Origin of the sequence: Seohaeicola sp. 4SK31, assembly GCF_028802875.1 — a bacterium.
Taxonomy (GTDB): Bacteria; Pseudomonadota; Alphaproteobacteria; order Rhodobacterales; family Rhodobacteraceae; genus Seohaeicola.
The window spans coordinates 1-55,894 of record NZ_JARAMP010000020.1; the positions used below are offsets into that span (position 1 = coordinate 1).

The following is a 55,894-nucleotide window of genomic DNA, read 5'->3' on the forward strand; positions in this document are numbered from 1 at the left end:
AGGTCCGCATCGCCATCCTGAACGGCTACACCGCACTCGGCATACCCGTCACAGAGACCGTGGGATAAGTCTGTCCAGGGAAAGGGGAACTTCGGCGATCAGCCGATTTGTGCAACAGAGCCTATTGTTGTCATAAACCAGCAAAGGTCGCAGCCCGAACGAGAAGCTTGGTTGGCCGTATTTCACATTCCGACCAAGGGCGAGAGATGAGGCGGTACGCATAACCGCCTGTCCAGCGCCACGTGGGCGATCGGTTAGCAAAGATTTGAGGTATAGACGGGGAGTACCGAAAGCGCCTGCCAAGGCCCAGCGTGGCATTGGGTCAACAAAGCCTGGCTGTGCGACAACGGGTGCCAAATTGGTGAACAGGGCTAAAGGTAGAAGTGCAACGAAAATTGCTATACTGGCAAAGCGTTTGATACTAGACACAAATACTCACCTACCAGAACGCATGCTAAACTAAGCGACTAGGCTAAAAAAGTTGTTTGGGCTGGAAAAGCCTTGGTCGGCTTTTCCAGCTAAGACCGAGGTCAATTTTTCTCTGCTATTATTCCGCCGTAGAAGTTGTAATTATCTTCAGTATCAAGCATTTCAAGACCGGCTTTAATGGCGCCCCCAGCGGAACCGACGAACTGCCCGGTCATATTGCCGGTAAAAGTTACCGAGCCTTCCGGATCCGTTAGGGTGCCTGAAACAGTTGTTGAAAACGTGCTTCCAGTGAAGTTCGCATTTGCAATCGCAAGCGATCCACCAATGGACTCAACCGCGCCGTTATCTTCTGGGAAAGCCAGAAAATTTGTCATGCTTCCACTGATGGACCCTCCGGTCGCGGTGAAATTCGCAGTCATCGATACGTCAGCGATTGCGAAAACGTCTTCTTCTTCGAAATCTTCGGTTTCAGCGAATGCTGCGAAGCCAGTGTATGAAGCTGTTCCGCTTGTCGGCATATCGATCGTCGCACTTGCATCTTCGTATTTGTCGACCAAAGCTTGGGCATTGGCCAAACGCTCGTCAAACGCTTGCTCGGACGTTTCGAAAGATGCGGAGCCTGTGGAACTGCCGCCGCAGGCAGACAAGGTCGCGATTGCCAGAAATGACAGAAAAGTTTTGTGGTACAACTGATTACCCTCCAGTTACTATTTACTACAACTAAAGGTTAAAAATGATTCCGAGACACGGGTCAACCCGGTTGCGCCATGAACGACTAATTTGATGTCGCAATACTGAGCAAGCCTCTGTTTTTGTTTGATATTTTAAAAATATTGCGCGCCTTGTCTCTTTTGAGGCAAGAACGCCTCAGAAAATCGCCTCGATCAGATAGGGGCCGGAGCTGGCCAGACCGGCTTCCAGGGCGGCTTCGAGACCCGCGCAATCGGTGACGGCTTCGGCCTCGACCCCCATGCCGCGTGACATCTGCACCCAGTCCAGATTGGGCCGGTCCAGCGACAGCATGTCGATGGCGCGCGGGCCGGGATTGCCGACGCCCACATTGGTCAGCTCGCCCCGCAGGATGCGGTAGCTGCGGTTGGCGAAGATCACCACCGTGATGTCGAGGTTCTCGCGCGCCATGGTCCAGAGGGCTTGCAGCGTATACATGGCCGACCCGTCCCCGGTCAGAGCCATGATCTTTCGGTCCGGCGCGGCAATCGCCGCCCCGATAGCGACGGGCAAGCCATAACCGATGGACCCGCCGCAATTGTTCAGCCAGACATGCCGCGGCGCCCCCTGCGTGGCTTTGAAGAAGCCGCGCCCCGTTGTCACGGATTCATCCACGATCACCGCATCCTGCGGGATCGCACGGCCAAGGATCAGCGCTATATTGTCGGGATCAAGCGGTCCGTTGGGGCGGTCGGGCACACTTGCTTGGGCCACATGGGCGGGTGCGGTCTCCGCAGCGCCAGCCCCGTCGCAAAGCGCGGTCAGGGCGGCTGCAAGATCGGCCCCGGTGTCGGCCAATGTGATGATCTGCGCGCCCTCGGCGGTCAGGATGGCGGGCTTGCCCGGATAGGCGAAGAATCCGATGGGCGCGCGCGCCCCGACCAGCACGATCCGCTTGTAAGGGGCCAGCACCTTGAGCGCGATATCAATGGGATAGGGCACGCGCGCGACACTGACCCGCCCTGCCCCGCGATCCATCCGCGCATTGGCCCATTCCGACAAAAGCGCGCAGCCCGTAGCGGCGCTGATGCGTCCGGCAAGGTCAAGATTGGCCTCGGTCAAAGCGGCCCCTCCCAGCAGCAGCAGGCTGTCCGGACCAGACAGTGCTGCAATCGCTGCCTCAAGCTGATCCCGGTCGAAATCTGGGCGCGGTGTCGCGGGCAAGGGATCGGCCACAACTCCACCTTCGGTCCATGCCGTGTCGGAGGGCAGGATCAAGGCCGCCACCTGCCCCGGCGCGGTATTGGCGGCCTGCACCGCCTGTGCCGCATCATGGCCAAGGCTGGCGGCATCTTTGGACGTGTGCACCCAATGCGAGACAGGCCGGGCGATCCCCTGAATATCGGAGGTCAGTGGCGCATCCAGCGCGATATGGCTTTCAGCATGTTCGCCGATGATGTTCAGCACGCCTGACCCTGCCTTCTTTGCGTTGTGAAGGTTCGACAGACCATTGGCCAGCCCCGGCCCCAGATGCAGCAGCGTGCAGGCGGTCTTGCCCGCCATCCGGTAGTAGCCATCCGCCGCCCCGGTAGCCACCCCTTCTTGCAAGGTCAGAACAGAGCGCATGCCGGGGATATGGTCGAGCGCGGCAACGAAATGCATCTCGGATGTGCCGGGGTTGGAAAAGCAGGTATCCACCCCAGAGGCCAGCAGCGTATGAACAAGGCTCTCGGCACCGTTCATGGCGGGATTGGTCTTGTCGGTCATGTCTTGCCTTTCCGTTCAGGTCCGCACGTTCGCCCAGAAGGGCGCGCGCAATTCGCGTTTCAGGATCTTGCCGATGGTTGAACGCGGCAGCGACTCCCGCGCCTCAAGCCCCGACAGGCGCTGGCTTTTGCCCAAGCGGTCATTGGCGGCGGCGCGGATATCTTCAAGGGTCCGTGTCGCACCCTTGCGCAGCACGATCAACCCATAGGGAGTCTCGCCCCATGAATCCGAAGGCACGCCGATCACGGCGGCATCGGTCACATCAGGGTCGGCCAGCAGCACCAGCTCCAGATCATTGGCATAGATGTTCATTCCGCCCGAGATGATCATGTCCTTCTTCCGGTCGGACAGGATCAGGAACCCATCGGCATCGAAATGGCCCATATCGCCCGAGCGGAAATAGACTTCGCCCGCCTCATTGCGCCAAATGAAGTCGCTTGTCAGGTCGTCGCGTCCGAAATAGCCCGCCATCATCGTAGGGCCGCGCCCGCAGATCTCGCCCACCTGCCCCTGCGGCACCTCGTGCCCGTCCGCGTCGATCAGGCGGATGTCATTGCCGGCGGCCAGCTTACCCACGGTGTGCAACTTGTCGGGGTGTTCATCCGCGACCAGCACGGTCACCCCGCCGCCTTCGGTCGAGCCGTAATACTCGATCAGCTTGCCGGGAAAGCGCGCCAGAACATCGGCCTTCACATCCGCGCGCAGCGGCGCTGAGGTCGAGAATTTCACACGCATGGAAGACAGATCGAAGCGGTCGAAATCCGGCACTTCCATGATGCGCTTGTATTGCACGGGCACCAGCATCGTATGGGTGATCCGTTCCGCCTGAACGATGCCCAGATAGTCGCGCGCATCGAACTTTGGCATCAAGTGCACGGTCGATCCGCCGAAGAGCGTCGGGATGAACGACACGATGGTGGTATTGGAATAGAGCGGCGTCGAAATCAGCGTGCGGGCGTTGTCGTCATAGCCATTCGGCGTGACGCGGTCCATCTGCGCCGCGCGCATCCAGTGATCATGCAATATCCCCTTGGGCGTGCCCGTTGTGCCCGAGGAATAGATCAGGTTGAACGCATCCATCAGGTCAATCGGCACCATCGGGTCATCGGTGGATGCCTGGAACAGCGCATCATCCATGGGCAGATAGGCCGGATCGGTGAAGTCCATCGCGTACCGGGTGATCGGCATGTCGGGCAGGAACCCGGCCACCAGATCATCATAGGGCCTTGCTACGAAGATCGCACGGGCCGCGCAATCCACCAGCATCTTATGCAACGCCTCGGACGAGGCCATGGAGGACAGCGGCGTCACGCAGCCGCCCGCCCGCAGGATACCCATGAAAAGCACCGCGTAATCGGCCGAGTTGGGCGACAGGATCGCGATGCGGTCCCCTTTCTGCATCCCCTGCCCCAGCAGAAGGTTTGCGACACGATTGACCCTTGCGTCAAACGCCGCCCATGTCAGGCGCGTCGTCCCGCAGACCAAAGCCAGCTTGTCGGGATGTGCGCGGGCATTGTCGCGGATCTGCTCCACAATGCTGCGCACCGGGGGCGTGCCGGATGAGGGCGGGTTGATCGGGATCATCGGGGTCTTCCGGTTCTGCGGTCGGTGTTCTGCCGGGATCGTGTCAGGCTACGCGCGGCTCTGCAAGCCGTGCCCGCCACGCCACCCACAAGGGCAGCGCACAAATCGCCAGCCCCAGCAGGAAGGATGCGCCATAGGACAGGGCCAGCAGTTCCGTTTTGGGCTTGGCGATCAGCACACCGCCGAAGAACAGCATCACGCGCAGCGGCAGCGCCATAGCCCCCCGGATCGGCCCGACAAGGCTGACATAGCCTTGCAGTGAGGCTGAGATCATCAGAACGCCCACCATCGCGCAAGACAGCGCCACCGCCACCTCCCAAGCCGGGGCTTGGCCCACGAGTGCGGGGTTCAGCACGAAGAAGAAGGGCATGATATAGATGACACCGCCCAGCCGCATCGCCTCGAATCCCGTGGCGATCGGGTTCGATCCCGCCATGGTCGAGGCGGCGAAGGCCCCCAGCGCCACGGGCGGCGTGATGAAGCTGACCATCCCCCAGTAAAGGATGAAAAGATGCACGGCGAGCTGGTTCAAGCCGCCCGCCTCAAGCGCCGGGGCCAGAACGACGGCAAGGAAGATATAGCAGGCCGTCACTGTCATCCCCATCCCGAAGATGAAGGCCGTCACCGCGCCCATCAGCACCAGCACCAGCGTGTTGTCGCCTGCGATGAAGACCAGTTCGTTCACCAGTGTGCCCGCCAGCCCCGTGGCCGAGAAGGACCCCACGATCAGGCCGACACCCAGCAGGATTGCGGTCAGTTCCGCCAGCCCCATGCCGACGCCGACGATCATGTTGGACAGGCGTTGCAAATCAAGCCGGTGGCTGGCGCGGAACTGATTGACCACCAGAAGCAGCGCCGTGGCGTAGAACGGGGCCGATGTTTCCCGCCGCAGGCCAATCATCATGAAAAGCAGAAGCGCGAAGACGAAGATATAGGGCCAGCCCTCCTTCATCACATCGCGCAGAACGGGCAACTCAACCTTGGGCAATCCCCGCAGGCCGCGCCGGGCTGAATAGGCGTCGATCTGGGTGAACAAGCCCCAGTAGAACAGCAGGCTGGGAATGGCCGCCGCCAGCGCGATATCGACATAAGGGCGCGACAGGAAAGACGCCATCACAAAGGCCGTGGCCCCCATGATCGGCGGCATCAGCACCCCGCCGGTCGAGGCGCAAGCCTCGGTCGCGGCGGCGGTCTTGGCGGAAAATCCGGTCTTGCGCATGGCCGGGATGGACACCGCGCCCGTGGTGAGTACGTTCGAGATGACCGAGCCCGACATGGACCCCATGAAACCGCTGGCGAAGATCGAGACTTTCGCCGCCCCGCCGCGATAACCGCCCACCAGTCCCAATGCCAGATCGTTGAAAAACTGCCCGCCGCCCGTGCGTTGCAGCACCGCGCCGAACAGGATGAAGCCGATCACCACCCCACCGAAGGCCTTCATCGGGATGCCGAAACTGCTTTCGGATGAATAGATGTGATAGGGCACGGTTTGCAGAAAGCTGCTCTGGAAGCCGGTGAACGGGTCCGGCATATGGCCTGCAAACGTCGGATAGAAGGCGAAAAGGGTCACGATCACGAACAGGACCAACCCGCCTGCTCGCCGCGTCGCCTCGAGCGTCAGAAAGAAGAACGCGACCGCCACATATTGCGCCGTGGTGGGTGCCGCATATTCCCAGCCCTGTGACAGGTTCTGTTGTGCTGTCTGCCCCAGATAGGCGGTGCAGCCAAGCGTCACCGCAAAAAGTGTCCAGTCCAGCAGCGACGGCACCCCGCCCTTGCCACCGCGCATCTGGAAAATCAGGAAACTCAGCGCCAGAAACAGCCCGCCCAGCAGATAGAGATAGCGCCCGTCGATCAGCACGATCCCAAGCGCCTGCAGGTTAAAAAGTTGATTCACCACCAGAACCAAACCCGCCAATGTGCCGCCGATCACCACCCAGCGCGCCAGCCCGCCAATCCGTTCAGCCGGGGTGGACCCGTCGATCTCGACCTGCTCGAAGGTGGTTTTTTCACCATCGGTGACGGAAGGTTTCTCGGCGCTCATGGGATGTCCTTGGTCTGGTGCAGGCGACAGGTCCGGCACGGCTCAGGCACTGGCCTGATGGCGCGGATGGTCTGACGGAAATGGAAACGGCGTCGCAGCAACGACCCGGCCATGCGAGATGCCAGCCGGGTCGCCCTTGTGCGAGGATCTTAGAACACGACTTCGAAGCCGTTATCCGCCAACGCCTTGCGGCGCGCCTCACCCCATGCGGCCTCCCAATCAGCGGGGGCCTCGGCCTTGAGCGCATCCCAGGCGGCCTTGAGCACGGCCTGACGTTCGATCAGCCGGTCGTTATTGGCCTGCGCCTCATCCGTCCAGACGCCCACTTCCTTGAAATACTGGATCGTTCCCTCATGGTAGGGCACCACCCATTCCATTTCCTGCTTGTCCAGCGCCCAGCCACCGATGCCGGGAGCCTTGCCGTCATAGGCGGGGAACAGTTCCACCATCGCCTTGGTCATGTTGTAGACCAGATCGGTGTCGGTTTCGTCCGTGGCGACAAGCACAGGGTAAGGATAGCCGGCGCCCTGATACCCATCGGTGCCGTCGATATTGGCACCCACACGGGCCTTATTGGGCAGGAAGAACGGCGCGATCTCTTGCATCGCGGCCAGACCTTCCTTGTTGTCGGGATCGATCGGTGGCCAGAACAGACCGCGCGGGCCAGCGGCGGCTTCATAGGCATTGCCCGAGTTGGTTGCCGCGAAGGCGGCATCAACCTGCCCTTCGATCAGCCCGGTCCAACTGGCACCGAAGCCGCCGAAATCGACGCGCGTCACATCATCCCACGTCAGGCCACCATAGGCCAGATAGGCCTCGGTATTCACGTTCAGCGCAGGCGCACCCACGATATAGGCCACGCGCTTGCCCTTCAGATCGGCATAGGTCTCGATCCCCAGATCACCGGCGACGCCAACGGCCAGATTGATCGCGCCTCCGTTATTGGCCAAAAGGACACGGACCGGCTGCGGCCCCCAGTTCTCGGCCCCGAAGTCAAAGGCGCCCTCTTGGGCCATGAAGCTGCCGCCGACACCGGTTGCCGAAAACTGCACGCGCCCTTGACGCAGCGGTTCGGTGCGCGAGACATCGTTCTTGCCCGGCAGGACGCGCAGGTTTATGCCCGCAGCGTCCTGAAGCGCGGCCCCGACGGCCACCGCCTGGTTATAGCCAGCAGAGCCCGTATCGTAGGCCGTCCACGACAATTGACTTGGCAATTCAAAGCTCTGAGCCCCGGCCAGACCGGCAGACAGAGAAAAAGCCGCGACGGCGGCGAGAATCGGTTTCATGAAGTCCTCCCTTTTTTTACGGCGAAATCCCTTCCCTCCCTGCGACTTCGGCGCTGGGCATCCCCAGTCTTGGTCCAAAGTTGCGGAATTTCATTTCGCTATGCGGTTACGTTAGGGAGGCTGCACCGACCCTGTCAACCCAAGGAAGCCCCCCACACACAGCAATTCATCCCGCGCGTGCAAGAGTCCGCCGGGATCGTGCCCGACCTGAACTCCGATAGGGTCGGACAGGCCCTTCAAATGGCCTTGAGGAGAAGTGTGGGCTTGGGGGAAACTGGTGCGCTGTCACGGCAGAAGACGAGAACTGGCAACTTGTCTTGAAACGGTAGGTTACTGTGGCAGGAATTTGGTTGAGTACCTGGGGCTGCGAAATCATCGCCGGGAACGGCCCTGCCGCTTCTGTAGTCGGCTAAGTTATTGTTTCAGCTGGAGGGAGATCAACACATCTCCGTCCAGAAGCAGCTTTCGTCCTTCCATAGCCGCCCGCAGCGGGCGCAAACGTTGCGGGTGGGTCTGGTATTCTTCGAAGATGGTCGTCAGACGAGCATCCCAACGCCGCAGCACCTCCTCCTTCGCATCCGAAACGTCGCGCAAGTCGGCTTCGGTCACCCGTGGCACAGCGTCCAGTTGCGTCAGCGCATTCAGAAGCATCGGGGAGTTGCCGGTGATCGCGCGGTCCAGTTGGTCAGTGAAATCTGCCCGCAGGCCGGCACAACCGGGGAAAAGCGACTTGATGGAAAAGCCCGCGCGATAGCCGTAAAACAGCCCGGTTCTGTCGTGCGACGACGTACTGCCCGTTACCGCCGTGGCGAAGATATTCCCGTAAATCGTGCTGCATGGAACCTCCCGCCGACCCGCGGGATGGTTCGTATTGCCAATGAGTTAATAGGCGATCAACCGACCGTCTTTAGCCTCGATCAGGAGTAGTGCTCGCTGCTGGCAGCATCAGAGTGAGAGGAGTGCTGGTCTCCCAGTGACGGGTTGAGGGCTGGGAGAGTGGCTCCCGCCGCCTGTCACGGGAGATAGCCGATGGGCGTTGTGGAAGTTCTGGATCCGGTCGCACAGGCGCGGGCTGGTGGCGGATCGGTGGATGTGAGCCGGGTTGAGCAGAACGGGCGGTGTCGTCCGAATGGTGGGGCCGCGAGGATGACGGCCGTTATCTGGCGCTCGACGATCTCTGGCCCGATGTGAAGGCTCGGTCCGAGCGCCGCGCCATAGAGCATCGCGGAATTACCACTGCAAACGCGCACCACAAACGCACAGGTCACGCGCAGCAGACATATGGAAAAATATGCGAAATAAAGTATGGTGCACCCGACAGGATTCGAACCTGTGGCCTCTGCCTTCGGAGGGCAGCGCTCTATCCAGCTGAGCTACGGGTGCATCTGCGGGTGGAATAGGACAAAGCACGCGTCCCCGCAACCGCTATTTGGCGTGGGCCCTGGCCCGTGTCAGGCGAAAAGCTCATGCGCCAGTTCCAGCGCGTCGATCAGCACATCGACCTCGGCTTCGGTGTTGTACAGCCCGAAAGATGCGCGGCAGGTGGCGTTGACGCCCAGATGCTCCATCAAAGGCCCCGCGCAATGCTGGCCTGCACGCACCGCGACCCCCTTCTTGTCAAGGATGGTCGAAATATCATGGGCATGCGCTGCCCCATCCATCGTGAACGAAAAGATCGCTGCCTTGTCCGCCGTGGTGCCCTGCACCGAAATCCAGTTCAGACCGTCAAGGCGCGTGCGCGCATAGTCGCGCAAGGCGCGTTCATGGGCGGCGATATTTCCCATCCCCAGGCCCATCATGTATTCCAGAGCGACCCCCAGTCCGATGGTCTGCACGATGCCGGGCGTCCCCGCCTCGAACTTCATGGGCGGGTCGTTATAGGTGACTTTCTCGCGCGTGACCTCGCGGATCATGTCACCGCCACCGATGAAAGGGCGCATCTCGGCCATGCGGTCGTGGCGGACATAGATCGCACCCGATCCGGACGGACCATAGAGTTTGTGACCTGTGATGGCGTAGAAATCACAGCCGATATCCTGCACGTTGACGGGCATGTGCACAGCCGCCTGTGACCCATCCACCAGCACGGGCACACCCTGCGCGCGCGCGCCATCGCAGATCGCCTTCACATCCACCACCGTACCCAGCACGTTGGACACATGCGTCACCGCAATCAGCTTGGTGCGCGGGGTGATGGCGTCCAGCACGGCCTGCGGGTCCAGCGCACCAGTCGCATCCACATCGACCCATTTGATGACCACGCCTTGCCTTTCGCGCAGGAAATGCCATGGCACGATATTGGCGTGATGTTCCATGATGGACAGGATGATCTCATCCCCTGCCTGCATCCGGGGCATGGCCCAACCATAAGCGACCATGTTGATCCCCTCGGTCGTGCCCGAGTTGAAAATGATCTCGTCCTCGGAACCGGCCCCCAGAAAGCGGGCGATGATTCCGCGCACGCGTTCGTAATTGTCGGTGGCCAGATTGGACAGATAGTGCAAGCCCCTGTGAACATTCGCATATTCATGGGAATAGGCATGGGTGATCGCGTCGATCACAACCTGCGGCTTCTGCGCCGAGGCCCCATTGTCCAGATAGACCAGCGGCTTGCCGTTCACCTGCCGGGACAGGATCGGGAAATCGGCGCGGATCTTTTCGACATCATACATGGGTTCAACTCGCTTCGGTTGCGGGGACGCCGATCAGCATCATCAGGAAAGACAGGCCGATGGTGACGCCCACGACCGAGAAGACAAGCACCAGAACGCTTTTTCCCAGCGATCCGAGACGATGCGCCACATCCAGAAAATTCACCAGCAGCCAAAGGCTGTACGCGGCCACGACCAAAGTCGCCATCAGGGCCAACGCCGGCATCAGCATGGTCAGCACCAGAAGCACGGCCTGCGCTGCCAGCCGCAGATATTGCAGCCAGACCATCACGACCGTCACATCCGCCAGCCGACCCTGCCCGCCCATCATGCCCCCCACCCAAGTCAGCAGATGCATGGTGATCACCATGCCCCCTGCCATGGCCACGGCATAGAGCACCGGGTTGGAAAACAGACCGGGCAGCGGGAAAGTCGTGGGAAAGAGCATCAAATTCACGCTGAACATCAGCGCATTCAGCACCGCCCCCAGTGCAAGCGCCGTCCAGAGTGTCGGCAGGCCGAGATCCATCGCAATCAGCCGCTCGGCCGTCGCGCGCGGGTCACGCAGCGTGTCCATGGCAAGAGTTGGAAGGTCATTCACTTGCATCGGGTCTCTCTCCCCAGCCGGCCTGTCGCAGACCCGCCATCCAGAACCACAGGAACGTGGCAAACCACAGCACCCCGGTCAAATTCAACTCAAGCCCTTCACCGATGAAACCTGCCACCAACCCCCAGAGCAACATCACGGGACTTGCTGCCAACAAGGCCCAGAACAAGGCCAGTCGTGCACCAAATCCAGTGCTCCGGCCCCCAAACAGCCGGATCAGACCATGGCTGAGCAGAGCCACCGTATAAAGAACAAGCGGAAGAATGAAGACCACGCCGAACAGTGACCCCGCCATCAGCAATTGAAGATCCTCACCCGCCAGATAGGACTGTCGCGCCAGTCGCGGCCACTGGGCCACGAACATGACAAGACAGCCACCGAGCAGCATGACCAGCGCGCGATCCTCGCGCTGGCCAGCCGACAGAAGCCGGGCCACGACGCGGCCGGGTCCCCGGTATGTCGCGGCAATATCGGTCGTGACCGGCATCAGCCGCCCCTGCGGGCGAGCCAGCCGGTCAAGCGGCTGACGATCTCGTCACGCAGACCTTCGTCCTCGATCTCTTCGACCGCTTCGGCCAGGAAGGACAACACAAGAAGATCGGTCGCCTCCTTCTTGGGCACCCCGCGCGAGCGCAGGTAATACAGCGCGTCCATATCGATCGCCCCCGAGGTCGAGCCATGCGAGCAGGCCACGTCATCGGCATAGATCTCAAGTTCGGGCTTGGCGAGGAACTGGCTGTCACCGTCCAGAAGAAGCGACTGGCTGATCTGATAGCCATCGGTCTTCTGCGCGCCCTCCTTGACCAGAATCTTGCCCTGGAACACGCCGACAGCCCCGTTGCGCAGCACTTTCTTGAAAACCTGACGGCTTTCGCAGCGCAGCGCATCATGGGTCACAAAGACGGTATCGTCATGATGGAAGGCCCCGTCTCCCATCGCGGCACCCGCGATATGGGCCACCGCGTCGTCGCCTGTCATCTCGATCACCGCCTCGTTGCGGGTCAACACGCCATTCACCGTGAGCGTGAAGGACTTGAACTGGCTTTCAGCCCCCAGACGCGCGAAAATATGCGTCGCGGCCCGCCGTTCGTGATCCCGCCCCTGCGCGCGGATATGGTGGAAGCGGGCACCGTCTGCCACCTCGACCTCCAATACCTTGTTGAAGCGTGCCGCCGCCGGTCCATTCTCCAGAAGGGTCAACTCGGCCCCCTTCTCAAGTTTCACGACATGATGCAGAATCGCATCCGATGTTTCGGATTTATGGGTATAAATCAGGCTGATCGGCTTGGACGCCGCACCAGTGACGCGGATCAGGACACCATCGGTCGCATAGGCGCTGTTGAAGGCCGCCAACGGACGGTCCACCGGCTTTTGCCCGCGCGCCTCAAGCACACCGTAAAGGTCCTTGGCCCAATGGATATCGGCCTTGGCCGCGGTTTCAAGCCGCTCGATCTCGACCCCTGCGAGGGTGAGGTCATCGCTTGCGGCCGGATCGAAAACGCCATCGACAAAGACGACGCGCAGACGATCGACGCTTTCGAAAACCTGCGGTTCCTTGCTGTCGAACAGGGCTGCGGCCGGGGCCTCGGCCTGCGTCAGCGTTTCGGGTCGGGTATAGCGCCAGTATTCGTCACGCCGCGCGGGCAAGCCCATCGCGCGCAACCGGGCGAGCGCGTCCGTGCGCACCGAAGTCGCCCACTTTCCACCAGCCGGCAGATCGAGTGTCGCGATCCGTGCCTCTGTCGCCTCCTGCTTCAGTTCCGCCCGTGCCATCACACCGCCTCCGCTTCGGCCAGCAGATCGGCATAACCGTTCTGCTCTACTTCAAGCGCCAGTTCGGGACCGCCCGACTTGATGATGCGGCCATCGGCCATGATATGCACCACATCGGGTTTGATATGGTCCAGAAGCCGTTGATAATGCGTGATGACAAGGAATGACCGCCCAGCATCGCGCAGCGCGTTCACACCATCGGACACCAGTTTCATCGCATCCACGTCCAGACCTGAATCGGTCTCGTCCAGAATGCACATCTTGGGTTCCAGCATGGCCATCTGCAGGATCTCGTTGCGCTTCTTCTCACCGCCCGAGAAACCCACGTTAACGGGGCGCTTCAACATATCCGCGTCAATCTGCAGGGTCTTGGCCTTCTCGCGGATCACCTTGAGGAACTCGGCAGCGCTCATCTCCTCTTGCCCGCGGGCCTTGCGTTGCGCGTTCACGGCGGTGCGCAGGAAGGTCATGTTGCCCACACCTGGAATTTCGACCGGATACTGAAAGGCCAGGAACAGACCCGCTGCCGCGCGCTCTTCGGGCTCCATGTCAAGAATATCCTCGCCTTCCAGCGTGGCGCTGCCATCCGTCACCGCATAGCCGTCACGCCCGGACAGGACATAGGACAGGGTGGATTTGCCCGATCCGTTAGGACCCATGATCGCATGCACGGTGCCCGGTTCGATCACAAGGTCCACGCCCTTGAGGATCGCCTTGTCCTCGGCTTCAAGTTTGACGTGCAGATTCTTGATTTCCAGCATCTTTATTCCTTTCCGTATTGTCCTGATCCAGACGGCCCTCAGGGCCGTGTCATCAGATTGAACACCTGCAGCAGCCGGTTGGCCGGCACAGGCATCGGGTTGATCTCAAAGCGGGCCATGCGGCCCATGATCGCGGCCGGCGCGCCCAGAAACGTCTCGATCTGGTGATGGCGCGGGCGATTGGCATAGTCGTCGTAATACAGCGTGACAGGCCGGACGATCCGGAACGCCGTGGCCAGAGCGCAGCCCATCCGGAACCGGCCATCCACCAGAACCACATCGGGATGGGTAAAACCCGGCAGGTCCCAGACTGCAAGCGGATAGCGGGCAAACCCCTTCCAGCCGCTGTCATCAATCGGGTGTCCCCATTCCTTGGTTGGCCCGATATCGGACCAGACGATGTCCACCTGACCCGCAGGCGGATGGGCCGCGAACCAGTCGCGCATCATCTGTGCCCAGGCCTTGTCGCTCTCGACCGATGTCACACGCTTCCCCAGTTCCGCCGCCATCACCGTGGACCCGCCCGACCCATATTCAAGGATCGTGCTTGCCGCGGCGTAGGCCGCGCCAAGTGCCGCGGCCTCGGCCTCGGGCAGGGTCAGTTCCGGACGGATCAGAGCGGCGGTCGAGTTCATAGGCGCTGCACCACCACCGCCGTTCCCGAGGCGCTGACCATCAGCATCGACTGTCCAACCACTTCATAGTCCAGATCGACACCGACCACGGCATTGGCGCCGGCCAACGCGGCCTTCTGCTGCAACTCCCGCAGGGCCGTATCGCGGGCGTCCTGAAGCTTCGACTCGTAAGCCCCTGAACGGCCGCCAATAATATCGGTGATCCCGGCAAAGATGTCGCGCACCACATTGGCGCCCATGATCGCCTCGCCCACCACGATGCCGCGATAGTCGGTGATGCGATGACCTTCGATGCTATTGGTTGTCGTGACGATCATTTCCTATCCTCTGAACACAAGCGCCGCACCCAGCGCGATGAAGCCGAAACCTGCCGCCGTGGTCCAGCTGATCGTTTCCTTCAACCAGAACACCGAGAATCCGACGAAGACGATCAGGGTGATCACCTCCTGTATGGTTTTCAGCTGGGCCGCTGAATACACCTGATGCCCCATCCGGTTGGCGGGCACTGCCAAGGTGTATTCGAACAACGCGATCCCCCAGCTGATCAGGATCACCGCGAAAAGCGGCGCGGTCGGGAATTTCAGATGACCATACCAGGCGAAGGTCATGAAAACATTCGAGACCGCCAGCATCAGAATCGGTGCGACATGGGCCACGGTCATGCGCGCAACTCCTGCGGCAGGTGATCGACATAGGCCCCCGGCAGCGTCTTGCGCGTCAGGCCGCGCGCGACCAGCGTGTCAATCGCCAGCAAGGCCAGGTCATGACTGCCGATGGTCGCCGCCAAAAGTGCCAGGGCGCGCAATTGTGCATCCGACCAAGCTTCGCGATCCTCGAGGCTGCGGATATAGACCGCATCCCCGTCGATCAGCTGGCTGGACAGGGCCTTTGCATTGACACGCGCCTTCTGGCTGTGATGCAGCATGCGGGACTTCTGATGCAGAAACCGGTGCAGCACGAACCCCTGCGCGCGCAAGATGCGGTCCAGATCATGCAGCATCGGCTCGCCATCATAGAGGCGATGGAACCGCATTTCGGCAATCACCATGACCGCCTGCGCCAGCTTGGTCCGACCGCCGTCGATCACATCACATTCCGCGCCTTGCGCATCAACCTTCAGCAAGTCGATCCGTGCGATATCCGCAATGTCATCAAGACGATGCGTCACGATGCTGACCTTTTGATCCTGTCCCAGATGGCGGCGGAAATGCCCAAGATAGCCAATCGCCGCCTCACTCAGCGGATAGAGAGAGGACATCTCGGACGAAGGATAGACATGCAGCGTGGCAGGCCCGCCCGCGCCCAGGGCCAATGGCAGCCAGGTCGCATGTTCCGAGCCTGCCAGTTGTGCAAAAGCATCGGGATTGGGCTCGAACCCCCAAACATGACACAGACCCTTGCTCAACAAAGGCTTGTAGATCGGCCTTCCCAGTGGGTTGGCCCCGACATCGACAATGGCCAGAGGGGCGGCCAGATCAAGCCGCGCCCCCAGCATCGCGATCAGGGATTTTCCCGCCACAGCCATAGCCTTGTCCCACGCGCAGGGCCGCAGCCCCCGGCCTCAGCCGACGCTGCCTTCCAGAGAGATGGCAACCAGTTGCTGCGCTTCCATGGCGAACTCCATCGGCAGCGCCTGCAACACTTCGCGGCAGAAACCGTTGACGACCAGCGCCACCGCCTCTTCCTCGTCCATCCCGCGCGACCGGCAATAGAACAGCTGATCGTCATCCACCTTGGACGTGGTCGCCTCATGCTCGACCCGCGCGGTATTATTGCGCACCTCGATATAAGGCACGGTATGCGCGCCGCATTTGTCGCCGATCAGCAGGCTGTCACACTGGGTGTAGTTCCGCCCGTTCTGTGCCTTGGGGTGCATGGACACAAGGCCACGATACGTATTCTGCGCCCGCCCCGCGCTGATCCCTTTCGAGACGATGCGCGACTTCGTGTTCTTGCCCAGATGCACCATCTTGGTGCCGGTATCGGCCTGCTGCATGTTGTTGGCGATGGCGATGGAATAGAACTCGCCTTGGCTGTCATCGCCGCGCAGAATGCAGGAGGGATATTTCCACGTCACAGCCGATCCGGTTTCCACCTGCGTCCACATCACCTTGGCCCGGTCGCCCCGGCAATCGGCGCGCTTGGTGACAAAGTTGTAGATGCCACCACGGCCTTCCTCATCGCCCGGATACCAGTTCTGGACGGTGGAATACTTCACCTCGGCATCTTCCTCGATGATGATCTCGACCACCGCCGCATGAAGCTGCGCCGTGTCGCGCTTGGGCGCGGTGCAACCTTCCAGGTAGGACACGTAGCTACCCTTGTCGGCAATGATCAGGGTCCGCTCGAACTGGCCGGTATTCTCCGCATTGATGCGGAAATAGGTGCTCAACTCCATCGGGCAGCGCACGCCCGGCGGCACATAGACGAAGGAGCCATCGGAAAACACGGCCGAATTCAGCGTGGCATAGAAATTGTCCGAGGGCGGGACGACCGACCCCAGATATTTCTTCACCAGTTCCGGATGATTGCGGATCGCCTCGGAGATCGAGCAGAAGATGACCCCTGCCTTTTCCAGATCCTTCTGGAAAGTGGTCCCCAGCGACACGGAATCAAACACCGCATCCACGGCAACCTTGCGTCCCTCGGGCTTGTAATCCTCGGCCCCTTCGACGCCCGCAAGGATCATCTGCTCTTGCAGCGGAATCCCCAACTTCTTGTAGGTTTCCAGCAGCTTGGGATCGACATCATCCAGCGACTTGGGCTTGTCGATCATGCTGGTCGGGCGGGCATAGTAATAGATGTCCTGAAAGTCGATCTTGGGATAGCTGACCATGGCCCATGTCGGCTCCTCCATCTGTTCCCAGCGCTGGAAGGCCGACAGACGCCATTCGGTCATCCATTCGGGTTCCTCGTTCTTGGTGCTGATCAGGCGCACGATATCGGGGTTCACGCCCTTGGGGGCGAATTCCATCTCGATCTCGGTATTCCAGCCATGCTTGTAGGTGCTGCCCACCTCGCGCACGGCCTCGACCGTCTCGCGGTCGACGCCTTCGCGGATCTCTTCTTTCAACGTGGTCATGGCCTTACTCCTGTTCGCGTCTCGTCATTCGGTCGGTCACGCCGCACGGGCGCTGAATTTGTGGCGCTTCGCCAGCCAGGTCTCGGCAAAGCGCAGCACCTCGTCTTCGGTCGTCTGTGGCGACAGCGAGACGCGGATCGCGCCCCCGGCCACATCGTCGTCATATCCCATCGCGCGCAACACGCGGCTGGCGCGGACCTTGCCGCTGGAACAGGCCGATCCCGCCGAGACGGCAAACCCTGCCAGATCCATCTGCATCACCTGCGTCTCGCCCTTCCAGCCGGATGTCGCGATGCAAGAGGTGTTCGGCAATCGATCCACATCCCTACCTGGGAAAATAGTATCGGGCGCTCCGGCCTCAATGGCCTTTTCTAGAATATTTCTAAGTTCCGCAACCCGCGCCCAGACTCCATCGGCCAGATCACGCGCGGCCGCCTCGGCCGCGGCCCCGAACCCGGCGATGCCGATGATGTTCTCGGTCCCGGCGCGCCGTCCCTGTTCCTGACCGCCACCGCGCAACTGTGCGGCAAGGTCCGTGCCCCGCCGGATCACCAGCGCACCAATGCCCTTGGGACCACCCAGCTTATGCGCCGAGACCAGCGCCATGGTGACACCCGTCCAGTTGAAGGCCAGCGGCAGCTTGCCGAACCCTTGGGTCATGTCCGACACGGCCAATCCTTCAGGCAAGCTCTGGATCACACCGGTTTCCGAATTGGCCAGTTGCAGCGTCGATCGCGCGGGATCGCTCACCGTCACCAGACCCGAACGATCCACCGCCAGATCGGTCGCGACCCAGGCCGCCACCGCCTCATGCTCGATCTCGGCCCCTTGCAAGCCGCGCCCCGCCAAGGCGAGTGCCGCCGCCTCGGTCGCGCCCGAGGTGAAGATCACATCCGCCCCATCCGCCCCCAAGGCCGCCGCCACCTGCGCGCGCGCCGCCTCGACCAGCGACTTGGCCGCGCGCCCTTCGGCATGCACGGATGACGGATTGCCCACCACATCCATCGCACGCAACATCGCCACCCGCGCCTCGGGGCGCAGCGGGGTCGTCGCGTTATGATCCAGATAGGCGCGCAAACTTCAGTCCTTCATCGTTCCAAAAATACTCAAATCCGCCTTACGCCTCATCCACCACAGGCATGGAGAACAACGACGGCACCGCCGGACAGGGTGCCAGATCGTTGCGCACCACATCCGACAGGCGAGTCTGATGCAGATAGACATAGACATGGGCGCTCAGGCCCTCCCACAGGCGGTTCGTCACCGACTGGGCCCGCGAGCCGGACACGGCCCCGCTGGCCCCCTCGCCCCGATGCATGGCGTCGACGGTCTCATCCACAGCGCCCAGAACCTCGACCACCCGGATCTCGCTGGCAGGACGCGAAAGACGATAGCCACCGCCCGGTCCTCGCACGGACTCGACCAAACCTTCGCGGCGCAGCTTCACGAAAAGCTGCTCGAGATAGGGCAAAGAGATGTCCTGCCGCTTCGAAATCTCGCCCAGCGTGACCAACGCGCCCTGCGGCTGCAACGCGATATCGGCCAGCGCGACCATGGCATAACGGCCTTTGGTGCTAAGTTTCATTGGCTTGCCTTCGTGAACACATTGACGTGACGGGGTGCAGGGCTTATCTCGCTTGCACCCGGTCCGGCCGCGCAGTCGAATTGAGGCAGTCGGATTTAGAAACGTTCTAAGGTGCTTGAGCAAATTCGTCAAGATTAATTGCCGCACCCATGCAGGAGACATGAACCCACCATGCCCGAGGTTATATTTCCCGGCCCCGAAGGCCGGCTCGAAGGCCGGTATCACCCGCAGAAGGAACGTGACGCCCCCATCGCCATCGTGCTTCATCCCCACCCGCAGTTCGGCGGGACGATGAACAACAAGGTCGTCTACAATCTGCATTACGCCTTCTACAACATGGGCTTCACCGTGCTGCGGTTCAATTTCCGCGGTGTCGGACGCAGCCAGGGTGAGTATGATCAGGGTATCGGCGAACTGTCGGACGCCGCCTCGGCGCTGGATTACCTGCAGTCCATGAACAACAATTCCAAGCATTGCTGGGTTGCGGGCTTTTCCTTCGGGGCCTGGATCGGGATGCAGCTTCTGATGCGCCGCCCCGAGATCACGGGGTTCATCTCGGTGGCACCGCCCGCGAATATGTATGACTTTTCGTTCCTTGCGCCCTGCCCGGCCTCGGGTCTGGTGATCAACGGCACCGCCGACCGCGTCGCACCACCCGCCGATACGACCAGCCTTGTCAGCAAGTTGCATGAACAGCGCGGCATCACCATCACCCACGAGCAGATCGAAGGGGCCGGCCATTTCTTTGACGGTCCCGGACAGATGGAACAGATGATCGGTTCGGTTTCGGACTATGTGAAGCGCCGCCTCACGGAAAGTTCGCGGTGATCCCATGGGCGTGACCGAGGATCTGGCTGACGCCCTGGCCCGCGACGTGCTGGAAGCCGTCGAAAAGACCGGCGACGACACGCTGATCGACGCAATCGCCAAGACGCTGGGCACCTCGTCCAGCGTGACTCAGGATGCGTTCATGACCTCGATCCGCGTCCGCACCGCTGAGGCGCGGGCGCGCAAACTGCTGACCGAGCGGCTCAGGAAAGCCATGGCCGACCGCAAGGCCGACACCCCGCAATGACCGCGCGGCTGGATGCGCAGATGGCCTTTCTGAACGAGGCCTGCCGCCTCAAGTCGGTGAACCGCGCCACGCCGCTCTGTGACGGATCAAGACCCGAGAATTCCGGAGAGCACAGCTGGCACATCGCCCTCTATGCCCTTGTTCTGGCGGAACAAGCACCCGCGGGCGTCAAAATCGACCGCGTGATCCGGATGCTGCTGATCCATGATCTGGTCGAGATCGACGCTGGCGATGCTCCGGTTTACGGCAACCATGACAAAGCTGCCCTGGAGCTGGCCGAATCCGCTGCCGCCGATCGTATCTTCGGCCTGCTGCCCGCCGATCAGGCCGCAGATCTGCGCGCGCTCTGGGATGAATTCGAGGCGAACCAAACCCCCGACGCCCGCTTTGCGAAATCGCTGGACCGGTTCCAGCCCCCGAACCAGAACCTTGTCGCAGGCGGCGGAAGCTGGACGGACTATGACGTCAGCTACGATATGCTGGTTGATCGCGTGGGCCACAAGATCGCCCATGGCGCCCCCGGATTGTGGGACTGGATCAATCCGCGCATACGGGCTTTTTTTGGCATTTAAACAAAGGCTTGATACGTGATATTGATGCAAAACATCAAGATTACGATGCCCCTGCCTTGCGCTTCTTCTCTGCCACAACTTTCTCGGCCAGTTCTTTGGCGATGGCGAAGGCCCCGCGGATTTTCTCTTTCTCCTGAGTCCAGTCGCGCTGCACGATGATCTTGTTGTCGCGCACCTTGGCCAGCCCCTTTTGGTCGGTAATAAACTCGACCAAGCCCTGCGGGCTGGCGAATTTGTCATTGTGAAACTGGATCGTCGCGCCTTTCGGCCCGCCATCCAGACGCGCGATCCCGGCCTTCTTGCACATCTCCTTGATCCGAACGATCAGCAGCAGCGTGTTCACCTCACGCGGCAAGGGCCCGAAGCGGTCGATCAACTCGGCGGCGAAGCCTTCAAGTTCAACTTTGGTATGCAAGTTGCTGAGACGACGGTACAATCCCAGACGCACGTCCAGATCGGGCACATAATCCTCGGGGATCAGAACCGGCACACCAAGATTGATGGACGGCGCCCATTGTCCATCCTGATCGGACAGCCCCTCCAATTCGCCTGACTTGATCTTGGCAATCGCATCCTCCAGCATCTGCTGGTAAAGCTCATATCCCACATCGCGCATCTGGCCCGACTGCTCCTCGCCCAGCAGGTTACCCGCGCCGCGAATGTCCAGATCCTGACTGGCCAGCGTGAAGCCCGCGCCCAGCGTATCAAGGCTACCCAGCACCCGCAGGCGCTTCTCGGCGGCAGGGGTCAGCTTGCCACGCGGTTTCGTTGTCAGATAGGCATAGGCGCGGGTCTTGGACCGCCCCACGCGTCCCCGGATCTGATAGAGCTGGCTGAGGCCGAACATATCCGCGCGGTGGATGACCATCGTATTGGCCGTAGGGATGTCCAGACCCGACTCGACAATGGTCGTGGCCAGCAACACATCATACTTGCCGTCATAGAAGGCGTTCATGCGGTCATCGAGTTCGCCCGCCGCCATCTGCCCATGCGCCACCACATAGGACACCTCGGGCACCTGCGTTTTCAGGAAATCCTCGATTTCGGGCAGGTCGCTGATCCGGGGCACGACAAAGAAACTCTGCCCGCCGCGATAATGTTCGCGCAGCAATGCCTCGCGAATCGTGACCGTGTCGAATTCCGACACATAGGTGCGGATCGACAACCGGTCTACCGGCGGCGTGCCGATGATCGAGAGGTCCCGCACACCGGACAGCGACAGCTGCAACGTGCGCGGAATGGGTGTCGCCGTCAGCGTCAACACATGGATATCACTGCGCAACTGCTTGAGCCGCTCTTTATGGCCCACACCGAAATGCTGTTCCTCGTCAATGATCAGCAGACCAAGGTTCTTGAAGCTGACGCCCTTGGCCAGAAGGGCATGCGTGCCCACCACGATATCCACCGTGCCGCGCGCGATCCCGTCACGGGTCGCCTGCGCATCCTTGGCGCTGACGAAGCGGGACAAGGCCCGCACCTCAAGGGGAAAGCCCCGGAATCGCTCGGCAAAGCTTTTGAAATGCTGCCGCGCCAGCAGGGTCGTGGGTGCGATCACCGCTACCTGCACGCCGGACATCGCCGCCACAAAGGCCGCGCGCATCGCGACTTCGGTCTTGCCGAATCCCACATCACCGCAGATCAGCCGATCCATCGGATTGCCTGACCCCAGATCGGCCAGAACATCCTCGATCGCGCGCAACTGATCGTCGGTCTCCATGTACGGAAAGCGCGCGCTGAACGCTTCCCACGCGTGGTGCTGCGGCTCCAGCACGGGGGCGGATCGCAGGGCACGCTCGGCCGCCACGCGGATCAGGCGTTCGGCCATCTCGCGGATGCGTTCCTTCAGCCGCGCTTTCTTGGCCTGCCACGCGCCGCCGCCCAGTTTGTCCAGAAGCCCCTCTTCATGGCCAAACTTGCTAAGCAGTTCGATATTCTCGACCGGCAGGTAAAGCTTTGATCCTTCGGCATATTCCAGCGTCAGGCATTCGTGCGCCGCCCCCAGTGCCGTGACCACCTCAAGCCCCAGATAGCGGCCCACGCCGTGATCCACATGCACCACCAGATCGCCGGGAGAGAGGCTTTGAGCCTCGGTCAGGAAGTTTTCGGCCTTGCGGCGTTTCTTGGGCGCGCGGATCAAACGGTCGCCCAGAACGTCCTGTTCGCTGATCACGGTCAGGCCATCGGCCTCGAACCCCTGATCCAATGGCCAGGCCGCCAGATGCAGGCCATGCTTGCCGATCCCCCGCGCATCGCCAACATGAACCGAGCCGATCAGACCCTCATCGCTGATCAACCCGTCCAGTCGCTCGCGCGCCCCTTCCGAGAAGGACGCGATCAGCACCGGCCCCTTTTCCATCCGCGCCTTCACATGGGTGGCCAAAGCCGCAAAAAGGCTTAGGTTTTCCTGCTGGCGCTCAGGCGCGAATGTGCGCCCGATCCGCCCGCCTGCGTCGATCACCCCCGGTCCCGTGGCCTGCGCCAGCGGGTTGAACTGCATCACACGGGTCTGCGCCGTCGCCGCCTCCCACGCGGCATCGTCCAGATACAGAAGTCCCGGCGGCACGGGTTTGTAAACAGTATCCATCCGCCCCTTCTGGGTCATGGCCAGCCGCCGCGTCTCGTATTGATCAGCGATACTGTCCCAGCGGGCCAGTCGCGTGGGCGTGACCTGATCGTCCTGCGTGACGGTCGCTTGCGGCAGATAGTCGAAGATCGTCTCCAGCCGGTCATGGAAGAACGGCAGCCAATGTTCGATTCCGGCATGTTTGCGCCCTGCGCTCACGGCCTCGTAAAGCGGATCATCGGTGCCTGCCGCGCCGAATTCGATCCGGTAATTCTGCCGGAACCGGGTAATCGCGGCCTCGTCCAGAATGACTTCGGACACGGGGGCAAGCTCGACAAGATCCAGCTTTTCGGTGGTGCGCTGGGTCGCCGCATCAAAGCGTCGTGCCCCGTCCAGCACATCGCCGAACAGATCCAGCCGCACCGGGCCACCTTCGCCGGGCGGATAGATGTCGATGATCCCGCCGCGGATCGCGTAATCACCCGGCTCCATCACCGTCGGCGCTTGCGAGAAACCCATGCGAACCAGAAAGTTGCGCAACGCAGCTTCATCAAGCCGCCCCCCCACGCGGGCAGAGAACGCCGCCTCGCGCAGCACGTCGCGCGCAGGCAACCGCTGCATGGCCGCACTGATCGTTGTCAGCAGGACGAACCGGTCCGGCATCCCGTGCACCAACCCGGCCAGAGTCGCCATTCGGGTGGCCGAGATATCGGCATTCGGGCTGACGCGGTCATAAGGCAGACAATCCCACGCGGGAAAGGTGATGACCGGCATCTCGGGTGCAAAGAACCGCAAGGCCGCCTGCATCGCCGCCAACCGCTTGTCGTCGCGCGCCACATGGATAACGGGCGCCCCGCGGCGCTCGATCTCCTTGAGGATCAGCCTTGCGTCAAATCCTTCGGGTGCACCGCCAACGGTAAGGCGTAACTGATCTGTCATGGCAGGCGATTATCCAAGCGGTCTGATAAGATGTTCGGGCATCATATGGGCGAGGTTCTGATACATGCCCCAAAGCGCGGTGACGAAGATCGAGATCATCCCGATCACCTGTGTCATGAGCCGGTGCCGCATCAGGGCCTTGCGCAAGCCAGGCCCCGTCATCGCCTGAGCTTGCAGGCGACGGGCCAGACGCAGGCTCAGAAATCCGACGATCGACAGCGGAAAGAGCAGCAGAAAGATCGCCTGCGCCAGTTGGAACCCGTAGGCGAAGCCGCTCAGCCCCAGAAACGTCAAAAAGAACGTGCCGAAGGCGACGATCCCGATCCCCGAGACATCCGCGATATAGACAAGGCGGTTCGCATTGACGCGGACAATATCCTGAAGGTCGATTTCGGCTTGCCCCTGCTGCGACGCGGCGCGCTGGACAATGTCATAAGGCACGCCCATGACCCAGAAACTGGCCGTGGACCACATGACCGCCAGCACGATCCAATACCACAAATTGGAGAAGGATCGCAGATTGATCACTTCGTTCAGAGTGCCGAACCAGTCCAAAATCAATGCCCTTTACAACGCTTTCGCTTCCATAGCCGTGTCTTTGGGCAATTCCTACCCTTGAGATGCGCCAATATCCATGCCACGCATGCAGGGTGACCACATGAGATGACGCACCGATGATCCCCAGCCAGGCCGCTTACCCCGCCACCCGCTTTCGCCGCACCAGGCAATCCCCCGCGATCCGCGCCCTGACCCAAGAGAATACGCTCTCGGTCGGCAATCTGATCTGGCCCGTCTTCGTCCGGGACGGCGAAGGGATCGAGGAACCTGTGGCCTCGATGCCCGGTGTCGTCCGCCGCTCGGTCGACCGCGTGGTCGAGGCCGCGCGCGAAGCGGCCGATCTGGGTATCCCCGCGATTTGCCTCTTTCCCTATACGGACCCGGCGAAAAAGACCCGCGACTGCGCCGAGGCGTGGAACCCCGAGAACCTGAGCAACCGCGCCACCCGCGCGATCAAGGCCGCCGTGCCGGGCATCGCGGTCATGACCGATGTGGCGCTCGACCCCTATAATTCAGATGGGCATGACGGGTTCTGGCGCGATGGCGTGGTCGTGAATGATGAAACGGTCGAGGCGCTGGTGAAACAGGCGCTATCGCAGGCCGAGGCGGGCGCCGATATCATCGGCCCGTCCGACATGATGGATGGGCGCATTGGTGCGATCCGTCAGGCGCTGGAGAGTGCCGGCCATACCAATGTCATGCTGCTCAGCTATGCCGCCAAATACGCCTCGGCCTTTTATGGCCCGTTCCGCGATGCGGTGGGCGCCTCGGGTGCGCTCAAGGGTGACAAGAAAACCTATCAGATGGACCCCGCCAATTCGGACGAGGCGATCCGCCTGGTCGAGCGTGATTTGCGCGAGGGGGCAGACATGGTGATGGTCAAGCCGGGCATGCCCTATCTGGATATCTGTCGCCGCGTCAAGGATGCCTTCGGCGCACCGACTTATGCCTATCAGGTGTCGGGCGAATACGCGATGATTCAGGCCGCAGCTCAGAACGGCTGGATCGACGGCGAACGCGCCATGCTGGAAAGCCTGATGTGCTTCCGCCGCGCGGGTTGTGACGGCATTCTGACCTATTTCGCACCCGCCGTGGCGCGCAAACTGGCAAAGGGGTGATCGCCTCCCGGTGGCGAAACCCCGCCGGGAAGCGCTTGGCGTAAACCATTTGCCACAAGAGTTGGTGACATAAGGCTGATTTGCCTCTATATTCAGCGCATATCCGGAGATGACAAAACATCCGGACCTGGCAGCAGCATAACAAACAGGCAATATACATGACCCAGATGAGCAGACGGACATTCACGTTGAGCGCCCTTGCCGGCGTCAGCGTCACCGCAGCCTGCGGCAACGGGATCGGCAGCCCCGGATCAGCGGTGATCGACAACCGGGTCGAAGCCACGCTGAATTATCTCTACAACACCTATCCCAATACGCGGGATCTGGCCGACAAATCGGTGGGCCAGCTGGTCATGCCTCTGATCACCGAGGCGGGTTTCGGCTTTGGTGGCGGCTATGGTCGCGGCGCGCTGCGCGTCAACGGGATCACGGTGGATTACTACTCGGCCACCAAAGGCAGTTTCGGCCTGCAGATCGGCGCACAGCAATTCGCTCATGTTCTGTTCTTCATGACCGATGACGCGCTGCAACGCTTCCGCCGCTCCTCAGGCTGGGCGGCTGGTGCTGATGTGGGCTATGTGATCAACGATCAGGCCGACAACCTGCGGGCGGAAACCACCACCTCGACCTCGCCGGTTCTGGCGGTGATCTTCGGTCAGGCGGGTCTCATGGTCGGCGCCACGCTGGAAGGCGTGAAATACACCCGGATCATTCCCTGACGTCATGGCGCGGCGCGGGGTTCACCCGCGCCTATGCCTTGGCTCAATGCAGCCGAAACTCCCCCACGACATTGCGCCATTCGCCCGGACTGATCATCTTGCGATGGGTGAACCGCACCGAATGCAGCGGCCCTTCGATCTGGGAATTCCAGAATTCGATGAACTTGAACAGCCGCGGGTGATCCGGCGCGATGTCATAGTCCTGCCAGACAAAAGTGTTCAGCACATTGCGGTAATCGGGCATGCGATAGAAGAATTCGGCAGTGGTCAGACCATAGCCCTTGAGCATCAGTTCCGTTTCAGAAGCCTGCATGTTGTCACCCTGTTCACGACTCGATAGGAAAATCATGCCAAGGTTAAATTACTTTTCAATAAAAACAGTATGTTAGCAATCACATCCGCTGGCTGCCAAATGCAGGCGGCTTGCGGCATTGCACCCTATATCCAGCCTCTGATATAGTCTGCCCAACAAGATATAGAGAAACTGGACAGAGCGGTTAAATCACGTGAACGACACGCCGGAAACCCCTGAAAACGAAGACGAAAACGCGCCGACGCGGACCGTGTTCGATGGCCCCTCCATCTCGATCACCGAGGAGATGAAGACCTCCTATCTCGATTACGCGATGAGCGTGATCGTCAGCCGCGCGATCCCCGATCTGCGGGACGGTCTGAAACCGGTGCATCGCCGCATCCTCTATGCGATGAACGAAGTGGGCAATACCCACGACAAACCTTACCGCAAATCGGCGCGTCCCGTGGGCGATGTGATGGGTAAATACCACCCGCATGGCGACAGCGCGATCTATGACGCGCTGGTGCGGATGGCGCAGGATTTCTCGATGTCGCTGCCGCTTCTGGACGGTCAGGGCAACTTCGGCTCGATGGATGGCGATAACGCCGCCGCCATGCGCTATACCGAAGTGCGGATGGACAAGCCGGCCGCTTTCCTTTTGGCCGATATCGACAAGGATACGGTCAACTTTCAGGACAACTATGACGGCAAAGACCGCGAACCCACGGTTCTGCCGGCACGGTTCCCGAACATGCTGGTCAATGGTGCGGGCGGTATCGCCGTCGGCATGGCCACCAACATCCCGCCGCATAACCTTGGCGAAGTCGTGGATGCCACGCTGGCCCTGATCGAGAACCCGGACCTCACGTCTGAGGATCTGATCGAATACATTCCAGGGCCGGATTTTCCCACCGGTGGCCTGATGCTGGGCCGTTCTGGCGCGCGCAAGGCCTATCTCGAAGGGCGTGGCTCGGTCATTATCCGCGCCAAGACCAAGATCGAGGAATTGCGCAAGGACCGCTACGCCATCATCGTCGAGCAGATCCCCTATCAAGTCAACAAGGCCGCGATGATCGAAAAGATCGCCGAACAGGTGCGCGAGAAAAAGATCGAAGGCGTGGCCCATGTGCAGGATGAAAGCGACCGCAACGGCGTGCGCGTGGTCATCGAACTCAAGCGCGACGCCACACCCGAGGTGGTGCTGAACCAGCTTTACCGCTTCACGCCGATGCAGACCTATTTCGGGTGCAACATGCTGGCGCTGAACGGCGGTCGGCCGGAACAACTGACCCTGCTGCGGTTCCTGTCCAGCTTCATCGCCTTCCGCGAGGAAGTGGTGGCCCGCCGCACCGCGTTCGAACTGCGCAAGGCCCGCGAGCGCAGCCATATCCTCTGCGGTCTGGCCGTGGCCGTCACCAATGTCGATGAGGTCGTGGCCACGATCCGCGCCTCGGCCGATGCGGCGGATGCGCGTGACAAGCTGATGACCCGCGCCTGGCCCGCCCGCGACATCGCGGAGTATATCCGCCTGATCGACGATCCGTCCCACACGGTGAACGAGGACGGCACCTATTTCCTGTCCGAGATCCAGGCCCGTGCCATTCTGGAACTGCGCCTGCAACGCCTGACCCAGCTGGGCGTCAAGGAAGTCACCGACGAGTTGCAGGAACTGGCTGCCAAGATCCGCGAATACCTTGAGATTCTCGCCAGCCGCGAGCGGATCATGGGCATCATTTCGGACGAATTGCGCGAGGTGAAGGAGCTGTTCGCCGTGCCCCGCCGGACCGAGATCGTCGACTGGGCTGGCGACATGGACGACGAAGACCTGATCGAGCGCGAAGACATGGTCGTCACGATCACCTCGGGCGGCTATATCAAGCGCACGCCTTTGGCCGATTTCCGCGCCCAGAAACGTGGCGGCAAGGGCCTGTCTGGAATGCAGACCAAGGAAGAGGATGTCGTCACCACCCTTTTCGTGGCCAATACCCATGACCAGCTTCTGTTCTTCACGACAGACGGGATGGTCTACAAGCTCAAGACCTGGCGTCTGCCGCTGGGCGGGCGCACCTCCAAGGGCAAGGCCATCGTCAATATCCTGCCGATCCCGCCGGGTGTGTCGATTGCCGCGATCATGCCGGTGGACCGCCCCGATACGGAATGGGACGATCTGCAGATCGTGTTCGCCACCTCGGCGGGTGATGTGCGCCGCAACGCGCTGTCGGATTTCACCAATGTCAAATCCAACGGCAAGATCGCGATGAAACTGCCAGAGGATGTAGAACTGGTAAACGCGCGGATCTGCTCGCCGGATGATGACGTGATGCTGGTCACGGATTCGGGCCGCGCGATCCGCTTTTCCACCACTGATGTGCGGGTCTTCAAGGGCCGCGATTCCACCGGGGTGCGCGGTATCCGCCTCTTGGGTGACGACCGCGTGGTGTCCATGTCCGTGATCCGCCATTTCGACGCCACCGCAGAAGAGAGGGCGGCCTATCTCAAGATGCGCCGCGCCATGGCCGGTCTTGCCGATGATGCCGAGGCCGAAGATGAGGAAGCCCCCGCAGATCCCAACTTCTCGACCGAACGCTATGCGGAAATGTCCGCCGCCGAGAATCTGATCCTCACGATCACGGCCAATGGTTCGGGCAAGCTATCCTCCAGCCATGACTATCCTGTCCGCGGACGCGGCGGCATGGGTGTCACTGCGATGGACAAGGCGATGCGCGGCGGCGCCCTCGTCGCCTCCTTCCCCGTCGAGATGGACGATCAGGTGATGCTTGCCACCTCCAAGGGTCAGTCCATCCGCGTGCCTGTGGACGGAATTTCCTTCCGCTCGCGCTCGGCCGGCGGCGTCAAGGTCTTCAACACCGGCACAGGCGAGGTCGTCGTCTCGGTCGCGCGTATCGCCGATCAGGGCGACGAAGAGGTCGAGGCCGCGGGCGAATAAGCCCCGGTTTCTTCTTGCGTCAAATATCCTCGGGGGGTCAAACCCGCAGGGTTTGGAAGGGGGGCAGGCAGCCCCCCTTTCACCATGTAGAGGCAAGCGTCACAGATCGTAAATTGCGCCGAACTTGTCCTTGAGATAGGTCAGCAACGGGGCTTCCGACGGCTCTATCCCTGCGGCCTGCGCGATCACCTCGCGCGGCGTGAACAGCCCGCCATGACGCTGCACACTCTCGCGCAGCCAACCCGTCGCCCCGGAAGTATTGCCCTGCGCCAGTTGCGCGTCCAGCCCCGGCAGCGCGGCGCGCATCGCCTGATGCAGGCACCCCGCATAGACATTGCCCAGACTGTAGGTCGGAAAATACCCGAACAATCCCACAGACCAATGCACATCCTGCAAGCATCCGTTCGAGGGTTTATCGACCGCAAAGCCGAAATCAGCCAGAAAGCGGTCGTTCCACGCCGCCTCAAGATCGGCCACGGCCAGATCCCCCGCTATCAGCGCGCGTTCCAGATCGAAGCGCAGCATCACATGCAGATTGTATTGCACCTCATCCGCTTCGGTCCGGATAAAGCCGTTCTGCAGGCGGTTCACGGCGACGTAGAATTCATACGCGTCCTTGATGCCGAAATCACCAAAGGCATCGCGCATCTGTCCGTAAAGCCAGCCTGTAAAGGCGCGGCTGCGGCCGATCTGGTTCTCATAGATGCGGGACTGGCTTTCATGCACTCCCATAGACACGCCCTGCCCCAGCGGGGTCAGCCCATAGGCCGCGTCAATCCCCTGCTCATAGCAGGCGTGACCGACCTCGTGGATGGTCGAATAGAAGCAGTTGAACGGGTCCTCGCGATTGGTCCGCGTGGTGATCCGCACGTCACGCCCCGACCCGCTGGAGAAGGGATGCACCGCCTTGTCCAGCCGTCCGATCTGGAAGTCATAGCCGAAGGTCCGCGCCAGAAGATGCGTCAGTTGCATCTGCGCTGCCTCGTCAAACCGCCCTGACAGACCCTTCGGTGCAGGTCGCGCCAGACAGGCCCCGCGCAACTCCACCAAGGGTCCGCGCAAGGCGCCGAACATCGCCTCAAGATCCGCCGCCTTTGCCTCGGGCTCGTAATCATCCAGAAGCGCGTCATAGGGATCATGGCCTGCGGCCAGTGCCGCCGCCTCCGCACGCTTCAGGGCCACGATCCGCTCCAGCACCGGCAGGAACGCCGCCACATCCTCGGCGGCCCGTGCCTCGGCCCATTGACCCTGCGCGCGGCTGGTGACGCGCGCCAGTTCCTCGGCCAGATCGGCGGGCAGTTTGCGGGCACGGTCGAAACTGCGCCGGATATGGCGCAATTGCGCACGGCCCACCGCATCCAGCGTGCCCTCGTCAATCGCAGCCAGCCAATCGCCCACACGCGGATCGGTGCGCCGCGCATGCAGCACACTTTCCATCGCGGCCATTTCCTCGGCCCGCTGATCGGCGGCGCCGCGCGGCATCATCGTTTCCTGATCCCAGCCCAGACGACCCGCCACCTGTCCCAAGGCGAAGGTCTGCCGTTGATGCGCCATCAGCGCGTCATAGGCGCCAGCCGTGTTGCTCATGCCCGTGCCCCCCGGATCGAGGTGACGACCGGATAGGCCGAAAGATAGCGCGCCCGCAGGATCAGCACCCAGAGGATCACCGCCAACACCTGATGCAGGATCGCGATTTCCCATGGTGCGGCCGTCATCACTGTGACGATCCCCAGCACGATCTGCGCCAGCAGCGTGGCGAAGACCAGATTGAAGGCCCTCTGCGTGGCCTCATGCGCGCTTTTGCGACCTCGCAGCCAGACCATGATCCCGAAGGCCAGCAACAGATAGCCGCTGACGCGGTGAATGAACTGCACCAGACCGGGGTTCTCGAAGAAATTCTTCCAAAGCGGTTCGATCATGAAGGGATTGGGCGGGATCACCTGCCCCCCCATCAACGGCCAGTCGGTATAGGAGCGGCCGGCGTCGATCCCGGCGACCAGCGCGCCAAGAAGGATCTGGAGAAAGGCGAAATGCATCAGCCCCGTGGACAGGCCGAACAGTTTGTCCTCTTTGGCGCGGCGCGCCTGCAGCAGGTCACGCTCGGTCCGGCCCAACAAAAAGACATACCAGGCGATGAACCCAAGGATCACGAAGGCCAGGCCCAGATGCGTCGCCAGACGATAGCTGGCCACGCTGGTCATGCTGCCAGTCAGACCCGACGCCACCATCCACCAGCCGATGAAGCCCTGCAAACCACCTAGCGCCCCGATGAACAGCAGGCGCGGCGTCCAGCCCGCCGGAATCTTGCGCGCCAGAAGAAAACCCAGAAAACCAAGGCCCCAGACCAGACCGATCACACGACCAAGCTGCCGGTGGCCCCATTCCCACCAATAGATGAATTTGAAGTCATCCAGGTCCATCCAGCGGTTCTGGATCTGGAACTGCGGGATCTGCTGGTATTTGGCAAACTCCGCCTCCCAGTCGGCCTGGGACAGGGGCGGGATCGCCCCGGTCAGGGGCCGCCATTCGGTGATGCTCAAGCCGCTGTCTGTCAGACGGGTCAGACCACCCACGGCGATCATCACCATCACCAGCGCAAAAAGCACCATCAGCCAGCCCCGGATCGCACCACGCGCGCCCGTATGGCCCTTGTCGATCAATCCGCCCTGCGGTGTGGGCCTGCTGTCGGCCCCGGTGGCAACCTCTTCGAAAATCGCGCGTTTCTTGGTCATCGTCGTCTCCTGTCGATGCCGAACCTAGGGCTTGTCTGCGGGATCGTCCAGAACCTGACCCCGCTCTTTCCAGCGCACCATTTGACGCAGGATACCATGCAGCATCTGCACATCGGCGCGTGTCAGCCGCATCCGGCTCCAGAGGTTGCGCAGGTTCATTTTCATGCTGTCGGCCTTGGTCGCAGGGAAAAAGAAACCAGCCTCGGCCAGACGCTCTTCATAGTGCCGCGCCAGCGCCTCGACCTCGGTGCCATTGGCCCAGTCGGTGCGGCCCATCTCGACCATCTCGTGCTGCACCTGTTCGGTCTGCCTGCGCCACTCATAGGCCGTCAGCAGCACGCATTGCGCAAGGTTCAGGCTGGGAAAGTCGGGGTTTACCGGAACCGTGATGATCGCATTGGCCTGCGCCACGTCCTCATTCTCAAGCCCTGCGCGTTCCGGCCCGAACAGCACTGCCACCTTCTCGCCGCGGGCCACCATCTCGGCCGCCAGTTCCATGGCGCGTTCAGGGCTGTAGACCGGTTTGGTCAGACCGCGCCCGCGTGCCGTGGTGGCGAAGGTATAGGTCATGCCCGACAAGGCTGCCGGCAGATCGTCATGCAACTGCGCCTCATCCAGAAGCCGCCCCGCGCCGCTGGCCATGGCAACCGCACGGGTATTCGGCCAGCCGTCGCGCGGTCCCACCACATGCATCCTGTCCAGCCCGAAATTCCACATCGCACGGGCGGCGGCCCCGATATTCTCGCCCATCTGGGGGCGGACAAGGACAAAGGCGGGCTGGGGTTTGGGGCTGGGCATCGCGGTCTCCGTCAGGGCTGGCGCGTGATACGCCAGCGCGCCGCCGTTTCCAAGCGGTTATGGGATCACCTGCCCGATGGTCAAAGCCGCAAATCCCCGGTATGACACCGCCATGACATTCAAGGAGCCTGACCCGATGGCCGAAACGCCTGACGCCCCGCAGCAGCCGCAGCTTTACCTGATCACCCCGCCGACCTTCGATCTTGAGGTGTTTCCCGATCTTCTGGCCCGCGTTCTGGACGCGCAGGCCGTGGCCTGCGTCCGTCTGGCACTTGCCAGCAAGGACGAGGACAACGTGGCCCGCGCCGCCGATGCGCTGCGCGAGGTGACCCATGCCCGCGACGTGGCCTTGGTGATCGAAAGTCATGTCCTGATGGTGGAACGGCTGGGTCTTGACGGCGTCCATCTGACCGATGGCGCGCGTTCGGTTCGCAAGGTGCGCAAGGACCTTGGCCCTGATGCGATCGTCGGGGCCTTCTGCGGTATCCAGCGCCATGAGGGTATGAACGCGGGCGAGGGCGGGGCGGATTACATCAGCTTCGGTCCCGTGGGCGATAACCCCTTGGGCGATGGCAGCCGCGCGGAACTGGAGATTTTCGAATGGTGGTCCGAGATCATCGAAGTGCCCGTCGTGGCCGAAGGTGCCCTGACCGAAGATCTGATCCGCCAGCTTGCCCCGATCACCGATTTCATCGCCTTGGGGGATGAAATCTGGTCCAAGGCCGATCCGGTTGTGGAACTGGCGCGCCTGACGAAAGCCATGCAGGTCTGACGGTCATCCCTGTGCCGTGCCGTGCAACAGCCCGGCACGCACCACATCTTCGACATGAGCGGCCAGAGACTTGCGGTTCGGGAAGGCATCGACCCGCACCGGCGCGTGATAGACCACTTCGACCGATCCATTGCGCGGCGCCGCCAGAACCTTGGCCAGATGCGGCCCAAAGCCCATATCGCCCCACCAGCCATAGAACCGCGCCTCCTCGCCCTCAGGCGCGCGGTAGATCAGTGTCACCGGCTGTATCCATGTGCGATGCCGCAGATCATCCGAGAAAAACGCCTGAAACAGCGTGGACTTGAAGGGCAGCACCAAGGTGCCATCGGTCGATGTCCCCTCTGGAAAGAATAGCAGCTTGTGCCCTGCCAGCAGCCGCGCCTCGAACAGATCCTGTTGACGGCGGGCATCGCGCGGATCGCGGTTGATGAAGACCGTTCCCGTGGCCCGCGCCAGCCAGCCGATGCCGGGCCAGCCTGCTACCTCGGACTTGGACACGAAATAGATCCGCTTGCGCGCATTCAGCGCGAAAATATCCAGCCACGAGACATGGTTCGCCACAACCGCACCACGCTCCTCCATCCGTTTGCCCCGCACGACATACCTCATGCCAAGGATGACGAAGGCCGCACGGCACACGCCCTGCGTCAGCCAGGGTGTCACCGGTCTCTGCAGGCCGAAGAGCGGCCTTTCGATCAGGCGTAGCAACAGCATGAGCCCCAACCCGCCAAAGGTGATGCTGCCCAGAACCGCCCCGCGCAGTATCAGCCTGATCCATCCGCCAGCCGTCAGCGACTGCGCGGGCGGTTCTGGCGGGGGCACCCAGGCACCGGTCATGGAGACACCGGCCGCGTTGAAACAGGACGGGTGTAAATGGCGCGCTGGCTTTCGTTCATGCGGGCCACGTCCAGAACCAGACAGACATCCGTGGTGTTGAAGGCGCGGTCCACGAAAGCGCCCTGCCCCACGAATCCACCCAGCCGCAGATAGGCCTTGATCAGTGCCGGCACCGCCAGCATGGCCGCCTTGCGATCGAGCGCCGCTGCGGGGATGCGGTCCATGGCGGCAAACCCCTCGGGTCGCGCGGTCACCCGCAGGTCATCCGGGACCAGATGCCTATGATGCAGCAAGGACAGAGGCGCCGCCAAGGCATCCACATCGGTGCCATGGAAACTGGCAACACCAAACAGGATCTCGATCCCATGCGCCTCCACATAGGCAGCCAGCGCATGCCAAAGGTGATACATCCCCATGCCGCCGCGATAGTCGGGGTGCAGGCAGGATCGGCCCAGTTCCAGCAACGGTCGCCCGCTGGCCTTGAGAACCGACAGGTCATACTCATCCTCGGAATAGAACTGCCCCGCCTGAGCGGCCTGATCCGCCCTGAGAAGGCGATACACCCCGACCACGCGGTCATCCGGCGCGCGGCTTTCATCCAGTAGCAGCAGATGATCGAAGTAAGGATCGAAACGGTCCCGCTCCAGACGGTTGGTATGGTCGACCAGCGCCCCGCCGCCGCCCAGTTCCTCGACAAAGACCGCATAGCGCAACCGCTGCGCCGCGCGCAGGTCACCCTCGCTGCGGGCCAGACGAACGACATAGTGCGGCTTGGCTTGGATCATTCTGCGGCATCCGCTGGGGGCATGTCCCTGTTTCTAGAAAATGACTTGATCCGTGGCAACCACCCGAAACCTTTGACAAAATGACAATGGATCAGCTGCGGCAGCGCCACATGGGAGGAAAAGACGAGTCGTGGTAACCTTTTGTTAACTAGTTTGACGGATCAAAGACAGGCATGAGGAAGACGCGGGAGCCGTCGATGACAACCTTTCCTGCCTCTGGAAAATTGACCGTGATCCTGCCACCTATATTGGACTGCACCTGCCCCAGCCCCCAATCGGGCTGGTCGGGGTGGCGCACCAGCATCCCCGGCTCCAGAATCGCGTTCATATCCGTCAAGTCCTTACCTCAAATCGGAGACCTTGTTGCGTCACAGTACGAATAATCTTGCCGCGTTGATAGGCTCGCGTATCTGCCACGATCTGATCAGCCCGATAGGCGCGATCACGAATGGGCTGGAACTGATGCAGATGTCCGGCGCGGCCCTGACGCCCGAAGTCGCACTGATCTCGGATTCGGTCGAGAATGCGAATGCGCGTATCCGCTTTTTCCGGGTGGCCTATGGGATGGCAACGGAAAATCAGTCCATGGGCCGGGCCGAGATCGTCAGCATCCTCAGGGCCGTGGCGCAAGGGGCGCGGGTCAGTTTTCACTGGGGTCCTTTGGAAGACCTGCCCCGGACAGAGGTGCGTCTGGCCTTTCTGGCACTGCAATGTTTCGAGACGGCGATGCCCTATGGCGGGCGGATCACGCTGACACGCGAAGGCAGGCTCTGGGCAATCAGCGGAACCGCCGACAAGCTGCGCCAGACGCCCGATCTATGGGCCAATCTGGAAAGTGGTGATAGCCAGATCGAAGTCAGCCCCGCCGAGGTGCAATTCGCCCTCCTCCCGGTTTTGCTGGAGGAGGCGGGCCGACGCGTCAGCCTGCGTCTGACGGAAAGCGATATCCTGATGCGGTTCTGACCGGCGGCCTTAACCGCGCACGGCCCCCGCACTGGTCACCAGATACTTGAAACTGGTCAGTTGTTCCGCCCCGACCGGTCCGCGCGCATGCAGCTTGCCTGTCGCAATGCCGATTTCCGCACCCATGCCGAACTCGCCCCCATCCGCGAACTGGGTCGAGGAGTTGTGCATCAGGATCGCACTGTCCAGCCGCTCGAAGAACCGCGCCACCGCATCCGCATCCTCGGTCAGGATGCAGTCAGTATGGTTGGACCCGTATTGCCGGATATGCGCGATGGCTGCGTCGATATCATCCACCACGCGGGCGGCGATAATGCTGTCCAGATATTCGTGCCCCCAATCATCCTCTGTCGCGGGCACAGTGCCGGGGACATGATGCAACGCCGCATCCGCCCGCACCTCGACCCCTGCGGCCAGCAAATCGCGGATCAGATCCGCACCCAGCGTGGCCGCGATATCGCGGTGGATCAGCAGGCATTCGGCGGCCCCGCAGATCCCCGTGCGCCGGGTCTTTGCGTTCAGAACCACACGCCGCGCCAGATCGGGATCGGCCTTGGCATCCACGAAAATATGCACGATCCCCTCCAGATGGGCAAAGACCGGCACCCGCGCCTCGCGCTGCACCAGACCGACCAGCCCCTTGCCACCGCGAGGCACGATCACGTCAATCCATGCGGTCATGCGCAACATGGCGCTGACCGCCTCGCGGTCGCGGGTCGGGACCAGCTGGATCGCATCTTCGGGCAAGCCTGCGGCGCGCAGACCCTCGACAAGACAGGCGTGAATTGCGGTCGAGGAATGGAAACTTTCCGATCCGCCGCGCAGGATCACGGCATTGCCCGCCTTGAGGCAGAGCGCGCCCGCATCCGCTGTCACATTGGGGCGGCTTTCATAGATGACGCCGATCACGCCCAAGGGTGTGGCGACGCGGGCGATATGCAGGCCATTGGGCCGGTCCCATTCCGCCAGAACACGTCCCACCGGATCATCCTGCGCCGCCACCGCGCGCAGCCCGTCGGCGATCCCGACGATACGCCCGGCGTCCAGCAGCAGCCGGTCCATCATCGCAGGGCTGAGCCCCTTGCCACGGCCGTAGTCCAGATCAAGCGCATTGGCGGCGATGATCGCCTCGCTATGGGCAAGGATCGCATCGGCCGCAGCGTTCAAGGCCTTTGCCTTGGCAGTTGATGGGGCAAAGGCCAACTCTGCGGCGGCGGCACGGGCGCGGCGGCCGATCATGTCCATCTGGGCGGAAAGGTCTTGGCTTTGCGTCATCTGTCAGGTCCGTTTGCAGGGCCGGAAGCCTCCGGCGGGGATATTTCAGGCAAGAAGAAACAAGAGGTTACAGCGCCATATCGTCCCGATGAATGAGCGCGGCACGGCCCGGATAACCCAGGATCGTCTCGATCTCGTCGCTGCGATGCCCCAGGATCAGGGCGGTTTCCGCCGCCGTATAGCGGATCAAGCCCTGCCCCAGCGAGGCGCCATCCGGGCCAAGGATCGCCACCGGATCGCCGCGCCCGAAGCGGCCGTTTGTGGCAGTCACACCGGCAGGCAGAAGGCTTTTGCCGCTGGAAAGCGCGCGGGCAGCCCCCGCATCAAGCGTGACCTCGCCGCGCGGTTTCATCGCCGCGATCCAGCGTTTGCGCGCCGCTTGCGGATCGACCTGTGCGGTGAACCACGTGGCGCGCGCGCCCTGTGCCAAAGCCTGCAGGGGCCGCAGAACCGACCCTTCGGTGATGGCCATGGCACATCCGGCCGCTGTGGCGGTCTTGGCGGCCATCAGCTTGGTCTTCATGCCGCCCTTCGACAAGCCCGAGCCTGCGTCACCGGCCATCGCCTCGATCTGCGGGGTGATGCGGTCGATCACGGGGAAATACTGCGCGTCCGGATCAATCTGGGGATTGGCGGAATAGAAGCCGTCCACATCCGACAGCAGGATCAACTGATCTGCGCCAACAGTCACCGCGACCTGCGCGGCCAGACGGTCATTGTCACCGTAGCGGATTTCATCCGTGGCGACGGTGTCATTCTCGTTCACGATGGGCACCACGCCCAGACCGATCAGCATTTCCATCGTGGCGCGCGAGTTCAGATAGCGGCGGCGGTCCGTGCTGTCCTCCAGCGTGACCAGCACCTGCCCCGTGGTGATGCCATGGGGGGCCAGCACCTCCTCATAGGCGCGGGCCAGACGGATCTGACCGACGGCAGCGGCGGCCTGCGACTGTTCCAGCGCAAGGGTGGTGGATGGCAGGCCAAGCACGCCGCGCCCCAGCGCAATAGAGCCCGAGGAAACAAGGATCACATCCTTGCCGAGGGATTTCAGCCAGACCACGTCCTGCGCCAGCCCTGCCAGCCAATCCTGCCGCAGAAGGCCGGTCTTGCGGTCCACCAACAGGGCAGATCCGATCTTAACGACGACCCGGCGCGCGGCGGTCAGGCGCAATGTCGATGTGGTGACACTATCGGTCAGGGACGCCACGGCTGATCCTCATCCTCGTCGGCCTGTTTCAGGCGCAGCCGGTCTGCCGTGATCTGGGCGCGCACGGCGCGCAGCACCTCTGGCACACCTTCGCCGGTCACGCCCGACAGCATCAGCACGGGGCCACCCACCTCGGCTTCAAGGCGAGCGCGCGCTTCCTCGCGTTCCTCCTCATCCAGCGCATCGATCTTGTTGAGTGCCGTCACGCGTGGCTTGTCGGCCAGATCGCCACCATAGAGTTCAAGCTCGGTGATGATGGCCCGGTAATCCTCGTCCAATGTGGGCGAGGTGCCGTCGACCAGATGCAGCAGCACGGCGCAGCGTTCCACATGTCCCAGAAAGCGATCCCCCAGCCCGCGCCCCTCGGACGCGCCCGCAATCAGGCCCGGGATATCGGCCATGACGAATTCGGCATTGTCGATCCCCACGACACCCAGATTGGGATGAAGCGTCGTGAACGGGTAATCCGCGATCTTGGGGCGTGCATTGGAAACCGCCGCCAGAAAGGTGGACTTGCCGGCATTGGGCATCCCCAACAGCCCGGCATCCGCGATCAGCTTGAGCCGTAGCCACAGCGTGCGCTCCACGCCCTCCTGCCCCGGATTGGCGCGACGCGGCGCCTGATTGGTCGAGGTCTTGAAATGCAGGTTGCCCCAGCCACCATTGCCGCCGCGCGCCAGAAGGACGCGCTGACCCAGTTCGGTCATGTCGGCCAGAACAGTCTCCTCGTCCTCGTCCAGAATCTCGGTGCCCACGGGCACGCGCAGCACGATATCGTCACCATCCTTGCCCGTCCGCTGGCGCCCCATGCCGGGCTGTCCGTTCTGAGCGAAGAAATGCTGCTGGTAGCGAAAGTCGATCAGCGTGTTCAGACCATCGACCGCCTCGACCCAGACCGACCCGCCCGAGCCACCGTCGCCCCCATCCGGGCCGCCGAATTCGATGAACTTCTCGCGGCGGAAGCTCACCGCTCCGCCGCCGCCCGAACCGGACCGAATATAGACCTTTGCGAGATCAAGAAACTTCATGGTCTTCCCCTATCGCAAAGGCCCTGCCCTGCTCAATCCAGTTTTCGACTATAGGTCCAGGTGGCCACCTTGGCGCCACGTGCGACCGAAAAGGTTTCGGCATCGCCCAGATACTCGAACCCGCAATTGGTGAGAACCCGTGCCGAGGCCGGATTGTCCTGAAACACTTCCGCGAACATCGTCCGGCAGGACTGCGGATTGGCCGCCACCAGCGCCGAAACCGCCGCCGAGGCGACACCGGAATTCCAGTAGGCGGGCGCCACCCAGTAGCCGACCTCGGACTGGTTGCGCTCCATCCGGGCCAGACTGATGACGCCCATCACCTCCGGCCCGCCCATTTTGGTGCCATCCATGGCCCAGACATCCTCGGTCCGTGTCGGCGATACGGCACGGGCCACGAAAGCCTCGGTCGCGCCGGGCGGCAGCGGATGCGGGATGGACCGCGTATTCATCGCCACCCGCCGGTCGGCCCCGTGCATTTCAATCAGGCCCTTGTCCGACAGACGCAAAGGGCGCAGGTCGAAACGCTCGGTCGCGATCACCGGTTGGGCGAGTATGGGGTCGATCTTCATCCGTCGTCTCCTCCGAAACTGGTCTGGCCTGCTGCACCGGCCGGGACACAACCGTTAGGGCATCCCCGGCATTACTCGTCACCCCTCTCGCCACGCCCTCCCCGGATGCGACGACAGGGTCTTCCCTTGCCCCCTGGCGCCCCCATCTGTGCCACCCTAGCATGGCGGTTCTGTGAACAGATCGGGGCCGGAACGCGCCTCCGGCCTGCCTTGGGGACGGGCCGGAAAAGCAAAAGGGGACCGGCTGCTTTGCCGATCCCCTCGTGTGTCTCACCTGAAGGACGGCTTACTCAGCGGCCTCCGCCACCGGCAGGACCGAAATAAAGGTGCGGCCTTTCAGGCCCTTATGGAAGGTCACCTTGCCCTCGGACGTGGCGAAGATCGTGTGGTCACGACCGATCCCCACACCCTCGCCCGGCCACCATTTGGTGCCGCGCTGGCGCACGATGATGTTGCCCGGAATGGCGGCCTGACCGCCATAGAGCTTGACGCCAAGGCGGCGACCGTCAGAGTCGCGACCGTTGCGGGAGGAACCGCCTGCTTTCTTGTGTGCCATGGGGGATTACTCCTTGGTCTCGGCCGCTTTTTTGGCGGCACGTTTCGGTTTCGCGGCGGCATCGCCAGCGGCGGGCGCTTTCGCGGCCTTCTTCGCGGGGGCTGCCTTCTTGGCGGGTGCGGCCTCGGCCACGGCACCAGCAGGCGCTTGCCCGGTGGCAGCCTTGACGCCGGTCTTGTCTGCGCCCGATGCCAGAATCTCGGTGATCCGGACGAGGGTCAGCTTCTGACGGTGACCCTTGGTGCGCTGCGAGCCATGCTTACGGCGGCGCTTGACGAAATGGATGACCTTCTCGCCTTTGACCTGATCGATCACTTCGGCCTGCACGGCCGCGCCTGCCACCATCGGTGCACCCAGAACGGTCTTGTCACCGCCCAGCATCAGCACCTCGTTGAATTGAACAGTCTCACCTGCGTCTGCGGCCAGTTTCTCCACGCGCAGCGTATCGCCGGCCTGGACTTTGTACTGTTTGCCGCCGGTTTTCAGAACCGCGAACATATGTCTTTCCCTTTGTTGCCGCGTCCTGTGGTCCCCCTGAGGGCGTTTCGGCGGGATCTTGTCACCTTGCGGGCAGGATCCGGTGCCACCTCGAACAGCGCGCCCTTGCGGGCGATGATGAATGATATGCACGGCAAGAGCATCGCGCCCTTTCCGAGATGCGGGCTTATGCGGTGCATCCGGCAGGAAGTCAAGCGCGATATGGCAGAAAACACCCCAGCGTGACGCCCCGCGATCAGAGATCCTCGCCCAGCATCTGGCCCGCGACAGCCGCCCCCAGAGCCCGCGACAACTCGCCATACATCAGGTCGAACGCCTCGAAAAGCGCCCGGTTCATGGCCCGTCCCGACTCGGTCTTGGACAGGTCCGCATAGGCATTGATCTGCTCGGGTGCCAACGGCTCATAGGCCAGCATCAGAAAGGCATAGATCCACTCGCGCGTTTCGGCGCGGGTATCGTCCTCCTGCGCCCAGACATCCGAGACGATATCGGATTCCGACATCTCCATCGCACCGCCATCGACCAGCCCGCGATAGAACAGCATATTCGCATTCAGCGCCCCCATGACGTTGAAGCCGATCAGGTCATTGACTTCGATATAGGCTTCGATGGCGGACAGATGCGGGTCTATGTTGCGGGGGCTTCGCGCCTCGAGATCGGGGGCGACCTGCCGGAACGCGGCGCGCGCGGCTTCTTCCACATCTTCATCCATGAAGGCGCGCCGGGCGGCGATTTCAAGCGCGACGATCTGCTCCCCGGTCTTGCCCTCGAAAAACGCGACCAGCGGTTCAGGGTCGGCGCTGCCGAAGGCGGCGATGAACTGACGGCGCACCAACGCAGTCATCTTGTCCACATCATAGATGCGATCCACCTGCATCTCCCAGGTTGACCCGCCTTCACCGGCCAGCATGTCCCGCTCCAGCTCTGCGCCATAGGCCAGCCCTTCCTCGCGCATGATGGCGATGATCTCGTCCAGACCCATCACCTGCATCAAGGCGGTGACGCGCTGCGCCTGCGCGGGTGACACGGTTTCGGCCTTGGCCCAGACCGGAGGCAGACACAGCATCAGGATCAGCGCCAGCACGCGCCACCCCCAGGTCAGGGAAAGCGCCCCCCGCATCTCAGAGTTCCTCGCCCGGGTGCAGATCGGCCATCCGTCCGGCCAACACCTCGAAACGGTTCGCCATGATCTCGTATTGAATGGCATTCATCAACTCGTAGACACGCTGCATGTCGGGATGCTCCAGCGCAGCGACATAGGTCTCAAGATCCTCATCACTGAAATCGCGGTAGACATAGGCCGATTGCGCCAACGACGCTTCACGCATGCTTTGCCGCAGCGTGGCACGCTGATCCTCCATCAGCACCCGCAAGGTCGCCTCGTCCAGTTCCATCGGAACCACACCAGCAGCCGAGGCGCTCAGAAGAAAGCGGATCTGGATCTCCTCGACCGCGCGCACCGCGCCGTCCTTCGGGTCAATCGCAGGCCCCATCCGTTGCAGGATCTCCAGACGCGGCGCGCCCTGCCGCAGCAGGTCGGCGATGATCTTCTCGCCCTCAAGGCGCGGCATGTCCCCGTCATCGGACAAATGCGCCGCGTTCTCGACCGCGACCAGTCGCTGCCCCAGATCCGAGGCGTAGAACTCCACCGCATGGGTCAGAAGATCATCCGTCAGCGCCTTCTCCAGGATCTCAAGCGCCATCTCGCGCATCATCGCAGGATCGAAAACCTCCGCCACGGTCCGGGTCCAATCGGCCCCGAATTCCGTCGGCGTCCGCCCCAGCATCAGCGGCGCGTCCCCCGCCGACAGGGCTATGGAATCAAGCGCCGCATCAAAGCCGGTGACGGTCAGGAATGCCTCAAGCCTATCGGTCTCCTGCACCTGCGCACGCAGCGGCGTGACAAGCACCAATGCAAGGCCAAGCGTCGCCACAAACGCGCGCAAGCCCTGCGAAAGGGTCGACGTGGCGGGGAACGGGCCGGACAGGCCCGGTACCTTTGACAACATGGAATGGCTCTCCTGGTCGGGCTCGGGGATCGGTCCCGAACATGTATTGTTTCTGCCTTGGCGCATATGAACATCCAAGACCTTACCGACAAGCCTAAGCCATTTGTCCGCACGGGCAATGCAAAACCGGGTGATCGCCGCCCTGCCCCGCAGCAACGCCCCGGAAAGGCTCCCTTCAAACGGGCTGGAGCGCGATGAAAATTCCCCAAAAGCCCCCTTGCCACCCGCTGCCGTTGGGATTAAACGCACCCACCAGACCCCCACGGAGAGGTGGCAGAGTGGTCGAATGCGGCGGTCTCGAAAACCGTTGTCGGTGCAAGCCGACCCAGGGTTCGAATCCCTGTCTCTCCGCCACCTTCCCCCTTGCGGGGTGAATTCCCCCACAGATTTATCTCGAAGGCGGCGCACCGCTGGGACGCCGTATCGCGTGACGCCATACCTCTTTGGCTGGCGTTGATTGCGCCTCATGCGCGCGCGCCGGAAATCCGGTCACTTTGCCTGCCTTTTCGTATTCATATAGCGCAACCACATGTTTGGTCTTGACAGAAATGAAACCCGCAAAGATGTTTCTACACAAACAATAATAACGACCAAGACAGACAAGAAACTGACGCATGGGAGCCGGTGAATACCGGACCTCGGGCACCACCCAACAGGAGAGACATATGTTGAAACTCACGACTGCACTGGCCGTCACATTGGCGGTTGCGCTACCCGGCGCGCTTTTGGCACAGGACAAGACCTTCCGGGTCGGGCTGATCACCCCGCCGGTCCATGTCTGGAACAAGGAAGTCGATGCCATGGGCGTCACGCTGGGCGAGATGTCGGGCGGGCGCATGGCCGTGACGGCCTTCCCGTCGGGGCAGCTGGGCAATGAAGAGACGATGCTGCAACAGCTGCAGACAGGTGCGCTTGACATGGCCTGGCTGACGACAGCAGGGCTTACGGTGCGCGTGCCGGATCTGGGCGCTTTGCATGCGCCTTTCCTTGTCGACAACATCGCGGATGCCGCCAAGGTGCTGCGCTCGGATGAAGCGCGCGAGATTCTGGACGCTCTGCCCGCCGCGACCGGCACCGTGGGCCTGTGCTATGCCATGACCGGCATGCGCCAGATCATGACCAAGACCCCGATCGCCTCGGCCCAGGACCTGAACGGTCTGCGCTTCCGCATCACGCCCGCCCCGCCGATCCAGAACTTCTTCGAAATGTTCGGCGCGGCCCCCGCCCCGATGCCGCTGACACAGGTCTATGACGCGCTGGCCAATGGACAGATCGACGCCATCGACATGGATCACGAATCCATCCTGAATTTCGGCTATTTCGATCATGCCAAGAACATGCTGGAAACCAACCATCAGATGTTCGGGATGGTCGCACTGATCTCGGGCCGGGTCTGGGCGCAATTGTCGGACGAGGACAAGAAGATCGTGCAGGACGCCGCGCAGAAGCATTGCGATCAGACCATCGACCGGTTCGTGTCGGAAGAGGACAGCAAGCTGGACCGTCTGAAGGCAGTCGAAGGCTTGACGATCACGGAAGATGTGGGATCCGAATTCTTCGGTGACATCGTGACCCGCTGGGATGCCGAATGGGCCGCCAAGACGCCCTATGTCGCCCGTCTGCGCGCGTTGACAGCCGCGTTCTGATCTTTTCAAGATTCCGGCAAGGATACCCCTCCTTGCCGGACCCCCTTTGCATGAAAAGCGCCCCATGATTCCCATGACCTTGTCCAAGCTCTCGGCCGGGCTGAGCGCCCTTGAACGCCTCGTTCTGCGATGCCTCATCGCGGTTCTGGCCCTGTCCGTGCTGATGAATGTGTTGCTGCGGATGATCGGCATCACGCTGGCCTGGGCGGATGAGGTCGGGGTCTATGCCATGGTCCTGTCCGGCTTTGTCGGCGCATCGCTGATGCTGCGCGCCCGGATCGATCCCGCGGTTTTGTTGCTGCATGAATTCCTGCCACCACAAGCCTGCCGTGTCTTGCGGATCAGCGTTTCGGCATTGTCCGCCATCTTTGGCACCCTGCTGGTCTATCTGTGCCTGCGCTGGTTCGATCCGGTGCAGATGATCAGCGTGGGTTTCGACATCAATACCTTTCAGGCCGCGACGTTCAATTTCATCTATACGGACCGGACCGCCATCACGGGGACGCCGGCCTATCTGCTCTATCTGATCATTCCCTATTTCGCGGTGGCGATCACGATCCATGCGCTGACCAATCTGTGCGAGGATCTCGGACTGCTCCAGCGTCCGATGGACCCCGCCGGCCTTGCCATGGACATGACCCAATGACCGCTTTCGCCTTTTTCGTGATGGTTCTGATCGGCCTGCCGATCGGCCTTGTGCTCTGCGCCTCGGCTCTGGTGTTCATCCAGACCTCCGGCAATGGCGTGCTGCTGGACAGCTATGGGCTGCAACTGTTCAGCGCGCTGAACAATTTCGGTCTGCTGGCCATCCCTCTTTTCATCCTGATCGGCGAGTTGATGAACGGCACCGGCATCACCCAGCGCCTGATCCGGCTGGCGGCGGTCTTTGTCGGCAACCTCAAGGGGGGGCTGGCCTATATCAACCTGATCGCCAACATGATGGTGGCCTCGATCCTCGGATCGGCCACGGCACAGATCGCGATGATGACGCAGGTCATGGTCCCCGAGATGGAGAAAGCGGGCTACCGGCGCGATTTCTCGACCGCCATCACCGCTTTCGGCGGGCTACTGGGGCCGATCATTCCTCCCTCGATCGTCTTTGTGGTCTATGCGGTGCTGGCGCAATTGGCGGTGCGGGACATGCTGCTGGCAGGGCTGCTGCCGGGGATCATCCTGACGGGCCTGTTCATCGGCACGATCGCAGTGCTGGGCTACTGGCACGACTATCCGCGCGGTGAGAGCATCAGTTGGAGCGCACGCCTGCGCGCCCTGCGCGACGCGGCCCCGATGCTGCTGATCCCGGCGATCATCATAGGCACGATCATGGGCGGCTACGGCTCCCCGACCGAGGCGGCAGCTCTGGGGGCCCTCTGCGCGACCATTCTGGGCCTGTTCTTCACAAAGACCCTCAAGGTCAAGGATTTCAGCGCCATCCTGCTGCGCACTGGAATCAACTCGGCGCTGGTGCTTTTCCTTGTGGCAGCGGCGGGCGTATTCTCCTGGGTGCTGGTCTTTGGCGAGGTCCCGCAGACCGTGGCCGCCTGGATCGAAACCGTGGCCAAGACACCGACGGCCTTCCTGCTGCTCGTGCTCGTGATCCTGCTGTTGGTCGGCACCGTGATCGACGGGATCGCGGGGCTGATCATGGTGGTGCCGATCCTTTTGCCCATCGCGACTGAGGTCTACGGGATCAATCCAATCCATTTCGGCGTCGTCGTATCGATCAACCTGATCCTGGGGCTGCTGACACCGCCGGTGGGCATCGGTCTCTATATTGCGTCCAATGTCGCCAAGGTCAGCCCGATCAAGGTGTTCATCGTGGCCCTGCCCTTTTTCGTCGTGACCCTGCTGGCCTTGGTCCTGTTCGCTTTGGTGCCGCAGATCAGCTTGGCCTTCATCTGACACACATGAAAAAGCCGCCCCGGCCAACGGGGCGGCTTTATCTGCGAGCGTGGGCCGTGATCAGCCCCGGCGGCGACGTCCACCACCAACACGGCCACCCCGGCTGCCATCACCCTCGACAGCAGGCGCGCGGTTCGCACGGATCCATTCCGCCCCCGAAGGATCGTTGTTCATCAGGAAATTCGCGGCCCGGATCGCCTCCAACTCGGACCCTGCGCGCGGGCGGGTCGATCCCAGCCCGGTCAACTGGCAGAACAGTTCCAGATCCATGTCGTCGGGCACGATGATCCCGGCTTCCGCCAGTGCCAGCTTCTTTTCCTCGATCTTGGACATCGGCACCGGCAGCGCAATCGGGTTCATGATCGCGGATGTCATACCTGCGGTGATCGCCATCGGCAAAAAGGCGTTGTTGATCCCGTGGCGGTTGGGCAGGCCAAAGCTGATGTTCGACGCGCCGCACGTCGTGTTCACGCCCAGTTCTTCCCGCAGGCGACGGACCAGGGCAAAGACCTGCAAGCCAGCCGTGCCCATCGCGCCGATCGGCATCACCAGCGGATCGACAACGATATCATGCGCGGGAATGCCGAAATCGGCGGCGCGCTGCACGATCTTCTTGGCCACCTCGAAACGCACATCGGGGTCTTCGGAAATGCCTGTGTCATCGTTGGAGATCGCCACCACCGGCACGTTGTACTTCTTGACCAGCGGCAGCACGAATTCCAGCCGCTCCTCCTCGCCGGTGACCGAGTTCAGCAGAGGGCGTCCCTCGGTGACCTTCAACCCTTCCTCCAGCGCGGCAGGCACCGAGCTGTCGATGCACAAAGGCACATCGACCAGACCCTGCACCAGTTCCAGCATCTTGCGCATAAGCGGTGGCTCGGTCTCGTTCGGGTTGGGATTGGAGTTGTAGACAACACCCGCATTGATATCCAGAACCGTGGCCCCGGCGGCGACCTGCGCGATGGCGTCCTTTTCGACGGTCGAGAAATCGCCCGCCTCAAGTTCCGCCGCCAGCTTTTTGCGCCCGGTCGGGTTGATACGCTCGCCGATCACGCAGAAAGGCTGGTCAAAGCCGATGATTGCGGTCTTGGTCTTGGATTCGATGATCGTGCGGGTCATGGGTCAGCTTGTCCTTGAATTCAGTGAGAGGCGGCCTGCGCAGCAGGCACGCCAGAGCGCCCGCCATGCTGGATCGCCCAGTTGGCATTGGTCGAGATCCCGCCAAGCGGGAAGAAATGCACATGTTCGATGTTGAAATCGGGGTTGGCGGCCTTGTGCGCGGCCAGCTCGGCCAGAACCTCGGTCGGTTCATAGGGCAAAAGCAGCTTGGAGACATCCATCGCCCGCTTCTGCAACACTTTCAGGCTGGGACCGACACCGCAGGCAATCGCAAACTTGATGAGGGTCTGCAACTTGGCAGGCCCCGCGATACCGATATGGATCGGCAGGTCGATGCCGTCCGCGCGCAGACGGTCCGCCCATGCGATGATCGGCTTCGCCTCAAAGGCAAACTGCGTGGCCAGCGCCATTTTCGCATCCGTCCGCGCGGAAAACGCCTGTTTCCAGCGCAGCGCCTCCATCACGATACGGTCGCCGCCATCTGTGTCGATATCGCGGTTGCCCTCAGGATGGCCCGCCACATGCAAACGGGTGAACCCGTCGAAAAGACCGGTTTCCATCAACTGCATGGAACTGTCGAACTCGCCCGCAGGTGTGCTGACACCGCCGCCCAGAAGCAGCGCCTGATCCACTCCCGCCTCACCCTTGTAGCGCGCGATCCAGTCAGCCAGCGTGGCCCGATCCTTGATGATGCGTGCCGGGAAATGCGGCATGACCGGATAGCCATCCCGCGCCAGACGGCGGGCGGTGGCGACCATGTCCTCGATCGGCGTGCCTTCGATATGGGCGATATAGACGCGGGTGCCTGCGGGCAGCAGCGCGCGGAAATCCTCGACCTTTTCGGCGGTGCGGGGCATCACCTCGATCGAATAACCCTTCAGAAAAGCCTCGACCTGCGCGTTCACCGGGCTGCTGCCCTGCGCGCTGCTGTCGTCACGTTTGCGGAAATTCAACAGAGCCATTGCGGCCTCCCACAGGCGCGGCGTGGACGTGCTCATTCAGCAGCGGCCCATCCGTCATTGGCGATCAGAGCCTTGATCCGGTCCTGATCATATGCGGCCTCAAGCCTTGCGGCCTCGGCCTCGGCGATTTCCGAGGGATTGTCACCCTCGACCGAATAGGGGTCAGCCTTGCGCCACTCGGCCAGATAGTCATCTGTTCCGGCCGCGCCCGTCTTCATCGCAGCCCGGTCGATGGCCTGCTCGAAACGCTCGGCCAGCTGCCGCTTGGCACCACTGCGGCCCCGGCCCACGATGACCTGGGCCGGAATGTCGCGCCAATAGACGATGGTGACGTCGGGCATTGCGTGATTCCCCTTGTTCGGTTCGCCCTGTCTACTGCCCTTCGTTTCCGACAAAGGGGCGGTTTTCGACAGATGGGCCGCGCCTTGCGACCTCGGACCATCTACACCGGAAACGGGTCCCCGCGCTATGGGGCGGGATCGGAAAAATCCTAAAGATCATCTTGAACGAAGCGGGACGCTTGCGCGCGGGGTCTGTTCTCACTACTTTGGAAGCAACTCGAAATGGAGGGCGTATCAATGACGCCCAAGCGTCCCGAAGGTGCGGGCGCGTTCCCGAAACCGGTCGAAAGCCCCGCGCCGACACCGCCCGATGCCACGCAGCTTTATGCTGCGCTGGATCTGGGTACGAACAGTTGCCGCATGCTGATTGCCCAACCCAAGGGCAACCAGTTTCATGTGGTCGACAGCTTTTCAAAATCGGTGCAGCTTGGCGCCGGTCTGGAAAGTTCAGGCATGCTGTCCCGCGCCTCGATGGCGCGGACGGTGCAGGCCATGCGGATCTGCCAGCAAAAGCTGAAACGCCACAAGGTCAAGCGGATGCGGCTTGTGGCGACCGAAGCCTGCCGCCGCGCGCGCAACGCGGGCGAATTCATCCAGCAGATCAAGCGCGAAACAGGGCTGGAGCTTGAGATCATCCAGACCGAGGAGGAAGCCCGCCTCGCCGTAATCTCCTGCGCGCCGCTCGTGTCCACCAAGACCGAACAATTGCTGGTCGTGGATATCGGTGGCGGTTCGACCGAACTCGTGTGGATCGACCTCTCGCAGGTCGCCCCCCGCGAACGCCCCCGCGCCATCATGCGGCTGCATGCGGGCTTTCATCCGCCCGAAAGCCCCTTTCCGGCGGCCAAGGTCGTGGACTGGATCTCGGTGCCCCTTGGGGTGGCGACGCTGCGCGACCAGTTCAGCGATGTCGAGGATGACGCCGCGCGCTTTGCCCTGATGAGCTGGTATTTCGAAGAGAACCTCGCCGAATTCGCCCCCTACAAAGACGAGCAGAAGCGCGAGGGGTTCCAGATCGTCGGCACCTCCGGCACGGTCACCACCGTCGCCGCCAGCCATCTGGGCCTGAAACGCTATGACCGGACCAAGGTGGACGGGCTGCGCATGACCTCGGACCAGATTGACAAGGTGATCCGCAACTATCTGGATCTGGGCCCGCTCGGACGGCGGCGCGACCCGCGCATCGGACAGGACCGTCAGGCGCTGATCATGTCAGGTGCCGCGATCCTGCAGGCGCTGCTGCGCCTGTGGCCCACCGACCGGTTGTCGGTCGCAGACCGTGGCCTGCGCGAGGGTCTGCTTTACGCGCAGATGAGCGCGGATGGCGTGCTGGAGGACGGGCCGTTCTGATCCTGCGCGGATCGCGCATGGCGCAGCGGTCGGAATTTGAGTATTTGAAGAACGATGAATGGGCCGGATGCGCCCCTGCGGAGCGACGATGACCGACAAGAAGAAGACACCGGGCCAGAAGACGCCGGGCAAGAATAAGCCAGCCGGGGCCGCCAAGGCCACCTCCGGGCGCGGGCAGCGTGACCTGACCGTCAAGGTCAAGACCGCGCGCGGGCGCAAGCTCAGCTCGACCCTGTGGTTGCAGCGGCAGTTGAACGATCCTTATGTCAAACGCGCCAAGGCGGACGGTTTTCGGGGGCGCGCAGCCTACAAGATCCTTGAGCTGGACGACAAGTATCGCTTCCTCGTGCCGGGCGCCCGGGTGGTGGATCTGGGCTGCGCACCGGGGGGTTGGTGTCAGGTCGCGGTGCCGCGCGTCAATGCGCTGGGAGAAAAGCAGGGCAAGCGCGTCGGCACGATCCTTGGCATCGACCTGCAGGAAGTGGAGCCGATCGCGGGCTGCGAGATCCATCAGCTCGATTTTCTGGAGGATGACGCCGACGAAAAGGTCAAGGCATGGCTGGGCGGACGGGCCGATGTGGTGATGTCGGACATGGCGGCCTCGGCCTCGGGGCACAAGCAGACCGACCATTTGCGCATCATCGCACTGTGCGAGGCGGCGGCCTATTTCGCTTTTGATGTGCTGGAAGAGGGCGGCACATTTGTTGCCAAGGTTCTGGCCGGCGGGGCCGAGGGCGAGTTGCAGAAGCTTCTGAAACTGCGGTTCAAGAAGGTGGTCAATGTGAAGCCCGCCGCGTCACGCGCCGACAGTTCCGAGAAATTCGTGGTCGCCACCGGCTTCAAGCGGGATGTCGACGATCAGGAGGTCGTGGATGCCGACTGATCCATCAGGCTGGCCGCCAGTGCTGCGGGAGACGGGAGCGGCATAGCTTCCGCCTGATCGCTGCGCAGATGCAGACGATGCAGGGCGCGTGTCGCCAGATCCTGCTGGCGGATCATCTCGAACAGGCGCGCGTGGCGCAGGTGATCGGAACAGGTGGCGGGCTGAGTTTCCTGCTGCTGGGCCGCACGCCGCGCCCTTCGGCTCTGCCGCCACTCCTTTGAATTGCTGTGCACGTCAACCCTCCTGAACCGGGGCACGCGCCGTGCCCGAAGGGTCATCTGCACCGCAATTCAGACCATTTCCGGTGCGAAAGAGGCACTTTTCAAAGGCAGCGGGTCATCCGGCGTCGCGTAGAAAGGCATGCACGGCATTGAATACCTGATCCGCCTGCGCCTCGGCATTGATGAAATGGGTGCCGTTCGCGATCTCCACATATTGCCGCCGCGCGGCACCCACCCTGTCGAACAGTGCCAGCGCATCGCTGCGGGTCGAGGTCGGGTCCTGCGCGCCGCGCAGCAGCATCACCGGACAGGTCAGTTGTGCCGGATCATAAAGCGGACGCGCATTGAACGCCTCCCACAGATCGAGGAACGTGCCATTGGGCACGCGGAAGCTGGGCGGGTCGGTCTGATCGGCCTGCCCGTCATCGGCCAGAGAGGCCGCGACAATGGCCTGAAGGACCGTCTCCTGTCGCCACCCTTCGGCCCCATCGGGGATCTGCGCGTCCCAACGGGCGCGGGTCGATGGCAGATCGACGCGGCGATAGGCCTTGAACGCGTTGAGCCGTGACGGATCAGCCGGATCAGCCAGAACCTCAAGCCATTCTGCGTTGCGCTCCGCAAAGATCGGCGCATAGAGAACCAGTCGCGCCACCTTGCCCGCCCCTGCCCCGATGGCATAGCGCGCCGTGGTGATGCTGCCCCAGGACCAACCCACAAGCGCGACCGGGCCACCACCATGGCGCGCGGCGATCCAGTCCACCGCGTCGCCGATATCGGCGATCGCCTGATCGCCTGTCGCATAGGGCAGCGCGTCCTGCGGGACATCATCGGGCGTCGACCGCCCATAGCCGCGGATATCCAGCGCATAGGGTGACAGCCCCGCATCCACCGCCGCCTGCAACCAGTTCACGCCCTCATGCGGGATGTCATAGAGCCTGCTGGAGAAGGTCGCGCCATGCACGAACAACACCGGCCTGCCCTGCCCTGTGCGAGACCGCAGATGCAGGTTCAGCCCCGGTGTATCGGTCGAGGGGATGAAGTGACTATCCGCCGTATCCAGCGCGCGCCAGTCCATGGCTCAGGCCACCTTCAACACGATCTTGCCGATATGGACCGAGCTTTCCATTCGCGCATGGGCCTTTGCCGCGTCCTCAAGCGCGAATTCGCTGTCCATCACGGGGCCGATCCGCCCAGCGGCCAGATGTGGCCAGACCTCGGCCTCCAATGCGCGGGCAATGGCGGCCTTGGCGGCATGCGATTGCGGACGCAGGGTCGATCCGGTCACGGTCAACCGGCGCGTCATGATCTGGGTCATGTTCAATTCGACCGTCGAGCCTTGCAAAAAGGCGATCTGCACCAGCCGCCCATCATTTGCCAAGGCGTCCAGGTTGCGCGGGATATATGAACCACCAACCATGTCGAGGATCAGATCCGCTCCGCCCTGATCCTTCATCGCTTTCACAAAATCAACATCGCGGTAGTTGAACGCAGCCTCCGCGCCCAAATCGGTGCAGGCCTTGCATTTATCCGCAGAACCCGCCGTGGCAAAGACCCGCGCGCCGCGCAGAACGGCCAGCTGGATGGCAATGGTGCCGATACCGGACGAGCCGCCGTGCACCAGAAACTTTTCTCCGGCCTTCAGCCCACCACGCATGAAGACATTGGTCCATACGGTAAAGAACGTCTCGCACAGCGCCGCCGCGCGATCCATGCTCATGCCTGCGGGCACAGGCAGCGCATGATCTGCTTGCGTCACGGCGTATTCCGCATAACCGCCACCGGGCAGCAGCGCCGTCACCGCATCGCCCACAGCCCAGCGGGTCACACCTTCGCCCACAGCCGCCACATGCCCGGCCGCCTCCAGCCCCGGCAGGGGCGAGGCATCGGGGGGCGGCGCATAGTTGCCCGCGCGTTGCAGCGCATCGGGCCGGTTCACACCCGCATAGGCGATACGGATCAGGATCTGGCCGGGACCCGGCTGCGGCACCGAAGCCGTCGCGGGCTTGAGCACCTCGGGCCCACCGTGAGAGGAGATTTCGACAACGGTCATGCTGGAGGGGATCTGCATCTGGGTCACTTTCGGAATGTCATGTCAAAGGATGACAGCGCCGCTGGGGGGCGGCGCTGTCCGTGAAGGGGCGGCCCTTTATCAGGCGCGGCCCGTCACTTTCAGGAACTCGTGCAGCATCTCGCCCACGCGTCCGCAATACTTGGGGTCCTGCTTCGAGAAGTCATCCACCACTTCCAGCGAATAGCGGCGCAGGTTGTCTTGCGCTTCCTGATCCAGCTGGGTCAGCTCGCCGCCCATCGCCACGAAATCCTGCTTGCGCAGCAGATCGCGGTGCAGGAAATGCGCCGAGGCATCGGCGGATGTCGCGCGCACGATCTCGTTGAAGGTGGCCTTCAGCTCGTCGCCGATGCTGTTCCACTGCTCCAGCCCCACCATCACCTCACCGTTCAGATGGCCCAGCAGGTCGGGCTCGACGATATACTTGTTCACCTCCTGGAAGTTCATGCCCCAGCCGGTCGAGGTGGACCCCCAATGCGCGCCTTCCACAACGCCGGTCTGCAGCGCCTGATAAAGCTCGCCGCCGGGGATCGACACAGGGGCCGCGCCCATCTTGGCGAACACCAGCGCCGCCGCCCCGGTCGAGCGCACGCGCCAGCCGTTGAAATCAGCGGTCGTGCGCAGCGGTTTGTTGGAATAAAGCGTGAGGCCCGCATAGGACACCGGACCAGCCTGATAGACGCCCTGCTCGGCATAGGCTTCGCGGATCACATCCAGCGCACCCATCTCGTAGAAGAAGGCGTGCATTTCCTCGTGCCGGTCCCATGCGCCGATATGGCCGTTAAGATGGCCCGCGACAGGCATCCGCCCGATCCAGTAGGCCGGATAGATGAAGGCGCTTTCCAGCAGGCCACGCCGCACGGCGTTCAGCACCTCGCCCGTGGGCACGATCCCGTCATTCTGCACGGGCGTGATGGTCAGCTCGCCGCCGGTGGCTTCGGTGATGCGGTTGCAGAATTTGACAAAGACATCTTCGTAATACCAGTTGCCTGTCGGCCAATGCGTCTGCATCCGCCAGGTCACATTGCCCTGCGCGATGGCAGGCGGTGCGGCCAGCGCGGTGGCCGCGGCGGCCCCTGCGGATGCGGCAAAGAAACCGCGGCGGGACAGGGTCTTGTCGGTCTTGGTCGTCATGGTCGTCTCCTCCTCTGGGTTAATTTTTAGTGTCGTTCAAGGTCACATCACCGCGCCGGAATGCCGGTGAAGGTGGTGATGGTCTCGGGGAACAGGAAAATCAGCGCGCCTGTCAGCAGCATCAGGATCAGGAACGGGGCCACGGCGCGGTAGATCGCAGTGATCGGCGTCGTGGGGCTGAGGCTCTTGAGATAGAACAGGTTATAGCCGAAGGGGGGCGAGATATATCCGATGCACAGGTTCAGTTGGAACAGGATGCAGAACCAGATCGGGTCAAAGCCCAGCTGGATCACGATCGGATAGAAGATCGGCAGCACCAGCAGGATGATCCCGATCGGGTCAAGGAACATGCCCAGCACCAGCGTGATCGCCTGCATGATCAGGATCATCACCAAGGGGTGCACATCCATCCCGGCCAGCATCCCGGTCATGAAGGCCGTACCGCCGCCACCGCCATAGATGGCGATAAAGGCCGATGCCCCGAATACGATCCAGATCACCATCCCGGTCATGGTGGCAGTCGCGTGGCTGACCTCGCGGATATACCGGATCGTCAACTCGCCCCGCACCGCAACGG

Annotated in this window: 56 protein-coding genes, 2 tRNA genes and 1 pseudogene (1 of these 59 cut by a window edge); 15 read left to right on the forward strand and 44 right to left on the reverse strand. The window is 62.2% G+C overall.

The genetic code is table 11. The features are described from left to right. Window positions 1–530: 530 nt before the first annotated feature. The 6 genes from PVW27_RS15875 to PVW27_RS15900 all read right to left on the reverse strand — a co-directional run bounded on the left by PVW27_RS15875 (window position 531) and on the right by PVW27_RS15900 (window position 8,430). Entirely contained in the window at window positions 531–1,118 is a 588-nt protein-coding gene (locus PVW27_RS15875) for a hypothetical protein (RefSeq protein WP_274559416.1), read from the reverse strand. A 178-nt stretch (window positions 1,119–1,296) separates the two neighbouring features. Further along, window positions 1,297–2,865: an acetolactate synthase large subunit gene (locus PVW27_RS15880; protein ID WP_274559418.1), complete on the reverse strand. Its 1,569-nt coding sequence runs from the start codon at window positions 2,863–2,865 to the stop codon at window positions 1,297–1,299. A 15-nt stretch (window positions 2,866–2,880) separates the two neighbouring features. Then, the gene (locus tag PVW27_RS15885; RefSeq protein ID WP_274559420.1) at window positions 2,881–4,449 is read right to left on the reverse strand and encodes a class I adenylate-forming enzyme family protein; all 1,569 of its coding nucleotides are present in this window, start codon (window positions 4,447–4,449) and stop codon (window positions 2,881–2,883) included. A gap of 43 nt (window positions 4,450–4,492) precedes the next feature. After that, a complete protein-coding gene (locus tag PVW27_RS15890; RefSeq protein WP_274559421.1) occupies window positions 4,493–6,493 on the reverse strand; it encodes a TRAP transporter permease in 2,001 nt (666 codons plus the stop codon). Between the two features lie 149 nt (window positions 6,494–6,642). Then, the gene (locus tag PVW27_RS15895) at window positions 6,643–7,779 is read right to left on the reverse strand and encodes a TAXI family TRAP transporter solute-binding subunit (RefSeq protein WP_274559423.1); all 1,137 of its coding nucleotides are present in this window, start codon (window positions 7,777–7,779) and stop codon (window positions 6,643–6,645) included. A gap of 414 nt (window positions 7,780–8,193) precedes the next feature. Next, on the reverse strand, window positions 8,194–8,430 hold the full coding sequence (locus PVW27_RS15900) for a hypothetical protein (protein ID WP_274559425.1): 237 nt from the start codon (window positions 8,428–8,430) through the stop codon (window positions 8,194–8,196). Window positions 8,431–8,808: 378 nt separating this feature from the next. On the opposite strand from PVW27_RS15900, the gene PVW27_RS15905 reads away from it, so the two are divergent. Beyond that, window positions 8,809–8,970 (forward strand): hypothetical protein, encoded by a 162-nt coding sequence (locus PVW27_RS15905; RefSeq protein WP_274559427.1) that lies wholly within the window; start codon window positions 8,809–8,811, stop codon window positions 8,968–8,970. A gap of 115 nt (window positions 8,971–9,085) precedes the next feature. Here the strand turns inward: PVW27_RS15905 and PVW27_RS15910 are convergent. From PVW27_RS15910 to PVW27_RS15970, 13 genes are all read right to left on the reverse strand, one after another. After that, a tRNA-Arg gene (locus PVW27_RS15910) sits at window positions 9,086–9,162 on the reverse strand. Window positions 9,163–9,230: 68 nt separating this feature from the next. Beyond that, the gene (locus PVW27_RS15915) at window positions 9,231–10,451 is read right to left on the reverse strand and encodes a cysteine desulfurase (protein ID WP_274559429.1); all 1,221 of its coding nucleotides are present in this window, start codon (window positions 10,449–10,451) and stop codon (window positions 9,231–9,233) included. A gap of 4 nt (window positions 10,452–10,455) precedes the next feature. Then, window positions 10,456–11,037 carry a YIP1 family protein gene (locus tag PVW27_RS15920; RefSeq protein WP_274559431.1) on the reverse strand — a complete coding sequence of 194 codons (582 nt, stop codon included), beginning with the start codon at window positions 11,035–11,037 and terminating at the stop codon, window positions 10,456–10,458. Beyond that, window positions 11,024–11,524 (reverse strand): YIP1 family protein, encoded by a 501-nt coding sequence (locus PVW27_RS15925; protein ID WP_274559432.1) that lies wholly within the window; start codon window positions 11,522–11,524, stop codon window positions 11,024–11,026. The genes PVW27_RS15920 and PVW27_RS15925 overlap by 14 nt, the downstream gene beginning before the upstream one ends. Next, a complete protein-coding gene (gene sufD / locus PVW27_RS15930; RefSeq protein WP_274559434.1) occupies window positions 11,524–12,810 on the reverse strand; it encodes a Fe-S cluster assembly protein SufD in 1,287 nt (428 codons plus the stop codon). The genes PVW27_RS15925 and sufD overlap by 1 nt, the downstream gene beginning before the upstream one ends. Beyond that, a complete protein-coding gene (sufC, locus tag PVW27_RS15935; protein WP_274559436.1) occupies window positions 12,810–13,571 on the reverse strand; it encodes a Fe-S cluster assembly ATPase SufC in 762 nt (253 codons plus the stop codon). Before sufC ends, sufD begins: the two co-directional genes overlap by 1 nt. Before the next feature lie 38 nt (window positions 13,572–13,609). Beyond that, window positions 13,610–14,206: a hypothetical protein gene (locus PVW27_RS15940; protein ID WP_274559438.1), complete on the reverse strand. Its 597-nt coding sequence runs from the start codon at window positions 14,204–14,206 to the stop codon at window positions 13,610–13,612. Then, window positions 14,203–14,523, reverse strand: coding sequence for a heavy metal-binding domain-containing protein (locus PVW27_RS15945; protein ID WP_274559440.1), 321 nt, complete (start codon window positions 14,521–14,523; stop codon window positions 14,203–14,205). Before PVW27_RS15945 ends, PVW27_RS15940 begins: the two co-directional genes overlap by 4 nt. 3 nt (window positions 14,524–14,526) lie before the next feature. Beyond that, window positions 14,527–14,868 (reverse strand): DMT family protein, encoded by a 342-nt coding sequence (locus PVW27_RS15950; protein WP_274559441.1) that lies wholly within the window; start codon window positions 14,866–14,868, stop codon window positions 14,527–14,529. Continuing rightward, the gene (locus PVW27_RS15955) at window positions 14,865–15,731 is read right to left on the reverse strand and encodes an FkbM family methyltransferase (protein ID WP_274559443.1); all 867 of its coding nucleotides are present in this window, start codon (window positions 15,729–15,731) and stop codon (window positions 14,865–14,867) included. Before PVW27_RS15955 ends, PVW27_RS15950 begins: the two co-directional genes overlap by 4 nt. A 36-nt stretch (window positions 15,732–15,767) precedes the next feature. Beyond that, entirely contained in the window at window positions 15,768–17,288 is a 1,521-nt protein-coding gene (gene sufB / locus PVW27_RS15960) for a Fe-S cluster assembly protein SufB (RefSeq protein ID WP_274559444.1), read from the reverse strand. A 36-nt stretch (window positions 17,289–17,324) separates the two neighbouring features. Continuing rightward, window positions 17,325–18,365 (reverse strand): cysteine desulfurase family protein, encoded by a 1,041-nt coding sequence (locus tag PVW27_RS15965; RefSeq protein WP_274559445.1) that lies wholly within the window; start codon window positions 18,363–18,365, stop codon window positions 17,325–17,327. Between the two features lie 40 nt (window positions 18,366–18,405). Next, window positions 18,406–18,873, reverse strand: coding sequence for an Rrf2 family transcriptional regulator (locus tag PVW27_RS15970; RefSeq protein WP_274559447.1), 468 nt, complete (start codon window positions 18,871–18,873; stop codon window positions 18,406–18,408). A gap of 171 nt (window positions 18,874–19,044) precedes the next feature. On the opposite strand from PVW27_RS15970, the gene PVW27_RS15975 reads away from it, so the two are divergent. Genes PVW27_RS15975 through PVW27_RS15985 form a run of 3 tightly spaced genes read left to right on the forward strand, consistent with a single transcriptional unit; the run spans window position 19,045 to window position 20,520 of the window. Further along, entirely contained in the window at window positions 19,045–19,701 is a 657-nt protein-coding gene (locus tag PVW27_RS15975; RefSeq protein ID WP_274559448.1) for an alpha/beta hydrolase, read from the forward strand. A gap of 4 nt (window positions 19,702–19,705) precedes the next feature. Continuing rightward, window positions 19,706–19,948, forward strand: a complete 243-nt coding sequence (locus PVW27_RS15980; RefSeq protein ID WP_274559450.1) for a hypothetical protein — start codon at window positions 19,706–19,708, stop codon at window positions 19,946–19,948. Continuing rightward, window positions 19,945–20,520, forward strand: a complete 576-nt coding sequence (locus tag PVW27_RS15985) for an HD domain-containing protein (protein WP_274559452.1) — start codon at window positions 19,945–19,947, stop codon at window positions 20,518–20,520. The genes PVW27_RS15980 and PVW27_RS15985 overlap by 4 nt, the downstream gene beginning before the upstream one ends. Window positions 20,521–20,560: 40 nt before the next feature. Here the strand turns inward: PVW27_RS15985 and mfd are convergent, their stop codons facing one another. Both mfd and PVW27_RS15995 read right to left on the reverse strand, forming a co-directional pair. Then, window positions 20,561–24,022: a transcription-repair coupling factor gene (mfd, locus tag PVW27_RS15990; protein WP_274559453.1), complete on the reverse strand. Its 3,462-nt coding sequence runs from the start codon at window positions 24,020–24,022 to the stop codon at window positions 20,561–20,563. Window positions 24,023–24,031: 9 nt separating this feature from the next. Next, the gene (locus PVW27_RS15995) at window positions 24,032–24,577 is read right to left on the reverse strand and encodes a component of SufBCD complex (RefSeq protein WP_274559455.1); all 546 of its coding nucleotides are present in this window, start codon (window positions 24,575–24,577) and stop codon (window positions 24,032–24,034) included. 119 nt (window positions 24,578–24,696) lie between these two features. On the opposite strand from PVW27_RS15995, the gene hemB reads away from it, so the two are divergent. Both hemB and PVW27_RS16005 read left to right on the forward strand, forming a co-directional pair. Then, a complete protein-coding gene (gene hemB, locus PVW27_RS16000; RefSeq protein ID WP_274559457.1) occupies window positions 24,697–25,698 on the forward strand; it encodes a porphobilinogen synthase in 1,002 nt (333 codons plus the stop codon). 158 nt (window positions 25,699–25,856) lie between these two features. Then, window positions 25,857–26,417: a YSC84-related protein gene (locus PVW27_RS16005; RefSeq protein WP_274559459.1), complete on the forward strand. Its 561-nt coding sequence runs from the start codon at window positions 25,857–25,859 to the stop codon at window positions 26,415–26,417. Between the two features lie 43 nt (window positions 26,418–26,460). Here PVW27_RS16005 and PVW27_RS16010 read toward each other — a convergent pair whose 3' ends face one another. Next, window positions 26,461–26,730 (reverse strand): usg protein, encoded by a 270-nt coding sequence (locus PVW27_RS16010; RefSeq protein ID WP_274559461.1) that lies wholly within the window; start codon window positions 26,728–26,730, stop codon window positions 26,461–26,463. A gap of 193 nt (window positions 26,731–26,923) precedes the next feature. Between PVW27_RS16010 and gyrA the strand changes: the two genes are divergently transcribed. Continuing rightward, entirely contained in the window at window positions 26,924–29,659 is a 2,736-nt protein-coding gene (gene gyrA, locus PVW27_RS16015) for a DNA gyrase subunit A (protein WP_274559463.1), read from the forward strand. Window positions 29,660–29,758: 99 nt separating this feature from the next. On the opposite strand, the gene PVW27_RS16020 is transcribed toward gyrA, so the two are convergent. Genes PVW27_RS16020 through PVW27_RS16030 form a run of 3 tightly spaced genes read right to left on the reverse strand, consistent with a single transcriptional unit; the run spans window position 29,759 to window position 33,189 of the window. Continuing rightward, entirely contained in the window at window positions 29,759–31,246 is a 1,488-nt protein-coding gene (locus tag PVW27_RS16020) for a carboxypeptidase M32 (RefSeq protein WP_274559465.1), read from the reverse strand. Beyond that, on the reverse strand, window positions 31,243–32,391 hold the full coding sequence (ctaA, locus tag PVW27_RS16025; protein ID WP_274559467.1) for a heme A synthase: 1,149 nt from the start codon (window positions 32,389–32,391) through the stop codon (window positions 31,243–31,245). Before ctaA ends, PVW27_RS16020 begins: the two co-directional genes overlap by 4 nt. A gap of 24 nt (window positions 32,392–32,415) precedes the next feature. Then, on the reverse strand, window positions 32,416–33,189 hold the full coding sequence (locus PVW27_RS16030; protein WP_274559469.1) for an RNA methyltransferase: 774 nt from the start codon (window positions 33,187–33,189) through the stop codon (window positions 32,416–32,418). Between the two features lie 112 nt (window positions 33,190–33,301). Between PVW27_RS16030 and PVW27_RS16035 the strand changes: the two genes are divergently transcribed. Next, window positions 33,302–33,961, forward strand: coding sequence for a thiamine phosphate synthase (locus PVW27_RS16035; RefSeq protein WP_432762086.1), 660 nt, complete (start codon window positions 33,302–33,304; stop codon window positions 33,959–33,961). A 3-nt stretch (window positions 33,962–33,964) separates the two neighbouring features. Here the strand turns inward: PVW27_RS16035 and PVW27_RS16040 are convergent, their stop codons facing one another. The 3 genes from PVW27_RS16040 to PVW27_RS16050 form a co-directional block, all read right to left on the reverse strand. Next, complete coding sequence (locus tag PVW27_RS16040; RefSeq protein WP_274559471.1) at window positions 33,965–34,798, reverse strand: lysophospholipid acyltransferase family protein; 834 nt, start codon at window positions 34,796–34,798, stop codon at window positions 33,965–33,967. Next, a complete protein-coding gene (locus PVW27_RS16045) occupies window positions 34,795–35,583 on the reverse strand; it encodes a GNAT family N-acetyltransferase (RefSeq protein ID WP_274559473.1) in 789 nt (262 codons plus the stop codon). Before PVW27_RS16045 ends, PVW27_RS16040 begins: the two co-directional genes overlap by 4 nt. Window positions 35,584–35,731: 148 nt before the next feature. Next, window positions 35,732–35,920 (reverse strand): DUF3553 domain-containing protein, encoded by a 189-nt coding sequence (locus PVW27_RS16050; protein WP_274559475.1) that lies wholly within the window; start codon window positions 35,918–35,920, stop codon window positions 35,732–35,734. Window positions 35,921–35,946: 26 nt separating this feature from the next. Here PVW27_RS16050 and PVW27_RS16055 point away from each other — a divergent pair, with 26 nt between their 5' ends. Beyond that, window positions 35,947–36,546, forward strand: coding sequence for a histidine phosphotransferase family protein (locus tag PVW27_RS16055; protein ID WP_274559477.1), 600 nt, complete (start codon window positions 35,947–35,949; stop codon window positions 36,544–36,546). A gap of 9 nt (window positions 36,547–36,555) precedes the next feature. Here the strand turns inward: PVW27_RS16055 and PVW27_RS16060 are convergent, their stop codons facing one another. The 8 genes and pseudogenes from PVW27_RS16060 to PVW27_RS16095 form a co-directional block, all read right to left on the reverse strand. Next, a complete protein-coding gene (locus PVW27_RS16060) occupies window positions 36,556–37,821 on the reverse strand; it encodes a glutamate-5-semialdehyde dehydrogenase (RefSeq protein WP_274559478.1) in 1,266 nt (421 codons plus the stop codon). Between the two features lie 67 nt (window positions 37,822–37,888). After that, a complete protein-coding gene (gene proB, locus PVW27_RS16065; RefSeq protein ID WP_274559542.1) occupies window positions 37,889–38,992 on the reverse strand; it encodes a glutamate 5-kinase in 1,104 nt (367 codons plus the stop codon). A gap of 23 nt (window positions 38,993–39,015) precedes the next feature. Continuing rightward, window positions 39,016–40,056: a GTPase ObgE gene (gene obgE, locus PVW27_RS16070; protein ID WP_274559480.1), complete on the reverse strand. Its 1,041-nt coding sequence runs from the start codon at window positions 40,054–40,056 to the stop codon at window positions 39,016–39,018. Window positions 40,057–40,088: 32 nt separating this feature from the next. Then, a complete protein-coding gene (locus tag PVW27_RS16075; RefSeq protein ID WP_274559481.1) occupies window positions 40,089–40,628 on the reverse strand; it encodes a GNAT family N-acetyltransferase in 540 nt (179 codons plus the stop codon). A 286-nt stretch (window positions 40,629–40,914) separates the two neighbouring features. After that, on the reverse strand, window positions 40,915–41,184 hold the full coding sequence (gene rpmA, locus PVW27_RS16080) for a 50S ribosomal protein L27 (RefSeq protein WP_274559483.1): 270 nt from the start codon (window positions 41,182–41,184) through the stop codon (window positions 40,915–40,917). A gap of 48 nt (window positions 41,185–41,232) precedes the next feature. After that, window positions 41,233–41,682: pseudogene (gene rplU, locus PVW27_RS16085) on the reverse strand (50S ribosomal protein L21); the annotation flags it as partial. A 235-nt stretch (window positions 41,683–41,917) separates the two neighbouring features. Then, window positions 41,918–42,802 carry a DUF2059 domain-containing protein gene (locus PVW27_RS16090; protein ID WP_274559484.1) on the reverse strand — a complete coding sequence of 295 codons (885 nt, stop codon included), beginning with the start codon at window positions 42,800–42,802 and terminating at the stop codon, window positions 41,918–41,920. Window position 42,803: 1 nt separating this feature from the next. Next, entirely contained in the window at window positions 42,804–43,691 is an 888-nt protein-coding gene (locus tag PVW27_RS16095) for a DUF2059 domain-containing protein (protein ID WP_274559486.1), read from the reverse strand. A gap of 264 nt (window positions 43,692–43,955) precedes the next feature. On the opposite strand from PVW27_RS16095, the gene PVW27_RS16100 reads away from it, so the two are divergent. From PVW27_RS16100 to PVW27_RS16115, 4 genes are all read left to right on the forward strand, one after another. After that, window positions 43,956–44,045: transfer RNA gene (locus PVW27_RS16100), tRNA-Ser, on the forward strand. 311 nt (window positions 44,046–44,356) lie between these two features. After that, window positions 44,357–45,337, forward strand: a complete 981-nt coding sequence (locus tag PVW27_RS16105; RefSeq protein ID WP_274559488.1) for a TRAP transporter substrate-binding protein — start codon at window positions 44,357–44,359, stop codon at window positions 45,335–45,337. A 64-nt stretch (window positions 45,338–45,401) separates the two neighbouring features. Then, window positions 45,402–45,983 carry a TRAP transporter small permease gene (locus PVW27_RS16110; RefSeq protein WP_274559490.1) on the forward strand — a complete coding sequence of 194 codons (582 nt, stop codon included), beginning with the start codon at window positions 45,402–45,404 and terminating at the stop codon, window positions 45,981–45,983. After that, window positions 45,980–47,239 carry a TRAP transporter large permease gene (locus PVW27_RS16115; protein ID WP_274559492.1) on the forward strand — a complete coding sequence of 420 codons (1,260 nt, stop codon included), beginning with the start codon at window positions 45,980–45,982 and terminating at the stop codon, window positions 47,237–47,239. The genes PVW27_RS16110 and PVW27_RS16115 overlap by 4 nt, the downstream gene beginning before the upstream one ends. A gap of 60 nt (window positions 47,240–47,299) precedes the next feature. On the opposite strand, the gene PVW27_RS16120 is transcribed toward PVW27_RS16115, so the two are convergent. From PVW27_RS16120 to PVW27_RS16130, 3 genes are read right to left on the reverse strand one after another with little or no spacing between them, the layout of a single operon-like run. After that, window positions 47,300–48,358, reverse strand: a complete 1,059-nt coding sequence (locus PVW27_RS16120; protein ID WP_274559494.1) for a methyltetrahydrofolate cobalamin methyltransferase — start codon at window positions 48,356–48,358, stop codon at window positions 47,300–47,302. Window positions 48,359–48,378: 20 nt separating this feature from the next. Then, window positions 48,379–49,320 (reverse strand): methylenetetrahydrofolate reductase, encoded by a 942-nt coding sequence (locus PVW27_RS16125; protein ID WP_274559543.1) that lies wholly within the window; start codon window positions 49,318–49,320, stop codon window positions 48,379–48,381. Window positions 49,321–49,352: 32 nt separating this feature from the next. Beyond that, window positions 49,353–49,661 carry a virulence factor gene (locus PVW27_RS16130; RefSeq protein ID WP_274559496.1) on the reverse strand — a complete coding sequence of 103 codons (309 nt, stop codon included), beginning with the start codon at window positions 49,659–49,661 and terminating at the stop codon, window positions 49,353–49,355. A 237-nt stretch (window positions 49,662–49,898) separates the two neighbouring features. Between PVW27_RS16130 and PVW27_RS16135 the strand changes: the two genes are divergently transcribed. Both PVW27_RS16135 and PVW27_RS16140 read left to right on the forward strand, forming a co-directional pair. After that, window positions 49,899–51,011, forward strand: a complete 1,113-nt coding sequence (locus PVW27_RS16135) for a Ppx/GppA phosphatase family protein (protein WP_274559497.1) — start codon at window positions 49,899–49,901, stop codon at window positions 51,009–51,011. Between the two features lie 88 nt (window positions 51,012–51,099). Continuing rightward, entirely contained in the window at window positions 51,100–51,894 is a 795-nt protein-coding gene (locus PVW27_RS16140) for an RlmE family RNA methyltransferase (RefSeq protein WP_274559499.1), read from the forward strand. Here PVW27_RS16140 and PVW27_RS16145 read toward each other — a convergent pair. The 5 genes from PVW27_RS16145 to PVW27_RS16165 form a co-directional block, all read right to left on the reverse strand. Further along, on the reverse strand, window positions 51,870–52,127 hold the full coding sequence (locus PVW27_RS16145; protein WP_274559501.1) for a hypothetical protein: 258 nt from the start codon (window positions 52,125–52,127) through the stop codon (window positions 51,870–51,872). The two genes, PVW27_RS16140 and PVW27_RS16145, sit on opposite strands and share 25 nt — an antisense overlap. Before the next feature lie 103 nt (window positions 52,128–52,230). Continuing rightward, complete coding sequence (locus PVW27_RS16150) at window positions 52,231–53,190, reverse strand: alpha/beta hydrolase (protein WP_274559502.1); 960 nt, start codon at window positions 53,188–53,190, stop codon at window positions 52,231–52,233. A 3-nt stretch (window positions 53,191–53,193) separates the two neighbouring features. Further along, window positions 53,194–54,183: an NAD(P)H-quinone oxidoreductase gene (locus PVW27_RS16155; RefSeq protein ID WP_274559504.1), complete on the reverse strand. Its 990-nt coding sequence runs from the start codon at window positions 54,181–54,183 to the stop codon at window positions 53,194–53,196. Window positions 54,184–54,264: 81 nt separating this feature from the next. Next, the gene (locus PVW27_RS16160) at window positions 54,265–55,317 is read right to left on the reverse strand and encodes a TRAP transporter substrate-binding protein (RefSeq protein WP_274559506.1); all 1,053 of its coding nucleotides are present in this window, start codon (window positions 55,315–55,317) and stop codon (window positions 54,265–54,267) included. 47 nt (window positions 55,318–55,364) lie between these two features. Next, on the reverse strand, window positions 55,365–55,894 hold the final stretch of the coding sequence (locus PVW27_RS16165; protein ID WP_274559507.1) for a TRAP transporter large permease. Its footprint extends 775 nt past the window's final position; 530 of the gene's 1,305 nt are visible here — the last part of the coding sequence; its start codon lies beyond the right edge, outside the window; the stop codon is at window positions 55,365–55,367.

What these genes read in the sequence shown, in the direction of transcription:
- PVW27_RS15975 (WP_274559448.1), top strand. Translation starts at nt 19,045, where the DNA reads ATGCCCGAGGTTATATTTCCCGGCCCCGAAGGCCGGCTCGAAGGCCGG.
- PVW27_RS16005 (WP_274559459.1), top strand. Translation starts at nt 25,857, where the DNA reads ATGACCCAGATGAGCAGACGGACATTCACGTTGAGCGCCCTTGCCGGC.
- PVW27_RS15900 (WP_274559425.1), bottom strand. Translation starts at nt 8,430, where the DNA reads ATGCTTCTGAATGCGCTGACGCAACTGGACGCTGTGCCACGGGTGACC.
- PVW27_RS16155 (WP_274559504.1), bottom strand. Translation starts at nt 54,183, where the DNA reads ATGCAGATCCCCTCCAGCATGACCGTTGTCGAAATCTCCTCTCACGGT.
- PVW27_RS15970 (WP_274559447.1), bottom strand. Translation starts at nt 18,873, where the DNA reads ATGAAACTTAGCACCAAAGGCCGTTATGCCATGGTCGCGCTGGCCGAT.
- PVW27_RS15905 (WP_274559427.1), top strand. Translation starts at nt 8,809, where the DNA reads ATGGGCGTTGTGGAAGTTCTGGATCCGGTCGCACAGGCGCGGGCTGGT.
- PVW27_RS15940 (WP_274559438.1), bottom strand. Translation starts at nt 14,206, where the DNA reads ATGAACTCGACCGCCGCTCTGATCCGTCCGGAACTGACCCTGCCCGAG.
- ctaA (WP_274559467.1), bottom strand. Translation starts at nt 32,391, where the DNA reads ATGACCAAGAAACGCGCGATTTTCGAAGAGGTTGCCACCGGGGCCGAC.
- PVW27_RS16115 (WP_274559492.1), top strand. Translation starts at nt 45,980, where the DNA reads ATGACCGCTTTCGCCTTTTTCGTGATGGTTCTGATCGGCCTGCCGATC.
- PVW27_RS16150 (WP_274559502.1), bottom strand. Translation starts at nt 53,190, where the DNA reads ATGGACTGGCGCGCGCTGGATACGGCGGATAGTCACTTCATCCCCTCG.
- PVW27_RS16030 (WP_274559469.1), bottom strand. Translation starts at nt 33,189, where the DNA reads ATGCCCAGCCCCAAACCCCAGCCCGCCTTTGTCCTTGTCCGCCCCCAG.
- PVW27_RS16105 (WP_274559488.1), top strand. Translation starts at nt 44,357, where the DNA reads ATGTTGAAACTCACGACTGCACTGGCCGTCACATTGGCGGTTGCGCTA.
- PVW27_RS15880 (WP_274559418.1), bottom strand. Translation starts at nt 2,865, where the DNA reads ATGACCGACAAGACCAATCCCGCCATGAACGGTGCCGAGAGCCTTGTT.
- obgE (WP_274559480.1), bottom strand. Translation starts at nt 40,056, where the DNA reads ATGAAGTTTCTTGATCTCGCAAAGGTCTATATTCGGTCCGGTTCGGGC.
- PVW27_RS15980 (WP_274559450.1), top strand. Translation starts at nt 19,706, where the DNA reads ATGGGCGTGACCGAGGATCTGGCTGACGCCCTGGCCCGCGACGTGCTG.
- sufD (WP_274559434.1), bottom strand. Translation starts at nt 12,810, where the DNA reads ATGGCACGGGCGGAACTGAAGCAGGAGGCGACAGAGGCACGGATCGCG.
- PVW27_RS16140 (WP_274559499.1), top strand. Translation starts at nt 51,100, where the DNA reads ATGACCGACAAGAAGAAGACACCGGGCCAGAAGACGCCGGGCAAGAAT.
- PVW27_RS16020 (WP_274559465.1), bottom strand. Translation starts at nt 31,246, where the DNA reads ATGAGCAACACGGCTGGCGCCTATGACGCGCTGATGGCGCATCAACGG.
- PVW27_RS16130 (WP_274559496.1), bottom strand. Translation starts at nt 49,661, where the DNA reads ATGCCCGACGTCACCATCGTCTATTGGCGCGACATTCCGGCCCAGGTC.
- PVW27_RS15945 (WP_274559440.1), bottom strand. Translation starts at nt 14,523, where the DNA reads ATGATCGTCACGACAACCAATAGCATCGAAGGTCATCGCATCACCGAC.
- rpmA (WP_274559483.1), bottom strand. Translation starts at nt 41,184, where the DNA reads ATGGCACACAAGAAAGCAGGCGGTTCCTCCCGCAACGGTCGCGACTCT.
- PVW27_RS16060 (WP_274559478.1), bottom strand. Translation starts at nt 37,821, where the DNA reads ATGACGCAAAGCCAAGACCTTTCCGCCCAGATGGACATGATCGGCCGC.
- PVW27_RS15885 (WP_274559420.1), bottom strand. Translation starts at nt 4,449, where the DNA reads ATGATCCCGATCAACCCGCCCTCATCCGGCACGCCCCCGGTGCGCAGC.
- PVW27_RS16090 (WP_274559484.1), bottom strand. Translation starts at nt 42,802, where the DNA reads ATGCGGGGGGCGCTTTCCCTGACCTGGGGGTGGCGCGTGCTGGCGCTG.
- PVW27_RS15925 (WP_274559432.1), bottom strand. Translation starts at nt 11,524, where the DNA reads ATGCCGGTCACGACCGATATTGCCGCGACATACCGGGGACCCGGCCGC.
- PVW27_RS16045 (WP_274559473.1), bottom strand. Translation starts at nt 35,583, where the DNA reads ATGATCCAAGCCAAGCCGCACTATGTCGTTCGTCTGGCCCGCAGCGAG.
- PVW27_RS16160 (WP_274559506.1), bottom strand. Translation starts at nt 55,317, where the DNA reads ATGACGACCAAGACCGACAAGACCCTGTCCCGCCGCGGTTTCTTTGCC.
- PVW27_RS16010 (WP_274559461.1), bottom strand. Translation starts at nt 26,730, where the DNA reads ATGCAGGCTTCTGAAACGGAACTGATGCTCAAGGGCTATGGTCTGACC.
- PVW27_RS16110 (WP_274559490.1), top strand. Translation starts at nt 45,402, where the DNA reads ATGATTCCCATGACCTTGTCCAAGCTCTCGGCCGGGCTGAGCGCCCTT.
- sufB (WP_274559444.1), bottom strand. Translation starts at nt 17,288, where the DNA reads ATGACCACGTTGAAAGAAGAGATCCGCGAAGGCGTCGACCGCGAGACG.
- PVW27_RS15985 (WP_274559452.1), top strand. Translation starts at nt 19,945, where the DNA reads ATGACCGCGCGGCTGGATGCGCAGATGGCCTTTCTGAACGAGGCCTGC.
- sufC (WP_274559436.1), bottom strand. Translation starts at nt 13,571, where the DNA reads ATGCTGGAAATCAAGAATCTGCACGTCAAACTTGAAGCCGAGGACAAG.
- hemB (WP_274559457.1), top strand. Translation starts at nt 24,697, where the DNA reads ATGATCCCCAGCCAGGCCGCTTACCCCGCCACCCGCTTTCGCCGCACC.
- PVW27_RS15920 (WP_274559431.1), bottom strand. Translation starts at nt 11,037, where the DNA reads ATGCAAGTGAATGACCTTCCAACTCTTGCCATGGACACGCTGCGTGAC.
- PVW27_RS16120 (WP_274559494.1), bottom strand. Translation starts at nt 48,358, where the DNA reads ATGACCCGCACGATCATCGAATCCAAGACCAAGACCGCAATCATCGGC.
- PVW27_RS16125 (WP_274559543.1), bottom strand. Translation starts at nt 49,320, where the DNA reads ATGGCTCTGTTGAATTTCCGCAAACGTGACGACAGCAGCGCGCAGGGC.
- PVW27_RS15890 (WP_274559421.1), bottom strand. Translation starts at nt 6,493, where the DNA reads ATGAGCGCCGAGAAACCTTCCGTCACCGATGGTGAAAAAACCACCTTC.
- PVW27_RS16095 (WP_274559486.1), bottom strand. Translation starts at nt 43,691, where the DNA reads ATGTTGTCAAAGGTACCGGGCCTGTCCGGCCCGTTCCCCGCCACGTCG.
- PVW27_RS15895 (WP_274559423.1), bottom strand. Translation starts at nt 7,779, where the DNA reads ATGAAACCGATTCTCGCCGCCGTCGCGGCTTTTTCTCTGTCTGCCGGT.
- PVW27_RS15915 (WP_274559429.1), bottom strand. Translation starts at nt 10,451, where the DNA reads ATGTATGATGTCGAAAAGATCCGCGCCGATTTCCCGATCCTGTCCCGG.
- mfd (WP_274559453.1), bottom strand. Translation starts at nt 24,022, where the DNA reads ATGACAGATCAGTTACGCCTTACCGTTGGCGGTGCACCCGAAGGATTT.
- PVW27_RS15955 (WP_274559443.1), bottom strand. Translation starts at nt 15,731, where the DNA reads ATGGCTGTGGCGGGAAAATCCCTGATCGCGATGCTGGGGGCGCGGCTT.
- PVW27_RS16040 (WP_274559471.1), bottom strand. Translation starts at nt 34,798, where the DNA reads ATGACCGGTGCCTGGGTGCCCCCGCCAGAACCGCCCGCGCAGTCGCTG.
- PVW27_RS16075 (WP_274559481.1), bottom strand. Translation starts at nt 40,628, where the DNA reads ATGAAGATCGACCCCATACTCGCCCAACCGGTGATCGCGACCGAGCGT.
- PVW27_RS15950 (WP_274559441.1), bottom strand. Translation starts at nt 14,868, where the DNA reads ATGACCGTGGCCCATGTCGCACCGATTCTGATGCTGGCGGTCTCGAAT.
- PVW27_RS16035 (WP_432762086.1), top strand. Translation starts at nt 33,302, where the DNA reads ATGACATTCAAGGAGCCTGACCCGATGGCCGAAACGCCTGACGCCCCG.
- PVW27_RS16135 (WP_274559497.1), top strand. Translation starts at nt 49,899, where the DNA reads ATGACGCCCAAGCGTCCCGAAGGTGCGGGCGCGTTCCCGAAACCGGTC.